Raw genomic sequence first — 57,424 nt, forward strand, 5'->3', positions numbered from 1 at the left:
CAAATCAATAGAAACAGTTTGGAAAACGGGTCGAAAGTTTGATACGGTGTTTTGCGTCGGATGGCCGGGGGGCCATGTGGCGCGGTTCCGGAACGGGCAGGGGCGTTCGCCGGGACGGACGTCTCCGGCCTGTCGCTCAACGGCGCGTGGCAGGTCGGGTTCAGCGGCGGTGGAGGGGATCGTCGCTGCGTCGGGTTCACCGTCGGCGAAGGGGGTCGACGGTGAACTTACTTTAGAGTAAGTTTGGTGGTCCCCGGCTTTCGAAAGGAAATCGCATGGCCACCAAAGCTGCTCGCCGTGCCGTGATCGTGTCCGGTGCGCGCACGCCGTTCCTGCGGGCGTTCACCGGATACACCAGGATGGATTCGATCGCGCTCGCCGACGCCGCGGTTCGCGGGTTGCTGGAGCGGACCGGGCTGCCCGGCGCGCAGGTGGAGGCGATCGTCTGGGGCGGTGTCATCCTGCCCGGCGCGGCGCCGAACATCGCCCGGGAGATCGCGCTGGATCTTCGGCTGGACCCTGGCTGCGAGGGCTACACGGTGACCAGGGCCTGCGCCTCCGGATTGCAGGCGGTCACGTCCGCCGCGGCGGCGATCGAGCGGGGCGAGTACGACATCATGATCGCCGGCGGCAGTGATTCCACCTCGAATGCCGAGGTCAAACTGCCGCAGAAGGTTGTGCACGCGGCGGCGCCGCTGGCGCTGGGCAAGCCGAAGCCGAAGGACTACCTGTCCGCGGTCGCGCGCCTGGCGCCGTTCACCGACCTGCTGCCGAGCCGGCCCAGGATCGCCGAGCGCACCACCGGTGAGGTGATGGGCGAGTCGGCCGAGAAGATGGCCCGCATCCACGGCGTGAGCCGCGCCGACCAGGACGAGTTCGCCGCCCGCTCACATCACCGCGCGGCGGCGGCCATCGAGTCGGGCCGGTTCGACGACGAGGTGCTGCGGGTGCGCACTCCCGAGGACGTGGAGATCCTGCGCGACGGTCTGGTCCGCGGCGACACCAGCGTCGCGAAACTCGCCGGTTTGAAGCCGGTTTTCGCGGCCGACGGCAGCGTCACAGCGGGTAACGCCAGCCCGCTCACCGATGGGGCCGCCGCGGTGCTGCTGATGAGCGAAGAGAAAGCGCACGCCCTCGGGTATCGGCCGCTGGCGGCGTTCCGGTCGTGGAGCTACGTGAGCGTCGATCCGACCGATCAAGTGCTGATCGGGCCCGCGATCTCGATGCCTCGTGCGCTGGAGAAGGCCGGAATGACGCTGGCGGACGCCGATCTCGTCGACATCCACGAGGCCTTCGCCGCCCAGACATTGTCGGTGCTGACCGCGCTGGCCAGCGACGAGTGGGCCAAGACCCGGCTGGATCGTGACACCGCCGTCGGCGAGGTGGATATCGACCGGCTGAACGTGCACGGCGGCTCGATCTCGCTCGGTCACCCCTTCGGCGCCACCGGGGCGCGCATGGTGACCACCATGGCCAACGAGTTGGCGCGCACGGGAAAGAGCACGGCCCTGCTGGGCATCTGCGCCGCAGGCGGGATCGGCGCCTCGGCGGTGCTCGAACGAGTCTGACGCGCCGCGTGGGCCGCCGCTCGACCCGGGGCGGTCGGCGCCGCGAGCGGTTACGACAGGCGGTGTCAGGGCTTGCCGGTGGCGCCCCGCCGCTTGCGTCCCTCGTTCGCGATGATTCGCAGACAGGTCTGGTGCTTGGTCTCGCCGGGGATGCCTTCCCGGCGCAGGCGCAACATCGCCTGTGCCAGATCGATGCCGAGCTCGCTCGACAGCCGAACAGCATCGACATTGGCCATTGCACAAACCTCCTGGAACCGGCGAACACCCTCGTGAACAGCACTGCGTGCGAAGCAGTTTCGCCCTTGTCGTACCCAGTCGGTATCCGATTGAACCATGAACGATCCACACATTTGGGTAACGATGCGGCACCGCTGCGGGGCGGTCAGCCGCGATAGGTTTCCTGGTGCACCGCCTCCGTCAGCGGTCTCCCGGCGCGCCAGCCGAAGCGCTCGAGATCGGGCACCCGCTGGAATTCACGCACCGGCCCCACACAGAGCCAAGCGACCGTGCGGACGCCCGCTGGGAGGTCGATCAGGTCGGCCAGGAATACGGGGTCGTAGAACGACACCCAACCCACGCCGACGCCTTCGGCGGTAGCGGCCAGCCACAGGTTCTGGATGGCGAGCACCGCGGAATAGATGCCCGTTTCGGGCACCGTGGCCCGGCCGAGTACCTGGGGCCCGCCACGGGCGTGGTCGTAGCAGACCACGACGCCGGTGCCGCTCTCCAGAATGCCCTCGATCTTGATCGGCTCGAACGTCGCGGCGCGCTCGGGTGGCAGCGCGTCCCGGAACTCCACGCGCTTGTGTGCCACGTGGTCGGCGAACTTGCGCAGCGTCGCCGGTTCCCGAACGACCACGAAGTCCCAGGGTTGCGAATTCCCCACGCTGGGCGCCCGGTGCGCGGCATCCAGCAACCGCCACAGTGTCGCATCGTCCACGGGTTCGCCGGTGAACTCCGCGCGCACGTCACGGCGCCGCCGGATCACCTCGTAGACACTCAGAACCTCAGGATGCACGGCCCGAGTCAATCAAACCCGGCGATCTCTCCGCACATGGCGGGGGTGGTCGGCTCGGATGGCCCGAACCCCGACCCCGCCACGCGAAGTTCAGCGGGTTGCGGAAGCAGTGCGCCTGGCGAGCCTGCGACGGCCTTGGGCCAGTGCGGTGCGCAGGCCGCGGCGCCGACCGGTCACCGGATCGACGGTGGCTGTGGTGCTGCCGCCGAACCTGCGTTCCGAGGCCGTCTCGGGGGCATCGTCGGCGGTGGCCCGCAGGTACTTGTTCGGCAGCGCCAACTTGAGGATCGTGCGCCACGCCTTGAAGTACTGCACCGGCAGCGAGCCGGTGGTGTAGGGCAGGTCGTATTTGTCGGCCAGCTCGCGCACCCGCACCGCGATGTCGGCGTACCGGTTGCTCGGCAGATCGGGGAAGAGGTGGTGCTCGATCTGGTGGCTCAGGTTGCCGGTCATGAAGTGCATGACCGGCCCGCCGGAGATGTTGGCACTGCCCAGCATCTGGCGCAGGTACCACTGGCCCTTCGTCTCACCGTCGATATCGGCCTTGGTGAACTTCTCCGCGCCGTCGGGGAAGTGGCCGCAGAAGATCACCGCGTTGGACCAGACGTTGCGGATCGCGTTGGCGGCCAGATTGGCGGTGAACGTGGAGGTGAACGCGGGCCCGGTGAGCGCAGGGAAGATCACGTAGTCCTTCAGGACCTGCTTTCCCATCTTGGTGAGCGCCTCGTTGCGCTTGCGCTCGAATTCGGCCCGCTCGGGGGAGCCGGGCTTGTACCGGCCCGCCACCAGCTTGCCGAGTTCCAGGTGCTGGATGGCCACGCCGTACTCGAAGAACAGCTGCAGCACCAGGTTGTAGACCGGGTTGCCCAGGTTGAACGGCTTCCAGCGCTGGTCGCGCGTCACCCGCAGCAGGCCGTAGCCGATGTCGTCGTCCATGCCGAGCACGTTGGTGTACTTGTGGTGCAGGTAGTTGTGGGTGTGCTTCCAGTGCTTGGCGGCGCCGGTGTTGTCCCATTCCCACGAGCTGGAGTGGATCTCCGGATCGTTCATCCAGTCCCACTGGCCGTGCATGACGTTGTGCCCGATCTCCATGTTCTCGATGATCTTGGCGGTGCCGAGCAGGGCGACGCCGGCCAGCCACGCGGGACGTTTCGGGCTGGCGAACAGCACCGCACGGCCGCTGATCTCGAGAACTCGCTGCAACCTGATGACATTGCGGATGTACTTCGCGTCGCGCTCGCCGCGCGAGGCTTCGATTTCTCGCCGGATCGCGTCGAACTCCGCGCCGAGTGCTTCCACGTCGGCCTCGGTGAGGTGCGCATATTCCTTGACATCCGAGATCGCCATACGGGTTACTTTATCGTAAGTTACGAGACCGTAGGTTGCGAAGTCGGCCGTGTGGATGTGTCAAATACCCTATTGCGATCCCGGCTGTCTGCTGGTAGGTTAGCGCGCCCTTCGTCGAATGCGAAAACGCTTGTCCCGCATGGCTTTCTCGCGCAGCACCGCTTGTTCATGGCGGGCCCGCTCCTGAAGCGCGTGCTTGGCCTCGCGCAGCACCTGCCGCTCGTGCTCGGCCTTCACCTTCAGGGCGGCCTTGGCCTCGCGCAGCATCTCCTTCTCCTGCCGCGCCTTCTCCTGCAGCACGATCTTCGCCTCGTGCAGCGCCGAACGCAGGCCGCGCCGCTTGCCGGTCTCCGGATCGATGCGCAGCCAGTGCGTCGACTCCGTGCCCCGCGACGGCAGCGTGATCCCGGCGAACTTGCGTTCCGACGAGGTCTCGGGCGCGTTGTCGGCGGTCGCCTTGAGGAACCGGTCCGGCAGCGCCAGCTTGTGGATCGTGCGGAAGGCGAGCAGATACTGCTTGCCCAGCGACCCGGTGGTGTAGGGGAGGTCGTACTTGTCGCACAGCTCGCGCACCCGCACCGCGATCTCCGGGTACCGGTTGCTCGGCAGGTCGGGGAACAGGTGGTGCTCGATCTGATAGCAGAGGTTGCCGCTCATGAACGCCATGGCGGGCCCCGCCTTGAAGTTCGCGCTGCCGAGCATCTGGCGCAGATACCACTCGCCGCTGGTCTCGTTCTCGAGCTGCTCGATGGTGAACTTCTCCGCGCCGTCGGGGAAATGGCCGCAGAAGATCACCGCGTAGGCCCATAGATTGCGCACCAGGTTCGCCGTCGCGTTCGCCTTCAGCGTCTGCTTGAACGCCGGTCCGGTCAGCGCGGGATAGAACAGGAAGTCCTTGGCCACCTGACGGCGGATCTTGCGTCCGAACGCCACGTTCGGCTCCGACATCAGCTGCCGGCGCGGGGTGTCCGACAGCTCCTTCTCGATGCTCCAGTCGTGCAGCGCGATGCCCCACTCGAAGGTCGCGGCGAGCAGCAGGTTCGCCAGCGGCTGCACCAGGTGGATCGGCCGCCACGGCTCGTCGCGGGTCATCCGCAGGATGCCGAAGCCCAGATCCTCGTCCTTGCCCAGCACATTGGTGTAGGTGTGATGGGAGTAGTTGTGCGCGCGGCGCCACTGCGCCGAGGGGCCCGTCATGTCCCATTCCCACGAGGTGGAGTGGATCTCCGGGTCGTTCATCCAGTCCCATTGCCCGTGGCTGACGTTGTGCCCGAGCTCCATGTTCTCGATGATCTTGGCGACCGACAGCAGTGCGGTGCCGGTCAGCCAGGCCCAGCGGTTGCGGCTGCCGAACAGCACGGCGCGCGCCGCCACCTCGAGACCGCGTTGGGCCGCGATCGCGCGCCGGATGTACTTCGCGTCGCGCTCACCACGCGATAGCTCCACCGAACGCCGGATGGAATCGAGTTCCTGCCCCAGTGTCTCGATATCGGCCGCCGTGAGGTGGGCAAACGTCTTGATGTCGGTGATGGCCACCGGGGTCCTTTCCCTACGCGATTCCCCGTCGAGAGTACCTGCCGGACTACACGTCCAGGGTGCAGTCGCCCGCCGCTACCGAGATGCAGGTCTGCACCTTGTCGCCTTCGCGGCGCTCCTCACCGTTGCGCAAGTCGCGCGCGTGGCCGGAACTCAGGGTGACCACGCAGGTCTGGCAGATGCCCATCCGGCAGCCGAACGGCATCTGCACGCCCGCGGACTCACCGGCCTCGAGCAAGCTGGTCGCGCCGTCCGCCTCGACGGTGCGTCCGGTCTTGCCGAAGGTGACGGTGCCGCCCGCGCCCACCGCGGAGCGCTCGATCTCGAAGCGCTCCACGTGCAGCCGGTCCGACAGGCCCGCCTCGCGCCAGTGGTTCTCGATTTCGTCGAGCATCCCGGCGGGCCCGCACGCCCAGGTGTCCCGTTCGCGCCAGTCCGGGAAAGCGGTGTCCAGATCGGCGAGCGCGAACTTGCCCTGCTCGGCGGTGAGATGCAGGCGGGTCAGGAAGCTCGGATTGCGCTCGTGCAGGGCGCTCAGCTCCGCGCCGAACATCACGTCGTCGGCGGTCCGCGCCGAGTGCAGGTGCGCCACGTCGGTGAACAGCTCGCGACGGTCCAGCGCGCGCAGCATCGACATCACCGGGGTGATGCCGCTGCCGGCCGTCAGGAACAGCACCTTCTCCGGCGGCGGGTACGGCAGCACGAATCCGCCCTGCGGCGCGGCGAGCCGGACGACGGTGCCGACCGGCACGCCGCTGACCAGGTGACTGGACAGGAAGCCTTCCGGCATGGCCTTCACGGCGATGGAGATCAGCCGCTTTCCGCCGTGGCCGGGTGCGGACCAATTCGGCGGGCAAGTCAGCGAGTAGGAACGCCAGTGCCAGCGTCCGTCGACCAGGATGCCGATGCCGATGTACTGGCCGGGCTGATATTTGAAGTCGAAGCCCCACCCCGGCTGGATCACCAGCGTCGCGGAGTCGGTGGTCTCCTTGCGCACCTCCACGATGCGTCCGCGCAGCTCACGGGCCGACCACAGCGGATTGGCCAGGTGGAGGTAGTCGTCGGGCAGTAGTGGCGTGGTGACCCGCGCCACGGCGCCGCGCAGCACGTTCAGCTTGCCGCCGCGCTCGGCGACGCCTGCGGCGGGCGCCTCCAGCCACGCGCGGACGCCTCGCACGGAGAAGCTCCCAATTTTCGAACCCATCGCTGCCGTTGGTCTCCCTGTCGTCGGATGCGCAGGCCGCCGTCTCCCCGATCGGAGGCCACGTCGGCAAGGTTACGGCATCGTAGGTTACCGCGGTGGGTGAGCCCGCGAACGATGCCGAGGATCAGAGCAGTTCGAGCAGGAACGGCAGCTCCTGGGCGGCGTACCAGGCCAGTTGATGGTCCTCGGCGTCCCCGAGGACGAACTCGGCGTCGGTGTCGCCCAGGTCGGCGGCGTCGACCACGTCCACGGCCTTGGCCACCTGTGGCTCGGCGTCGGCCAGGTCGACGTGCACCGAGGCGATCTGCTGATAGCTGATCGGACCTCCGAGGCGCACCACCGCGTCGTCGAGGTCGGGTCGCAATTTCGCGCCGGTCACGTCGGCGGCGATCACCGCGCGCCGGTAGACCGGACGGCCGCCCGCGACCGGCGCGGCGGCGTCGTCTTCGGAATCCTCCGCCGACCCGATCGCCTCGCGTTCGGCGGCGAGCAGCCGCAGCGAGGCGCGAGCGGCCTCGTTCATGGCGACCTCGCCGAGCTCCTCCTCGTCGCCGGAGGCGTACGCCTCGCGCAGCGCGGGCGTCACCGCGAACGCGGTACCGCCGATGGGGGCCAGCTCCCGGTTGTCGACCAGCTCGCGCAGCATCGGGACCGTAGCCGGGATGTAGACCCGCAGCTTCTTCTGATCAGACGCAGGCACCGAGCATCTCCTCCATGGAATCGCGCACCGCCGTGGCGAGCACGCCGATATCGGCCATCGCGTCGCGGTCGGCGTTGAGACCGTAGAAGACTCGTCCGTCGTAGGACGTGATCCCGATACTCGACGCCTGATTGCGCAGCAGTGGCGACACCGGGTACATCTCCAGCATCCGCGCGCCGCCGATGTACATCGGCGCCTGCGGACCCGGCGCGTTGGTGATCACCAGATTGAACGTGTGTTCTGCGAACGTACTCGCCGCGCGCACACTCATCGCATGCAGGCTGGCCGGAGCGAATCCGGCCAGATGCACGAGGGTACGCGCGCGGACGGCGCGCCGCTGACGTCCGTTGAATTCGGTGGCGTGCGCGATGTGCGACAGCCGCATCACCGGACTCGGCTCACCGACCGGCAGGTCGAGCAGGAACGACGACACTTCGCTCGCCGAGTGGGCCTGCTCGCCGTCGGCTCCCTCGACATACACCGACATCGGCACCACCGCCCGCAGCGTGGTCGACTCGGTGAGCGCTTCGCCGCGCGACAGCAGCCAGTTGCGCAGGGCGCCGGTGACCACCGCGAGGATGGCGTCGTTGATCGAGCAGTTGAATCGGCTGCGAATGGTGCGGTAGTCCGCCAGGTCGGTGCGCACCACGTCGAAGCGCCGGTTCCGCGAGGTGCGGGTGTTCAGGGGGCTGGCGGGCGCGCCGGTCGCGGCGGTGCGCACCGCCGCGACCACCGACTCGACCGCCCTGCCTGCCGTCCCGAGCATCGCGAACGCGCCGGCGCCCGCGTCCCGGGCCACTTCCAGCGCTTTGCCCGGCTGCGCGGCGAGATGGGCCAGTGCGCCCACCAGCAGTTCGACCTCGCCGGGTTCGCGCGGCGCGATCCAGTCGTCGTCGGCCAGCACGCGGGGCGCGGGCCCCGCGTCGAGGATCACGTGGCCGATCTCGAGTGCGGTGTCCCCGTCCACCAGCGCGGAATGGGTCTTGGTGAAGATCGCGCAGCGACCGTCGGACAGCCGCTCGATCAGGTACATCTCCCACAGCGGCCGGGCCGGATCCAACGGGTGCGAGGCGAGCCGGGCGACCAGGTCGTGCAGTTGTTCATCGGTGCCAGGACCGGGGAGCGCCGAACGCCGGATGTGATAGGTGATGTCGAACCGGCTGTCCTCGACCCAGACCGGCCGCCCCAGCGACAGCGGGATCTCGCGCACTTTGCGCCGGTACCTCGGAACCAGCGGGAGCCTGCTCTCGACCAGGTCGACCAGCCGGTCGTAGTCCAGGATCGCCTGCCCGGTGTTGTCGCCGGATTCGGTGTTCCGCACGATCGCGAGAGAGCCGATGTGGATCGGGTTGCTGCTCGACTCGAGCCGGTAGAACGCCGTGTCCTGCGGCGTCAGTCTCGTGATCACGCTGCCCGGTACTCCTTTTCCCGATGCGGTCCCCCCGCTCATTGTGCTGCCACATCAACCGTTACCCCGGCCGTTGTGACATTTCTGCTGGATTCGGTGCACTGTTTCCGCGCCCCGGGGTGGTCCCGTGACACGCTGGTCCGTTCGAGCTCGGCAAACCGATTCGATCACAGCGCGAACCGGGATGCACGGTCGAAGCACCCGGCCTCCGCCGTGTCGAAGGCACCGCTTGCCTCGTGCCGATCCTGTGACCTGATACTCGCGGTGCGGCGGGTGCGGCGGGTGCGGCGGGTGCGGCGGCCGAGGGTGCAGTCGCCGACACCGCTCGCTCACGCCAGCGCTCCGGCGGTTTCACCTACACCGGCTCGTAGTTCGACGCCCAGCACTGCCCCAGCCCCGGTTTCGAGCGCAGAGAGTCCGAGCGTCGTTCCGAACGAAGGCATCGGCGTGCGCTCGATCGTGCGGCAACCACCTGACGCGCCCTGCTGACCTCAACCCACGGTTTCGAGCGAAGCGAGACCGAGCATGCGCCGTTCGCGGCCCGGCTCGCGTCCGAGCGGCCGCCGCGTCCGCGACGCAGTCGCCAGCGGCGGCCGCTCGGACGCGAGCCACAAGGGGGCCGCGAACACCCAGCGCCGAAGGCGCTGGAAAAACAAACACAGCCAGCAGGGCTGCACATCGGCCGGACCATTACCATGAAGCATGCAGCGGATTCCGCGCAACCGCGTGGGCCGCACCGGCCCGGGGGCCGACGACACGTTTTGACACACCGACCAGAGGACTGACGAGACCCGTGCCTGCGCTGACACTGACGAGGTTGCTACGGATCGGCGAGGGCCGCATAGTCAAGCGGCTCTCGCATTTCGCCGACCAGGTCCTCGCCCTCGAATCGGAGTACGAGGATCTCAGCGACGCGGAGCTGCGGGCCAAGACCGACGAGTTCCGCGAGCGCTACGCCGAGATGGTCGAAGAGGGCGAGAATGATCCGCTCGGCCAGCTGATGGCCGAGGCGTTCGCGGTCGCGCGCGAGGCGTCCTGGCGGGTGCTCAGCCAGAAGCACTACAAGGTGCAGGTCATGGGCGGCGCCGCACTGCACACCGGCAACATCGCCGAGATGAAGACCGGTGAGGGCAAGACGCTCACCTGTGTGCTCCCCGCCTACCTGAACGCGATCAGCGGCGACGGTGTGCACGTGGTCACGGTGAACGACTACCTGGCCAAGCGCGATGCCGAGTGGATGGGTCGTGTGCACCGCTTCCTCGGTCTGGAAGTCGGCGTCATCCTGTCCGGCATGAGCCCCGCCCAGCGGCGAGCGGCCTACAACGCCGACATCACCTACGGCACGAACAACGAGTTCGGCTTCGACTACCTGCGCGACAACATGACCCACTCGCTGGACGACCTGGTGCAGCGCGGGCACAACTTCGCCATCGTCGACGAGGTCGACTCCATCCTGATCGACGAGGCGCGCACCCCGCTGATCATCTCCGGCCCGGCCGACGCCTCCTCGAAGTGGTACGCCGAGTTCGCGCGCATCGCGCCGCTGCTGAAGAAAGACCTGCACTACGAGGTCGACATCAAGAAGCGCACGATCGGCGTGCACGAGGCGGGCGTGGAGTTCGTCGAGGACCAGCTCGGCATCGACAACCTCTACGAGGCCGCCAACTCGCCGCTGGTGAGCTACCTGAACAACGCCATCAAGGCCAAGGAGCTCTACGCCCGCGACAAGGACTACATCGTCCGCGACGGCGAGGTGATCATCGTCGACGAGTTCACCGGCCGCATCCTGGTCGGGCGCCGCTACAACGAGGGCATGCACCAGGCGATCGAGGCGAAGGAAGGGGTGGAGATCCAGCCGGAGAACCAGACCCTGGCCACGATCACGCTGCAGAACTACTTCCGCCTCTACGACAAGCTCTCCGGCATGACCGGTACCGCCGAGACCGAGGCGGCCGAGCTGCACCAGATCTACAACCTCGGCGTGGTCCCCATCCCGACCAACAAGCCGATGGTCCGCGCCGACCAGTCCGACCTGATCTACAAGACCGAAGAGGCCAAGTTCTCCGCCGTGGTCGACGACGTCACCGAGCGGCACGAGAAGGGCCAGCCGGTGCTGATCGGTACCACCAGCGTCGAGCGCTCGGAGTACCTGTCCAAGCAGTTCACCAAGCGTGGCATCCCGCACAACGTGCTGAACGCGAAGTTCCACGAGAAGGAAGCGGAGATCATCGCCGAGGCCGGTCGGCCGGGCGCGGTGACCGTCGCGACGAACATGGCCGGTCGCGGTACCGACATCGTGCTCGGCGGCAACCCGGACATCATCGCCGACATCCTGCTGCGCAAGCAGGGTCTCGACCCGGTCGAGACGCCGGAGGAGTACGAGCGCGCCTGGCTGCCCACGCTGGACCAGGTCAAGGCGCAGACCGCCGAGGACGCCGACGCGGTCCGCGATGCGGGCGGCCTCTACGTGCTCGGCACCGAGCGGCACGAGTCGCGCCGCATCGACAACCAGTTGCGCGGCCGCTCCGGTCGCCAGGGTGACCCGGGCGAGTCCCGCTTCTACCTGTCGCTGGGCGACGAGCTGATGCGGCGGTTCAACGGCGCCGCTCTGGAGGCGATCATGACCCGGCTGAACCTGCCCGACGACGTGCCGATCGAGGCGAAGATGGTGTCCAAGGCCATCAAGAGCGCGCAGACCCAGGTCGAGCAGCAGAACTTCGAGATCCGCAAGAACGTCCTCAAGTACGACGAGGTGATGAACCAGCAGCGCACCGTCATCTACGGCGAGCGCAACCGGATCCTGCGCGGTGAGGACATGGAGGGCCAGGTCCAGGGCATGATCACCGATGTGGTCAGCGCCTACGTGGACGGCGCCACCTCCGACGGCTACGTCGAGGACTGGGATCTGGACAAGCTGTGGACAGCGCTGAAGACGCTGTACCCGGTGAGCCTGGACTACCGGGACTTGACCGGTGAGACCGAGGTCGGTGAGGCGGGCGAGCTGACCCGCGAGGAACTACTCGAAGCACTCCTGGACGACGCGCACGACGCCTACGAGCGCCGGGAGGCCGAGATCGACGGCCTCGCGGGCGAGGGCAGCATGCGCAATCTGGAACGCCAGGTGCTGCTGTCGGTGCTGGATCGCAAGTGGCGCGAGCACCTCTACGAGATGGACTACCTCAAGGAGGGCATCGGCCTGCGTGCCATGGCGCAGCGCGACCCGCTGGTGGAGTACCAGCGCGAGGGCTTCGACATGTTCACCGCCATGCTGGACGGCCTCAAGGAGGAGTCGGTCGGCTTCCTGTTCAACCTGCAGGTCGAGGTGCAGCAGCCGCAGCCGGAAGGCGTCGAGGTCGGCTCCGGGCTGCGTTCGCCGGTCGGCGCGATGGCCGCCCCGCGTCCGCTGCCCACCGAGGAGGCGCCTGCCGCGAACGGGCACGCCGCACCGGCGGCCCTGCGCGCCAGGGGTATCGACGACACCGCCCCGCGCGGTTTCAGCTACTCCGGGCCCGACGAGGGCGGCCGGGCAGCGGTGCACAGCGATGCCGAAGAGTACGGCGTGGACGGCGGTCCGCAGCCTACCCGCCGCGAGCGCCGCGAGGCGGCCCGCGCGGACGCGAAGGGCAAGCGCGGCCCGAAGTCCCGCCGCCGCCACTGATCCGCTGAACTCCGAAGGCGCCCAGGGTTTCCCTGGGCGCCTTCGCATTTCCGGATCGCCCTCTGCCGCAGCGTAATCCGGGTGTCGCTAGACGAATTCGATCGAGGCTATGCGCCATCCCTGGGCGGTGCGTCGGACGAACACCCGGGCGTCGAGGCCGGTGGTTTCGATGATCGTTCCGTCGGGCGTCTTGACCGCCTGGGTGATCAGAACGAGCCGGTCGATGCGGTCCGGGGTGTCGGGATCGTGTTCGGTGCCCATGATCAGGACGGTCGCTTCCACGGTCGAGCGGTCGCGGGCCCACTGGTCCCATTGCGCGCCGGGACCTCGCTCGGTGCTATTGCCCGACTCGGCTGCCAGGTCGGCGGTGAGCCACGGGGCCGCGCGGCGATAGGCGTCGGTTCGGCCCTGGTCGGGGCCGGGATGCCAGGTGAACATCGTCTGCAAACCGGAGCGGATGGTGGCGATCGCCTCCTTGTCGCCCTCGTGCACGTCGCTGCCGGTGTGGTCGGAGCAGCCGGCGCCGAGGGTGGCGATGAGCAGCGCCGCGATCATGAGCGGGAACCGCAGGATGGACACGGCAATCTCCTCAGAAGCGCACCGCTCGGATGCGCCAGCCTTGTTCGGTCTCGATCAGTGTGGCCCAGGCGGTCAGGTCGATGGTGTCGATCGGCCGGCCGCCCGGATCGGTGACGGTTTGGTTGATCAGCACGACACGGTCGACCCGGCCGGGCTGGTCGGGTGGGTGCTCGTCGGTGGAGACATCGACCGCGACCCGCACCGTCGCGCCGGCTTTCGCCCAGGCGTTCCACTGAGTCTTGGAGCCGCCTTCGGTGCGGTCGCGCGCACGCGCCCCGAGCTCGTCGGTGAGGTAGGGACGAGCGCGGGCATAGGCGTCGTCGGGGGAGGAGTCGGTGGCGGGCCGCCAGCCGAACATCGTTGTGAAAGCGGCGCGCAACACCACGTGCGGGTCGGCGGTCTCGGCGGCGCCGAGCGGGGCGGGCAGCGGCAAGCCGGGCACGGTTCCCGCGCAGCCGCCCACCGCCAGCACGGCCAGCGTCACGGCACAGCAGAGCAACAGGGTCCGGGTCATGACATACTCCGGATCTTCGCGCCGGGTGGAATCGGCGCCTGCACGACCTTGCCGTCCTCGGCCGACGCGTGGACCATCTTGCCGTCGCCGATCGCGATACCGACGTGGCGTGGCACCCCGTTCGGCCCGAAGTCGGTGTAGACGAGGTGCCCCGGACCGGCCCGGTCGGCGGGCAGCTCTTGTCCTTTCGTCCACTGCTGTTGCACGGTGCGGGGCAGCGTCACCGCGCCATCGGTCGCGACGTAGGCGACGTAGGTCGCCAGGCCCGGCGAATCGAAGCCGCCTCCCGTGGGGCCCTTGGTGTTTCCGCCGCCCCAGGTGTACGCGGCGCCGAGGTACTGCTCGACCGCCCGCGCCGCCTTCGAGCCGGACTCGGCGTCGCGGCCCGCCCCCTCGGCGAAGTCGGCTGCGGCGAACTCGCGTTCGTAAGCTCGGATCTTGCGCACGTAGGGCTGTGTCTGGGTGGTGTATTCGCCGCCCGACGGCATGCCGCGCGCCGCCTGTACCGCCCCGAACCCGGCGTTGTACGCGGCCAGTGCCAGGTCGACGGCGTCACCCCGCAACTGCCCGCTGGTGATGGCCGCCGTGGCATCCCGCCAGTTCTTGCACATGAAATGTGCCTGCGCGACCACGGCGTCGGCGATGCTGTTGATGTCGCTGCGGCCGTCGCCGTCCGCGTCGACTTTCCAGGTCTCCCACGTGCCCGGCAGGAATTGCGCCGGTCCCATTGCTCCGCTCGATGACACGGGCGCCGTGGCGCCGTGCCGGAAGTTGTTCTCCGCTTTGAGTTGCCCCGCCAGCAGCGGCGCGGTGATGCCGCTGCCGGGGCATTCGGCGGCGCCTTTGCGCAGCCACGGCACGAACTCCGCCGGAACCTTGCCCGGAGCCAGGCCGGCGCCGGGGCGGACGGCGCAATCGGCGATCGAGTGCGCCATCTTCAACGCCGATTGATCGGCCGTCGGAGCGGCCTGGTCGAGCAGCGGAGCCGGGTCGACGAACTTGCCGTTCCGCAGCCTGCCGCCCTGCCAGAGTTCGAAATGCAGGTGCGGACCGCTGGACGCGCCGTTGCTGCCGACGTCGGCGATGTGCTGGCCCGCCTTGACGACGTCACCGGTGGCGACGTGCATGCCGTCGTCGTACATGTGACCGTAGACGGTCGAGACCAGGCCGTCGGACGTGGTGGAGTCGATGACGATCCAGTTGCCGAAACCCGTAGCCTGTCCCGCGGCCACCACCTTGCCGTCCAGCGCGGCGAAGATCGGCGTGCCACGCTCGGCCGCCAGGTCCATGCCGCGATGGAACTCGCCGCCGCGGATGCCGAAGGCCGAGGAGACGGTGTAGCTGCCTTTTGCCATCGGCCCGTTGAGCACGACGCACGGCGGCGGTTGCGAAAGATCCAGCGGCAGAGCGCGTTCCGGAGGACGGTAGCGCACGGGAACCGGCGGCCGCTGTGGATCCGGTGCGGGCGGCGGCGGGGGTGGCTCGGAAGTGGTCGTGTCGGGCGCGGTCGTGGTCGGGCGGGTGGTCGAGGTCGTCGTGCTGGTGGTCGTCGTGCCGGTCGTGGACGTCGTGCAAGGGACGGCCGTCGCCGTGGCGGTGGTCGTGGTCGTCGGGCAGGTGGGCGTCGTGATCGGGCAAGCGGCTCGGCCTGCCGCGTTCGTCGGGCCTACCGGGTCGCAGACCTTCGTCGTGGCCGGTGCGGCCGTGGTTCCGGTGACGGACGTCTCGGCCCGCGTGCTCGTGACGGTCGAAGCGGCCGCACCGCCCACCGTGGTCGTCGGCGGTCGAAGCCGTGTGGTGGCAACGGATTCGGTGGTCACCGGCGCGGATCGTTCGGCCTGCGTCGGAGCCGGGGTGCCCGGCGGCTGGGATGGGATCGGCTCGGCCCAGGCACGCGCTCCTCGATCGGTGACGAGGGGCGTTTGCGTAACGCAGACGAACACGACCGACACCGTCACCGCTATGAGCAGCGTCAGGGTGCCGGAGCGGCGGAAGGTTCTGCGTCGGTGTCGGAGCATCGTCGGTTCCCCCGGTAGACGAAGGCGGACGCCACACAGCGTCGCGCCGAAGCGCGGCGCCCGCACCCAGCCGGATCGGCGAGAACTCGGGCGCCCGGCGGCACCCTCGGCCGCCGTCGCCGTTTCCCACCTGCGTCGATGCCCGGAGGTACCGTGCCCGAACGGGCAACGACCTGCGCGTTTAGTCCTCGTTCAATGCACGGTTAGTGGTCCGCGCAGGCTGGGTGCAGGCGTCGGGGAGGGTCGGCGCGGAAGTATCCGAGAGGTGCACGATGGACAGAACCGCGATCTACGTGGAAGCGCGCGACCCGATCTCGCGAGCGGGCCTGATCGCCCAGTTGCGGCCGCGCACGGAAATTCTCGTCGTCGACGACCCGGCACGCGCGGTGGTCGCGCTGGTCGTCGCCGACACGGTCGACGAACACACGTTGCGGACGCTGCGCCGCATGCAGCGAGACGGCAGGCGCCCGGTATTGGTGGCCGCCGATTTCGACGAGCACAGTCTCGCCGCCGCCGTCGAAGCCGGGATCGCGGGGCTGGTGCGACGCCAGGAGGCGACCTCGGAACGCCTGACGCACGCGGTGTGCGCCGCGGCGCGTGGCGAGGGAACCGTACCGCCCGATCTGCTCGGCAGGTTGCTCGACCAGGTGGGGCGGCTGCAGCGGCAGATGCTGCATCCGCGGGGGCTCAGCCTCACCGGGCTGACCCACCGGGAGATCGAAATCCTGCGTTTGGTCGCCGAGGGGGACGACACGGCCGAGATCGCCGCCAAGCTCTGCTATTCGCAGCGCACCATCAAGAACGCGCTGCACGACATCACCAGCAGGCTGCAGCTGCGCAACCGGTCACACGCGGTCGCGTACGCGCTGCGCCAAGGCTTGATCTAGGGCGGTGGCACAGTGTTCGTCGAGGTGGACGAGGCGCTGCGGGCGCTGGTCGGCGCGGACGCCGTCGACCGCAACGAGGTCGACGTGGTGTTCGACGCGCCGACCAAGGAGTGGGCGGCACGGCGGAACGCGCCCACCGTCAACATGTTTCTCTACGACATCCGCGAGGACCTGCGCAGGCGGCAGCGCGGCCTGATCAACGAGTACGACGAGAACCGTGTGGTTGTGCGCAGGCACCAGGGACTGCGGTATTTCAAACTGTCCTACCTCATCACGGCGTGGACGCAGCGGCCGGAGGACGAGCACCGCCTGCTGTCCGCGCTGCTGTCCTGCTTCCTGCGCCACGACGCGATTCCGGGTGATTCGCTGAGCGGGACGCTGGCCGAGATCGGTCTTCCCGTGGCGCTGAACATCGCGTTGCCGCCGCCGGAGGACCGGTCGTTCGCGGACGTGTGGTCGGCGCTGGGCGGCGAGTTGAAGCCGTCGCTGGATCTGGTGGTCACCGCGCCCGCGGACACCGGGCGGGCGATACCGGCGGCCGCACCCGCGCGCGAGGGTGTTTCGGTGGGCATGCGGGACCGGCACGGGCCGGCCGCCGACGCGCCGCGGGGCAAGCGGACGGAGCGGCGGCCGTGAGCGCCGCGAGCCTGCGCTATCTGCTCGCCCGTCTGGCCGTGATCGAGGCACGGGTACGGCGGGCGGTGGCGCAGCGCCGCGCGGACGATCCGCAACCCGACGACCCGTTTCGCGGCCTGTACCTGTCCGACGACGCGGTCGACCGCCTGCTGAGTTCGGCGCGTGCGCCGCTCGTCCCCGACCCGCTGGAAGCGCGGCGGGCAGCAGAAGCGGAAGCGATCGCCGCCGCGGCGCGTGCGGAGGGCGAGCAGGTTCGTTTGGCCCGGGTGATCGAGGAATTCGGGCTGGACGGGCTCGACGCCGAGGTTCTCCTGGTAGCGCTGGCGCCGGACGTGGACTCCCGTTTCGAATGGCTCTACGGCTATCTCAACGACGATGTGACGCGGCGCAGAGCGACTGTGGGACTGGCGCTTTCACTGTGCGGTGTGCCCGCGGCAGCCGCGGCGGGGCGTGCGCGCTTCAGTGCCGAGAGCGCTCTGGTCGGTGGCGGGCTCGTGACGATAGTGGAGAGCGACCGCCCGCTGCTTGCGCGGACCTTGCGCATACCGGACCGTGTGGTCGGGTATCTGCTCGGGGATGACACGCACGCTCCCGAGCTGAGCTCGGCGATCGCATCCGCACCACCGGAGCCGGCCCACCCGGACGCGGGTCTGATCGCCGCCTTGTCGGGCCGGCACGTGCTGGTGTACCTGCGCGAACGGCCCGGCGGCGGCGGTACGGCGGTAGCCGCGGCGGCGGCCCGCCGACTCGGTCGCGAAGTCTTGATCGTGGATCTGTCGCTGGTCGCCGACCAGCCGAGCACGGTCGCGACGGCGGTGCTGGAGGCGCGGCTGCGCGGCGCCGTGCTGGTGGCCGCGGCCGTCGACGGATTCGCCGAGCGGCCCGAGATCATCCGCGCGCTCGCGGACGCGCAGGCGACCGTCGTGCTGGTGGGCAGCGCGGTCTGGGACCCGGCTCGGGCCCGGCGTCAGCCGGTGCCGATCGACGTGGCGCCGCCCAGCGCCGCGGACCGCTCCCGGATGTGGCGCGCCGTGCTCGCCGACCCGCTGTCGGACGGGTCCGACGCGGCGCAGGCCACCATGCAGTTCGTGCTGACGCCGGAACAGGTCGTGCGAGCCGCCACGGCGGCGACCGTGCGGGCCGAACTCGCCGGCCGCCCGATGTCCGCCGAAGACCTGCGCTTCGGCGCCCGCGCCCAGAACAGCGCCGGTCTCGAGCGGCTGGCCCGGCGGATCGAGCCGTCGGTCGGCTGGCCGGATCTGGTGCTGCCGCAACCCGTTCTGAATCAGCTGCGCGAGGTGGCGTTGCGCGCCCGGCAACGCACCGTTGTGCTCGACGAATGGCGGATGCGGCCGGGCGGCGGGCGGGGGCGCGGCGTGACCGCGCTGTTCACCGGCGACTCCGGGACGGGCAAGACGATGTCGGCGGAGGTGATCGCCGCGGATCTCGGCCTCGACCTCTATACGGTGAACCTGGCGACCGTGGTGGACAAGTACATCGGCGAGACCGAGAAGAACTTGGAGCGGATCTTCGTCGCGGCGGCCGGGGTCAACGCGGTGCTGCTGTTCGACGAGGCGGACGCGCTGTTCGGCCGCCGTACGGAGGTGCGTGACTCGCACGACCGGTACGCGAACATCGAAAGCGCGTACCTGCTCCAGCGGATGGAGTCGTTCGACGGCCTCGCGATCCTGGCGACCAATCTCCGCGCCAACCTGGACGACGCGTTCACCCGGCGTCTGGACGTGGTGGTCAACTATCCGGCGCCCGACGAGGACGCACGCCGCAGCCTGTGGCAGCGCTGCGTCGGCACCAGGATTCCGCGCAGCGCCGACCTGGATCTGGACTTCTGCGCCCGCTCCTTCGAGTTGTCCGGCGGCAATATTCGCTCGGCGGTCATCACCGCCGCCTACTTGGCCGCGGGCGCCGGACGTGAGTTGTGCACCGCCGATCTCGTCGCGGGAGTGCACCGGGAGTACCGCAAACTCGGAAGGCTCACCCTGGCCAGGGAATTCGGCCCCTATCACGAGTCCGTGCGTCAGTAGCGGGGCGGCGGATTGCCCGTAAGTGTGGACATCCGTGCCCGAACGGGCAGGAAGGACTTCCCTGGCGGCGTCACGTCGGTCGACTGTCCGCGTCGCCACCCCGGCCGATACTCGACTCACCCGACATGAGGAGGTGAGCCGTGCGCGAATGCTCGACCTGCGGGACGCCCAATTCCACCGATGCCGAATTCTGTGTCAACCCGCAGTGCCGCACCTACCTGGGCTGGGCGACGAGCACGGCCGCGGCGGTGCGCGAGCAGCCCAGCGGAGCCCGCGCCGACACCCCCGTGACCGCCGGAGTGGCCCCGGGTCCGCCGCGGCCCGCCACCGCACCGACGGCCGCGCCGGGGAATCGGCAGCGCTACGGCGTTCACCTGTCTCTCGAACAGAACCAGTTGACCGTCGATCCCGGCTCGGCGGTGGTCACCACGCTCACCGTGCACAACACCGGCACCCGGGTGGAGGAATTCGAGCTCGGCGTGGCAGGCCCCATGCGCCCGTTCGCCCACCTGGAACCCGCCGTACTGAGTGTCTTCCCGGACGACAGGGCCACCGCGGTGCTGCGGTTCGCGCCGCCCCGCGATCCCGGAATCCGGGCGGGGCAGGCGCCGTTCCTGGTCGGCGTCCGGTCCCGGGTGAACGCGCGGGTCTCCGACAGCGGCTCGGGCACGCTGACGGTCGGCTCGTTCAGCGAGGTGCGGGCGGCGCTGCGGCCGGAGACCAGCCGCGGTCGCAAAGCGGGGAAACATACGGTCACGACCACGAACGCGGGGAACGTCCCGCTTGCGGTGCAGATCGTGCTCACCGACCGCACGGGCGCGTTGACGTTCCAGCCGCCCCAAGCGGCCGCACAGCTGGGACCCGGTGCGGCGGCGGAAACTTCGGTACTGGTCGGTGGCGGGCGAAAGTGGTTCGGGCGCACCGAATCACACGCGTTCACCGCACAGGTCGGCCGCCCCGGCGGTGGCGCGCCGGTCACGTTGAACGGCGTCCGCAACCAGGTGCCGATCTTTCCCTGGTGGGTTCCCGTCGCCGCCGCGGTGGTGCTCGCGCTGACGCTCGCGGTGGTCGCGCTGTGGCCGGGGGACAAGGTCCCGAGCATCGCGGGCAAGAGCAGAGCGGACGCCGAACGCACACTTCAGGAGGCCGGGTACCGGCCGGTGTACGTCCCCAAGGTCGACGCCGGTATCCCCTTCGGGCAGGCCATCGGGACCGAACCGCGGGCGAACGAGGAACTCGAGCGTGGTTCGCCGGTCAATTTGCACGTGTCGATCGGCCCGTGTGAGGGCGAATGCCTGATCGAAGTGCCCAACGTCTTGGGTCTGCCCCTGGCGGATGCGCAGAAGGCGCTCGAGCAAGCCGAATTCGGCGTCCGGCATTTCGAACAGCAGAGCCCGGAGATCGCCAAGGGCACGGTCATCGCGAGCACGCCCGCGGCGGGCGAGCAGAAAGCCCGTGGTAGCGAGGTGGCCCTCGCCGTGTCGTCGGGCCCGGCGCCCACGCCGACACCGGCAGGTCCGACGTCGGGCGCCGGTCCTGGCGACGAGAAGGACGAGGCGGGCAAGGACGGAACGGGTAAGGACGGGGCGGACAAGGAGCAGGTGCCGGTACCCGATGTCGCCGGGCTCCCGGAAGCGGAAGCTGTCGCGAAGATCGAGAGCAAGGGCCTGACCGCGACCAGGGTCGGCAAGCCGGACGACACCGTGGCCAAGGGGACCGTGCTGGCTACGGACCCGGCGGCGCAAATCATGGTGGCGAAGGGTTCCGCGGTCACGGTGACGGTGTCGAGTGGCCCGAAACCGGTCGCGGTGCCCGGCCTGGCGGGAAAGCCGAAGGCGCAGGCACTCTCGGAACTGGCGGCCCTCGGGCTGAAGACCAAGATCGGCGGCAAGTCCAGCACCACGATGGCGGCGGGCACCGTGCTGTCCACCGTGCCCGCGGCCGGAACCGAGGTGCGACCGGGGACCGAGGTCACCGTGGTGGTGTCTCAGGGGCACCCCTGCAAAACCGGCTTCGTCTTCCGGTCGGCCGCTCCCGACGACCCGGTCTGCGTCGATCAGGCCACTGCGGACCGCACGAAAACCGAGAACGATCAAGCGAAGTCCCGGGTGAGCACCACCGACCGCACCTACGGTCCCGACACCTGTGTCCAGGGATACGTCTGGCGTGAGGCGGTGCCGAACGACCATGTCTGCGTCTCCACTCGGTCTCGTGCCGACGCGGCCGCCGACAACGCGGCCGACAAAGACCGACACGTCAAGTGAGGCGATCATGCGAGAACACGAGCACGAGAACGGCGAGAGTGCGCTGCGGCCGAAGTCCGGCCGGGTGGAGGAGCCGGAGTCCGCGCTGCAGCTGCGGGCGGCACTGTCGGGGCGACTGGAGGCCGCCTCACCCAGCGGTCTGATCGGGTTGCAACGCGCGGCCGGAAACGCGGGCACCGCGACATTGTTCGAAGATCCGTCACCGGTGCGTCGAGTTGTCGCCTCCGGCGGCGGACGGCAGCTCGAACCCGAGGTGCGCGCCGATATGGAATCCCGATTCGGTCAGGACTTCGGTGATGTCCGGGTGCACACCGATGGCGACGCTCACGAGTCGGCGAAATCGGTGAACGCCCACGCCTACACCGTCGGCTCGAACATCGTGTTCCAGCGCGACGCCTATGATCCGTCCTCCACGGCCGGGCGGCACACCCTCGCCCACGAGCTGACCCACGTGGTGCAGCAGCGCAACGGACCGGTCGACGGCACCGATGCCGGCGACGGGCTGAAGGTCAGCGATCCGTCCGACCGCTTCGAACGCGAGGCTGTGGCCAATGCCGACCGCGTCCTGTCCGCGCCCCCGTCGCCGGAGGTCTCCCACAGCAGCGAGGTCCAACGCTGCGTGGAGGACGTTCAGCGCACCGAGGAACCGGAAGAGGACGAGACGACTGCCCAGACCTACGTGCAGCGCGCCGAGAGCGAGGAAGAGGAGCAGTCCGTCTAGGCGGCCCGGCACCTTGCCGAGCAGGTCGGGTTGCCCGATGAGGCAGTATCCGCTTCCCGAACACACATCCGTTAGGCCGTACAACGCTCTCGCGCTTCGTAAGACGCTGTAGGAGAACAGTTCACCTCTAGCGAGGAGGCGTTATGCCGACCTATCTGTCACCCGGCGTGTATGTCGAGGAGGTGGAGGCCGGGTCGCGACCGATCGAGGGGGTTGGCACGGCCGTGGCGGCCTTCGTCGGGTTCGCCGCGGACGGACCTTTCAACGAACCGACGCTGTGCACCAACTGGAGCCAGTTCACCCAGCAGTTCGGTGATTTCGTCGAAGGCGGCTATCTCGCGCACGCCGTGTACGGGTACTTCGCCAACGGCGGTGGCGCCTGCTACGTGATCCGGGTGGGGCTGGACGGCAATGCCAACGGCACGAGGCGCGGCGAGCTGCCCGCGGGCGCACGGCAGGCGGAACTGGGCGGCTACCGGATCTCCGCGCTGGACTCCGCCGACGGCAAAGCCGACCTCACCGTCGAGATCAAGCCGGTAGAGGGCGACGGGGCGCCCGAGGATCAGTTCTCGGTCGTGGTCAAACGCGGTTCGAAGGTCGAGGAGTCGATGGGACCGGTCACGATCAAGCGCGGCAAGGACAACGTGGTGACGGTCGTGCGGGCGCAGTCCAAGCTCATCACGATCGAGGAGACGGGTGCCGCGCAGGCCCGGCCGGACTTCGGGTCGGTCACCCTGGCCGCGCCCGCACCGGCGCCGACTCCCGAGCGGATCTGCGCCGAGGACTACGTGGGCGACGTCGACGAGCGGACCGGGTTCTCCGGTCTGGCCGCGATCGACGAGGTCACGATGGTGGCGGTGCCCGACCTGATGAGCGCCTACGAGCGCGGGGCGATCGATCTGGAGTCGGTGCAGGCGGTACAGCAGGAAATGATCACCCACTGCGAACTCATGGGTGACCGGGTGGCGATCCTGGATCCGCCGCCTGGCCTGGGCCCGCAGCAGGTCAAGGAGTGGCGGGTCGAGAAGGCCGGGTACGACTCGAAATACGCCGCGCTGTACTACCCCTGGATCAAGGTGTTCGATCCGGCGGCAGGAACGGCGCGATTCGTCCCGCCCAGCGGTCACGTGGCCGGTATCTGGGCCCGCAACGACGAGTCGCGCGGGGTGCACAAAGCGCCGGCCAACGAAGTGGTTCGCGGGGCGCTCACGCTCGGGGTGCAGTTGACCAAGCCCGAACACGATCTGCTGAATCCCATCGGTGTCAACTGCATTCGCTCCTTCCCCGGGCGCGGTATCCGGGTGTGGGGTGCGCGCACGCTTGCTTCGGACCCGTCGTGGCGCTACCTGAACGTGCGGCGGCTGTTCAACTACCTGGAGGAGTCCATTCTCAACGGCACACAGTGGGTGGTGTTCGAGCCCAACGACGACGCGCTGTGGGCCCGCATCCGGCGCACCATCAGCGCCTTCCTGGTGAACGAGTGGCGTAAGGGCGCGCTGTTCGGCCTGACGCCCGACGAGGCGTTCTACGTCAAATGCGACCGCGAGACGAACCCGGCCGAATCGATCGACATAGGCCAAGTGATCTGTGAGGTCGGTGTCGCGCCGGTCAAGCCCGCCGAGTTCGTCGTGTTCCGGCTCGCTCAGTTCTCCGGCGGAACCAGCCTCGTCAACGAATGACCCGCAGCAGCACAGGAAGTAGGACATCATGGCGCTCCCCGATCTCGACACTTCGGTCGGCCACTCGTTCGGACTGGAAATCGACGGTGTGGTCATCAAACAGATTTCGGAGGTCTCCGGGCTCAAGCTCGAACAGGACGTGATCGAACTCAAGCAGAACACCGCCGACGGCAAGTACGTCGTGAAGAAGCTGCCCGGCCGGTACAAGGCGGGAGAGGTCACGCTGACGCGCGGTCTCACCGGCGACAACAGCTTCGAGAAGTGGGTCAAGGACAGCCGGTTCGGCAAGATGGGCGCCGCGCGCAAGGGCGGCGCGATCATCGTCTACGACTACGAAGGCCAGGCGCTCAAGCGGTACAAGCTGACCAACGCGTGGCCCAAGTCGCTGGAAATCGGCGCGCTGAAGGCCGGTGACACGAGTGTGCTCACCGAGAAACTGGTCGTCACCTACGAGAACATCGAGGTCGAATAGTGCGCCGCGTGCACAACGCCGCGGCCGCGGACGCGCCCGTCGCGTCCGCAGCCCCGGCGGAGGGGATGCGAACGGAGTTCCCGTTCGTGCTGCCACGCGGATACCTCGATCCTTCGGGCACCGTGCACCGCACCGGTGCGATGCGGCTGGCGACCGCGCGAGATGAACTGGTTCCGCTGCGCGACGACCGGGTGCGTGAGAATCCGGCGTACCTGTCGGTGGTGCTGATCGCCCGGGTGATCACCCGGCTCGGCACGTTCACCGACATCCACGCCGGCATCGTGGAAGACCTGTTCGCCTCGGATCTCGCCTTCCTACAGGATTTGTACCAGCGAATCAACGCCGAGGGGCACAGCCGCGCGGCGGTCAGCTGCCCGTCCTGTTCGCACGAGTTCACCATCGACCTCGCGGGCAGCCGCGTGGGGGAATCGTGACGTACGAGGTCGACCCGCTGCTCGAGGAGATCTCGTACGTCGCTTACCACTTCCATTGGCCACTGGGCGAAATTCTCGATCTGGAACATCCGGATCGACGCCGGTTCGCCGATGAGATCGAGCGCATCAACACCCGGGTCCGAGGGAGGTGAAGACGGATGGGGCTGTGGGATCGGCTGTTTCCCAGCCGCCGGCGTGACGTCGACGAACCTGCGCCGACCGGCGAAGCCCGCGCGCGGGAGTGGCGGGACGCACCGCCGGTGCAGCGCGTCATCACCGACGTCGCGCTGGTCACCGCCCCAGCCCGGTTCGAGTCGGCGCTGGTCTCTCGTCGCGATTTCTCGTTTCGTGGGCCGATGTCGCACGCCGTCGGCGGGGATGCGCCGTCCGGCGTGATCACCGGACTGGCCACCGACCCCGCAGTGATGCAGCGAAGCAGGGATGAGAACTTCGGCACCACTGCTGCGCTGCGCGCGCGATCCGATCCACCCGTGGTCGAGGCGCCGGCCTGCCATGATCGAGTGGCGACGCTCGCGGGGCCGATGGTGTCGGCAGCGGACGTGGTCGAGGTGCCTCTGCGCCACCTGGCATCCGCTTCGGCCGACACTTCGGCACCCTTATCAGCGGCTGATGACGTCAACGGCGCTGCACTACAGCAAGTTTCAGCATTCGCGGGCGCAATGCCGGACCAGCAGGAGCCGGTCGGGTCTCCCGGCACGGATCAAGGCCCAAACGAACTCGACGACACCGATCGGCTCGGCGAGAGTCCGGTCGCCGATGCCCCGGCCCGGTCGATACCGGCCGCGCCTCAGCAGATGCAACGACAGTTCGCCGAGGAACCGGCACGTCGTCGGCGGTACGGTCTCGGCGCTCCCCTTCCGGATGGTGAATCCGGCACCGGAGCCGGACGTTTCGTGCAGCGTCTTCTCGATCAGAAGAGCGCCGCTTCAGTGGAACGCGCGGCAGGCGTGCAGCCTGCCGCTGACCCACAGCGATCGATCGACACAGGCGGTGCTCTGCCTCCGGCCGGGGCGCTCGACGCGCAGCACGCCGAATCCGAGCAGGTAGTCGGCCTGCCGCAGATGAGCACCCCACCCGAAACCGATCAGGTGGGTGCTTCTGGCGCAAGCCGTGGTGTCGGTGTCCGGGCAACAGCGAATGCGGATGAGAGCGGCGGCGAAGGGCGTGCTGTCGATGTGCAGCGCGATACCGATTTCAGGGTTGCCGCGGATTCGAGTTTCCCCGTCCCCAAGGAGCAGGGACCGAAGCCGCCGACAGCGATGGGTCCGCAGCAAATGTTGGCCGCGCAGCGTGCCGTGGAGGCTGAACGGTTCACAATTCAGCGGGCACCGAATGGCACCGCTGACTCGGCGCGAACCCCTCGAACCGCAGTGCCCGGGATACCCGTGATTCAGCGCCGAGCTGCCGTAGACCAGCCCGGTGCCGCGGAGGTGAGCGCCGAACCGCCCCCCGAAGGCCCGGCCGGAGGTTCGCATCCCGACAGCCGGGAACCATCGACGGCACCGCCCGATGGCGGCGATCTGCCGATGGGTGGTGTCGAGATGATCGGCGCTACGAACGCGGTGGATACGCGGGTCGCTGAAATCGTCGGATACACAGGCGAATTTGTGCCGGTCGCTGCTTCGATCCCCCGAGCGGCGCCGGAGCCCGGTGTGGCATCGCCCGTGCCCACGGTGCAGCGGCAGAGTCGCGCGGAGGACGTGTCTGTGTCATCCGCCGCGGCAGGCTCCCCGAACCTCGGACAACTCGAATCGTCCGCGGCGCCCGTCGCCGACGCGGCGTGGCAGACCCGATCGCTCGCGCCGCCCGACTCGAATCCGTCGCGTACGCAGAGCCAGGTGCAACGAACCACCGGCCCAGCCCTGCCGAGTTCCGCAATTGGGCACGCAAACCCACGGATCCATGGATCGGCGACGGCGCACGAGCACGTCGCTTCCGCCACGCTGGGTAACCGCACCGGAATCGGCACTTCCTCGTGGAACGCCCCGGCGGCGACTGGGTCGACGCCCCACCCTGTGCAGCGGATGGCGGACCTCGTGTCATCCACTCTGACGCAGGGCAGCGAAAATCCGAGATCAGCCCCCACCAACTCACACCGCGCGGAACTGCCCACTTCGAAGCAATCCGGGACGCTACTGCTCCAGCGGCGGCCCCCGCTCGGACAGTCGCCGATGCCGGGCGCGCCGCATCGGACGGAGACGCCGAGGTCCGTGCGGCTGTCCGGCAGCGCGGATCCGCGTGTGCTCCAGCGTGAGCACCGCACATTCGGCATGCCCGGTCAGCCGGCTCCGGAAGGCGGGCAGGGCGTGCGTTCGTCCACCGAGGGCACCACACTCCACCGTGCCGGTCGCTCGTCTGCGCACGGTGTCCTGATCACCGCACCCGACAGTGCCGAGCCGGCCCACCTACAGCGCACTCGGACAGACACCGGCGACGTGCCGGAAAGTACCGCGGAACCGCCCACCACCTCCGACCATGCGGCAACGCACTCGACGGTCGGACCCGACACGACACCGCCACCGGCGTCCGACGCGACTACGAGGCAGTCCGTCGCGTCCGCCCCACCCACGTCTGCCACAGCCGGTGCCTCGCCGACCGACATCGACGGTCTCGTGGACCGCCTGTACGAGCCGATCGCTCGCAAGCTCAAAGCCGAACTGCGCCTGGCCAGGGAACGCGCGGGCGTTGCCCTGGACCTTCCCCTCTGATCACGTCCCGAGGAGCCGACCATGCCCACCGATCTGGACCCCGCCGTCAGCGTGTGTTTCGTCGTGACCATCGACAACATGAGCCTGGGTGCGTTCAACAGTTGCGAAGGCCTCGGCTGCGAGGTGGTGATGGAGCAGCGCGAGGAGGGTGGCAACAACGGGTACGTATGGCAGCTGCCGACTCGGATCAAGTTCAGCAACATCAAGCTGAGCCGTCCGGTCACGCCCGACACGGCCAAAGTCGCCGCGTGGTTCGGCAGCGTCGCGACCGGGGTGCGCGGCAAGACCGGCCAGATCAAGGCGATGACGGCCGACGGCACGGTGGTCGCGCAGTGGGGTCTGCTCGGCGTGATGCCCGTGCGCTGGACCGGCCCGTCACTGAACGCGGAATCGCCCAAAGTCGCCTTGGAAACCATCGAGATCACCCACCACGGCTTCGTCGAGCCGGGAAAGGCGTGACATGCCCGCGCCGATCGCCTTCAGCGCCACCAGCGCCGGTGGCGCGCAGTCCGGCAGCAGCCGGCCGAAGCTCCTGCACGCGTTCCTGGAGGTGCGCGACCCGCCGGTGGAAAAGGGCTCGCTGCAACCCGGGCCGCGCCGGGGCCAGATCGACTTCCAGTTCAACCCGAAGGAACTGTCGGTCACCAAGTCCGCCAAGTGGAACCGCGATGCCCAGAAGGGAAGCAAGAAGAGCGGTGTGCCCGAGTTCAAGGGCGCAGACCCGGCCAAGCTGACGCTCGAGATGTTCCTCGACGCAGGCGCGGAGCACGACACCAAGGTGGTGGACACCGTGGAACAGTTGTTCGCCTGCTGCGTGCCGACCAACGAGAGCCACGACAAGAAGAAGGGCAGCCCGCCGTGGGTGATCTTCCACTGGGGCGGGCTGACCGGCTTCACCGCGTACGTGAGCTCGGTCGCGGTGAAGTACACGCTGTTCACCCCCGGCGGGCTGCCGATCCGCGGCACCGCGACCGTCACCATCGAGGAGATCGCCGGTGATCAGGCGAAACAGAATCCGACCTCGGGCAGCCTGACCGCCCGTAAGGTGCATACCGTGGTCGCGGGCGACACCCTGGCCTCGATCGCCTGGCGCGAGTACGGTGACCCGACCCGGTGGCGTGCGGTCGCCGTCGCGAATCGCATCGACGACCCGATGCGGCTGCGCCCCGGCGCGCAGCTGCTCATCCCCGCCGCGGAAGAACTGGGGTGACGCGCGATGCCCGCTCGGGATTTCACCAATCAGCTGCTCGTGCGGGTGGCGGGCGCGCCGTTGCCCGACGACGTCGCCGCGCTGCTCACCTACGCCATGGTGGACGACAGCCGCAGTGCGCCGGATCTGTTCGTCCTCCGCTTCCGGGATCCGAACCATGTGGTGCTGGAGAAGGCGAGTATCGAGATCGGCGCGCCGGTCGCGCTCAGCGTCGCCTCCAACGAGGCGAACACGCCGGTGCCGCTGCTGTCGGCGGAGGTCACCGCAATCGAGAAGGAGTTCGACGGCACCGGCACCTTCACCACGGTGCGCGGCCTGGACAGATCACACCGGCTGCAACGAGGCAGGCGCGTCGCGAGTTTCGAGCACATGTCGGCCGCGGACGTCGCACGCCGCGTGGCGGGAGCCGCGGGAATCGATGTGGGCCGCATCGATGCGGGCGGAACTGTGCTGGAGCAGATCTCGCAGGGCAACGTGAGCGATTGGGAACTGTTGCGCCAGCTCGCCGCGGACATCGGCGCCGAGGTGGCGGTGACCGACGGGAAACTCGATTTCGGCAAGCCGACCGCCGCGGCCACCGCGCCCGCGACCGACGCGAAGGCCACCGAGGAGCCGCTGGTCTTGGAACTGGGGCGCAACGTATTGCGGTTGCGTGCGATCGTCACCTCCGCCGATCAAGTACCCGCGGTGCAGGTCCGCGGCTGGGATGTCACGCGGAAGAAGCCCGTAGTCGCCGAAGCGCCCGCGCGCACCACTGCCGCGGCCAACGGCGTCCGGCCGGAGGATTTGGCCCGCCTGTTCAAGGCGCCCGATCTGGTCGCAGCGCGGGTGCCGCACGGCACCCAGGGCGAAGTGGACGCCGCGTGCAAGGCGCTCGCCGAACAGGTCGCCGGTGGCTTCACCGAGCTGGAAGCCCTGCTGCGCGGCAATCCCACCGTGCGCGCAGGCACGGCGGTGGCGCTGGCCAACGTGGGAAAACCGTTCGAGGGCAAGTACTGCGTGACCGCCTCCCGGCACACCTTCGACCCGGTCACCGGCTACACGACCAGCGTGATCGTCAGCGGCGCCCGCGATCGCACCCTCGCCGGACTGACCGGGGTCTCGGGGCCGGGCGCTCGCCAGGCGCTGGGCGGGGTGGTGATCGGCCAGGTGAGCGACAACAAAGACCCCGAGAACATGGCCAGGGTCCGGGTTACCTTCCCGTGGCTGGCCGACAGCTTCGTCAGCGCTTGGGCGCGCACCGTGCAGCAGGGCGCGGGTGGGAAACGTGGCATGCTGTTCCTGCCCGAGGTGGGCGACGAGGTACTGGTCGCCTTCGAACACGGTGACTTTCGCCGCCCCTACGTCGTCGGCGGGCTCTACAACGGCGTCGACGCGCCACCCGAGGGGGAGGGCGATCTCGTCGACCGCCTCAGCGGGGCGGTGAACCGACGCTCGATCGTCTCCCGGACCGGCCACCGCCTCGAGTTCCGGGAAGCGGCGGCGGGCGCGCAGGGCGTGCACCTCGCCACCGGGGACGGCAAGCTCACCGTGGACCTGGACCGGAAGGCCACGACGATCTCGGTGCACAGCGACGGCACCGTGAGCATCGCCGCGCGCAACGGAGTGACGATCGACGCGGGCACCGGAACACTCCGGCTCACCGGCAACGACATCGTCATGGGCGCAGAGACCGGCGTCACGATCGACGGCGGCGCGGGTGCGGTGGAGGTGTCCAGCACCGCGAACGTCAAGGTGCAGGGCTCGACGGTGACGGTGAACGGCAGCGCGAGCGCGGAACTCACGGCGGGCGCGACGGCGACCGTGCGTGCCGGCGTGGTCCGGATCAATTGAACGGGAGTGCAGATGCCACCAGCAGCACGGGTCGGTGACCCGACCGCCCACCCGGGTGCGATCGCGCCGCCCGGTGTCCCGACGGTCCTGATCGGGGGCATGCCCGCCGCTACCGTCGGAACTCCGCACGTGTGCTCGTTCCCGCCCCCGGCCGTGCACCCGCCCTCGGCCCTCGCCGGGCCCGGCTGCCCGACGGTGCTGATCGGCGGCATGCCCGCCGCCCGGGTCGGCGATCTGTCCGCCTGCGGCGCCCCGGTCGTGCTCGGCTGCCCGACCGTGCTGATCGGCGGGTAGCGCGATGGCCGAGCAGTTCATCGGCGCCGGATGGGCGTTCTTCCCGATGCGGACCGACCACACCGGCGCCATCGCCCTGGTGACCGCCGACCAGGAGATCAAGGAAAGCATCCGGCTGATTCTCGGCACCTCGCCCGGCGAGCGGCCGATGCGTCCCGAATTCGGCTGCGCCATCCACGAATTCGCATTCGCCCCGGCCGACGCCGCCACGGCGGGACAGATCGTCTACGAGGTGCGGGCTGCTCTGGAGCGGTGGGAGCCACGCATCGATCTCGACATCGTGCAGGTGCGTTTCGACGACGTCGACAACGGGACGCTCTACATCGACGTGCGCTACAGCATCCGCGGCCGCAACGATCCGCGCAATCTGGTCTTCCCGTTCTATGTCATCCCGCCGCACGTCGAGGACAACTACCCGGGAGGTGCGTCGTGACCCTGCCCGCCCCCAATCTCGACGACCGGTCCTTCCAGGGGCTCGTCGACGACGCGAAACGTTATGTGCAGCAACACTGTCCCGAGTGGAGCGACCACAACGTCTCCGATCCCGGCATCACCCTGCTGGAGACCTACGCCATGATGGTCGACCAGCTGCTGTACCGGCTCAACCGGGTGCCGGACCGCCTCTACCTGAAGTTCCTGGAGTTGCTCGGCATCGAGCTGTTCGCGCCGAGCGCGGCGACGGTGCCGGTGACGTTCTGGCTGTCCGCTCCGCGAGCGGAGGTCGTGCAGGTGCCCGCGGGCACGCAGACCGCGACCGGCCGCGCGCAGGCCGAGCACACCGGGCACTGGCGCAGCGAGACGATCGAACCCGTGGTGTTCACGACCGTCGCGGAACTGCCCATCGTGCCCTGCTCTCTGTCGGCCGTCGCCACGGCCGCGGTCGACGGCCCGGTGGTCGACTGCACCGACCGGCTCACCACCGGAGTGCAGTTCACCTGCTTCTCGTCGACGCCGAAGCCCGGCGACACATTGTTGCTGGGACTGTCCGCTCCGGTTCCGTCCTGCGCGGTCGTGCTGCGCTTCGACTGCCGGGTGGAAGGTGTCGGCGTCGATCCGCTCCAACCTCCGCTGGTGTGGGAGGCGTGGGACGGACGAGCCTGGGTGGACTGCGAACTCGAACGCGACGACACCGGCGGGCTCAACCGCCCTGGCGACGTGGTGCTGCACGTGCCGCCCACCCATCAGGCGTCGTTGATCCAGCGGCGCAGTGCGGGCTGGCTGCGCTGCCGCGTGGTGGCCGTCGCGCCGGGGCAGCCGCCCTACACCGCCTCACCCCGGGTGTTCGACGCGTCGGCTTTCACGATCGGCGGCACCGTGGACGCCCGCTACGCCGAGCTGGTCCGGGACGAAGTGATCGGAATGTCCGAAGGCGTTCCCGCGCAACGTTTCCCACTCGATCATCCGCCCGTGGTGACCGAGCCGGGCGAACGGGTCGTCATCGAGGTCGCGGCGGGCAACGGCTGGCAGCCGTGGGAGCGCGTCGAGCACTTCGGCGCGAGCGGGCCGGACGATCGGCACTTCACCTTGGACGCCGCCACCGGCACCCTCTGCTTCGGGCCCGGAATCCGGCAACCGGACGGCTCGATCACCCAGTACGGTGCGGTCCCGCCGAAGGGCGCGCCGATCCGGGTGCCGGTGTACCACACCGGCGGCGGGCGCCGCGGCAATGTCGCCCGCGGCACCGTGCGATTGCTGCGCAGTTCGCTGCCCTTCGTCACGCGCATCGAGAACCGCAAGCCGGGATCCGGCGGGGTGGACGGCGAAACGGTCGACAACGCCAAGCTCCGTGCCCCGATGTTGCTGCGCACTCGGGACCGCGCGGTCACCGCCCGGGACTACGAACTGCTGGCGCGAGCCGCGTCACCGCGCGTCGCCCGCGCCCGCTGCCTGTCCGGGACCGGTCCCGACGCCGCGGTGGTCCGGGTCCTGCTGGTGCCCGACGTGGACAGTGACGAGCGCGCGACCGTGCCGTTCGAGCGGCTGCAGCCGACGGACGACTTGTTGCGCACCGTAGTGCGATACCTGGACGAACGGCGGATGATCGGCGCGCGCCTGGTCGTGGAGCCGCCGCGCTATCGCGGTGTCACCGTGGTCGCCGCCGTGCGCGCACGGGTCACCAGTGACCCGTCCCGGGTTCGGGACCGCGCGATCCACGCGCTGAATCGCTACCTGCATCCGATCACCGACGGGCCCGACGGCAACGGGTGGCCGTTCGGCAGACCGGTGCAGGCCGGTGAGTTGTTCGCGGTGTTGCAGGCGGTCGACGGCGTCGAGCAGATCGAGACGCTGCGCCTGTACCCCGCCGACCCGATCAGCGGCACCCGCGGCGAAGCCGCCGAACGGATCACGCTGCCACCCAACGGATTGGTCTTCTCCTTCGACCATCAGATCAAGGTGACGTCATGAGCAGGGGCACGGTCGCCGGACTGCCCTCGGCGCATCCGATCAGTGAATTCCTGCCCGGCATCTATCTCGACGACCCGCTGGTCCAGCGCTGGACCGCGGGGATGGACGAACTGCTCGCACCGGTCTTCCTGACCCTCGACGGGCTCGACGCCTACGTCGACGCCACCCTCGCGCCCGCGGACTTCCTGCACTGGCTCGCGGGCTGGGTCGACGCCGAGCTCGACGAGCGATGGTCGCTGCCGCGCCGGCGCGCGGTCGTCGCGGCGGCGGTCGCGCTGCACGCCCGCCGCGGCGCGATCGCGGCCCTGCGGGACCATATCCGGCGTACCTGTGGCTGCGAAGTCGAGGTTGTCGACAGCGGCGGCGCTCGCTGGTCCCGCATCCCGGATTCCGCCGCCCCCGGTTCGCCGACGCCTCGACTGGTGGTCCGGGTGCCCGCTGATCGCTGGGACGAGGTCAACCGGTCACGGATCGCGCGTGCCGTCGAGTCGATGTGCCCGGCGCACGTCCCGTTCGAGCTGGTGCCGCAGCAGACGTGAGCGGGTGGGTCGCGTCGACCCCGAGTTCGTCGAGGACGCGGGCGTAGTCGCGGCGCGCCTGCTGGGCGGCGGCGAGATCGCCCGCGCGTTCGTAGGCCGCGATCAGCAGCCGCCACGCGCGATCCAGGTACGGATCGACGCGCAGACTGCGCAGCAGCGCTTCGACGGCCGCGGCCGGTTCGCCACCGCGCAACTCGAGCTCGGCCAGCGCGGCGCCTGCCAGCGCGGCCTGCGTGCGGAGCCGATCCCGTTCCGGCGCGACCCATTCGGCGGCGCCGTCGCCGGGCAGCAGATCGCCGCGGTACTCCGCGAGCGCCGTGGTGAGCGCGCAGTGCGCGGCGGCGTCGTCACCCATTCGCAGCGCGCGGTGTGCCGCGTCCACCGCGGCGGTGAACGTGACCACGTCGGCGCTGCTGTCGCCGGGCAGCGCGATGGAGTAGGTCTCACCTTGCCGCACCAGCAGCGCCGACTTCCCGCGCCCGATCTCCGGTTCCAGGAAATGGCGCACCGCGGACACGGTGACCTGAAGGTTCTGCCTGGCGCGTGCTGCCGTCAGGTCGGGCCACAGCGCCGCGACCAGATCCTCGCGGTGCACGGGCTGCCCGGCACGCATCGCGAGGTACCGCAGTGTCGCCGCGGCCCGGGGCCGCAGCGTCTGACAATCCAGCGCGACGCCGTCCACCTGGACCTCGAAGGAGCCCAGACACCGCACGCGCAGCCGAGCAGCAGGCGCGAGGGCGGGTGGCGGTTGCGCGCTCACGCTCTCGGTTCGCCGCACGCGATCGGCGAGCGTGCCCGGCCAAGGCATGCCGATCTCGGTGGCGAGTGCCCGCGCCGCGGCGAACCGCCCCGCGCCGACGGCGGCGGGAAGGCCGCTCGCACCGAGCAGCGCGATCACCTGGGCGCCGGGCACACCCGTCGTCCGGGCGAACATCTCCGCACGGGTGAGCATCGCGGCCGCGCCCGGCCTGCTCTCCAAGAGCGCCGCGATCGCTTCGAACGCCAGCACCCAGGCCCGTGCGGTGTCGGCGTGCAGTGCGGAGTAGCGCTCGTCGGCGACCCGCCAGATCGCCGACGACGGCTCGCCCGCGAGCAGTTCCCGGCACGCGGCGATGGCGACGGCAAGCGCAGCGCCCCACCGATCGCCGATGGCGTCGCACTCGTCGGCGACTTCGGTGGACCTTCGAGGCGCGCCGAGCATCGACAGCGCGCGGCACAACCGCACCAGCATGAGCGCGCCCGCCCGCTCGGCGTCGCAGGCCAGGTGCTCGATCCGGGTCGCCACGTCCTCACCGCAGACGAGTGCGGCGACGGCGCCGACGAACTGGGTCCACAGATCGAGCAGCAAAGGTGCGCCGCTGTCCGCCGCTGCCTGGGCGCTGTGATAGGCGCCGTAGACGTGCCCGCCCAGCAAAAGAGCGCCCGCTCGAGCGAAAGAGTCGTCGGGACGGTCGTTTTCGCCCGTGACGTAATCGAGCGGATGACGGATCGTCGCGGCGCGGAGCCGATCGATCCAGTGCAGCTCCGGCCGGGCGGGAGCATCCAGCCAGATGTCGATCAAGCGGCGTTCCCTGGCGACCGCGTCACGCAGATCCGGTTCGGTGAACAGCTCTTCGGCGAGCCGGTAGCGCTGTGACGCGCGATGCAGTCGTCCGGCGGCCACCTCCCGGCGTGCGGTGGCCGTGCACAGCCAGGGGTCGTCGTCGACCACCGCGGCGGGCAGTCCCGCGCACCAGACCGGGCTGTGCCGATCGCCTGCCACCCGGTCGCCGTGCTCCTGCAGGATTCTGGCCACGTCGGCCCAGCGTTCCGCGCGCGCGAACAACCGCACCGCCTCGGCGTACGCCGCTTCCTGTTCGAGTTGCGCCGCCGCCCGCGCGCACCACCGCGCCGCCTCGGCCGTGCCGAGTTCCTCCCGTAACGCCGCGGCCAGATGATGGCGCAGCACCTCGTGGTAGCGGTAGCTGTGCCCGTCGTCGTCGGAGCTGGTCATGGCCTGGCGCCGCTCGAGTTCGGCCAGGAGCACGCCGGAGTCCGTGCGGCCGAGCAACAGGTCGCAGCGCTGCGCGGTAACCGTCTCGAAAACGTGCGTGCGGCGCAGGAATTCGCACAATTCGGTGGGCAGCTCGCCCAGGACGGTACGGGCGAGATATCCGCGCAGGTAGCGCGAACGCCCGCTGAGGGCGTGGATGGCCGCGCGCCGGTCGCGGGCGCCCAGCGCCTGCGTGGCGAGATGGAACAGGTGCAATCCGGCGGCCCAGCCGTCGGTGTGCCGCGACAGCGCCGCCGCGTCCTCCGGCGGCAGCGGACGGCCGTAGCAGTCGGCGAACAGCGCCTCTACTTCCCAGCAGCGGAACCGCATGTCGTCACCGGAAAGGATGGTGACACGGCCGAGTTCGGCGCGGATCAGATTGACCGTCGGGCGCACCCGGGTGCCGAGCACGACGCGTACCCGTTCCTCCGCCGCGGCCGAATGCCCCAGGACGAGGCGTTCGAAGGCCGTTTCGGCCGGTCCTCCGACCACGAAATGGAAGTCGTCGACCACCAGCGTGCGCGGTCCCGTAGCCAGGGCGGCTCGAAGCCCGGCGGTGAAGCGCTCCGCTTCCGCGTCCTCCGGATCGGCACGGCACCAGGCGACCGGTTCGCCGCACCCGGCCGAGTATTGCTGTAACAGCTGGGTTTTGCCCGAGCCCGCAGGCGCGGTGATCACCGCGACGTCCGCGTGCGCGAGACGTTGCAGCAACCGTGCGCGCCGCAGTCCCAGCCCGCCCGCGCCGGACGGCGCCGTGGCTCCGGACATGCGCATGATCGGGCCTCCCTCACGGACCACTCGGTATGGAACTCGCTAAGAATTCTGCGAGTGACCGCCGGCGTAATCCCGAGTAGCGAGCTACTCGTTTTCACAGCCCGATTCGGATCCCGGCGACTGGCACGGCGTTTCGAGCCGAGGAGGTCTGGTCACCATTGTGGCGTGTCGGCTCGCGTCGCGCCGGTAGATCGGGCAGGCAAGCGCGCCAGGCACATACCGGTCTGCCGACGCCACCGGCCGGACCGGGACGGCTTCGACAGTTCGCGGGATGCACCCACGCGACGAGGCGGAGCCCGGGAAATCGCGAGCGGTTCGCGGAATGCGCGCACCGCCGGGCGGACCGGCGTATCTTCCTGGCGTGGACCGCGCAGCTGTCGAGGCATGGATCGCCGGATACGAGCGAGCCTGGCGGTCGGCGGGCACCGACCGGCTCGCCGACCTGTTCGCCACGGACGCCGGGTATCTCGTCTCGCCGTGGGCGCAGCCGCTGACCGGTCTCGGCGCGCTCGCCGACTTCTGGGAAAGCGGCCGGGACGGGCCCGGCGAACCGTTCACCATGCGGTCGAACGTCGTCGCGGTGGACGGGGACACCGCGGTGGTCCGGGTGCAGGTGGAGTACGCGCGGGACACGCCCGCACGGTGGCGCGATCTGTGGGTCCTGCGCTTCGACGACGCGGGCCGCTGCACGTGGTTCGAAGAATGGCCGTTCGCGCCCGGCCAGCCGGACGGGCACTGAAAGTCCTGGCTACCAGGAGTCGTTGGAGGTCAGGGCGACGAGCAGCCGTCGGATGGCGGCCACCCGGTGTTCCTTGCCGGTGAGCTGGTCCAACGCGCATTCGGGGTCGGCGGGCGGGCCGAGATGAGTGCAGCCACGCGGGCAGTCCTCGATGGCATCGGCGAGATCGGTGAAAGCCGCGATGACGTCGTCCGGGGTGATGTGCGCCAGGCCGAAGGAACGCACGCCCGGTGTGTCGATGACCCAGCCGCCGCCCGGCAGCGGGAGCGCGACCGACTGCGTGGAGGTGTGCTTGCCCTTGCCCACCCCGGAGACCTCGCCCACCGCCCGCTCCGCGTCCGGCACGAGACGATTGACCAGCGTGGACTTGCCGACGCCGGAGTGGCCGATCAGCGCCGTGAGGTGATCGGTGAGCAATTCCAATACCGGATCGAGCGGATCATCGATGCCTCCGTAGACGATGGCGAGGTCGAGATCGTCGAAGAGGGCGGCGAATTCGGACTCGATGGCCAGATCGTGCTTGGTCAGGCACAGCACCGGTTGCAGCCCACCGGCATACGCGGCGACCATGGCGCGTTCCACGAAGCCGGTGCGCGGAGGCGGGTCGGCGAGCGCGACCACGATGAACAGCCGTTCGGCGTTGCCGACGACGATTCGCTCGTACGGATCGGTGTCATCGGCGGTGCGGCGCAGAACGGTTCGGCGGTCGGTGACCCGAACGATGCGGGCGAGGCTGTCCGGTCGCCCGGACAGATCGCCGACCACGTCCACTCGGTCGCCGACCACGATCGGGGTGCGGCCCAGCTCCCGAGCGCGCATCGCGACGATCCGGCGCTCCGGATCGCCGCCGAGGACGCACCCCCAGCGGCCCCGGTCCACCGCGACCACCATGGCCGACTCGGCGTCGCTGTGCTGTGGCCGGGTCTTGGTGCGGGGACGGGAGCTACGCCCCGGCCGAACCCGGACGTCGGATTCGTCGTAGCTGGCCGCTGTTCGTCGTCCCGTGGTCAGCGCGCCGCTCCTTCGTCGGATAAGGCGGGCTCGAGCATCCGCTCCCAGAGATCGACGAAGTTCGGCAGCGTCTTGGCGGTGGTCCCGATGTCCTCGATCTCGATGCCGGGCACCCGGAGACCGAGAATGGCCCCCGCCGTGGCCATCCGGTGGTCGGCGTAGGAGTGCCACTTGCCGCCGTGCAACTCGGTGGGCACGATCTCCAGGCCGTCCTCGGTCTCGGTGACCTTGCCGCCGAGCCGGTTGATCTCGGTGGACAGCGCCGCCAGCCGGTCGGTCTCGTGCCCGCGCAGATGGGAGATGCCGCGCAGCACCGACGGCGAGTCGGCCAGCGCGGCCAGCGCGGCAACCGTCGGGGTCAGCTCGCCCACGTCGTGCAGGTCGATGTCGATGCCCGCGAGCCGGTCGGGGCCGTGCACGGTGAGCACGCCGTCGAAGATCCGCGCCTCCGCGCCCATGCGCACGAGGATCTCGCGGATCACGTCACCCGGCTGGGTGGTCAGCCGGGGCCAGTGCGGGATGCTGACCGTGCCGCCCGTGATCGCGGCCGCGGCCAGGAACGGGGTGGCGTTGGACAGGTCCGGCTCGACCTCCCAGTCCACCGCGCGGATCGGTCCGTGCTCCACGGTCCAGGTCTGCGCCTTGAAGCTGTCCGCCGGCGCGTGCACTTGCACGTCGGCGCGGCGCAGCATCTCCACCGTCATCTCGATGTGCGGCATGGAGGGCAACGCCTTGCCGTCGTGGTGCACGACCAGGCCCTCGTCGAAGCGCGCGGCCGACAGCAGCAGGCCGGAGACGAACTGCGACGACCCGGAGGCGTCGATCGTCACGGTGCCGCCGCGCAGCGCGCCCTTGCCGTGCACGGTGAACGGCAGCGTGTCGCCGTCGACATCGGCGCCGAGCACCCGCAGCGCGTCCAGGATGGTGCGCAGCGGGCGGATCCTGGCCTGTTCGTCACCGTCGAACGCGACATCGCCCGCCGCCAGCGCGGCGACCGGCGGCAGGAAACGCATCACCGTGCCCGCGAGCCCGCAGTCGACCGTGCCGCCGCCCAGCGGCGCCGGGGTGACGGTCAGGGTGTCGCGCGCGCCTTCGATGTTCGCGCCGAGCGCGCGCAGTGCGCCGATCATCAGATTCGTGTCCCGGCTGCGCAGCGCGCCGGTGATCGTGGAGGGACCGTCGGCCAGGGCGGCCAGGATGAGCGCCCGGTTGGTGATCGATTTGGATCCGGGCAGGGTCACGGTCGCGTGTACGGGGACCTCGACATGGGGCGCTGGCCAGAAGTTCACTCGTCCATCATCACACGGTGTCGGTTTGCCGGCGCCTGCGGCGCTGGGTGTTCACGGCCCCCTGGTGGCTCGCGTCCGAGCGACCGCCGCTGGCGACTTCGTCGCGGACGCGGCGGCCACTCGGACGCGAGCCGGGCCGCGAACGCGCATGCTAGGTCTCGCTTCGCTCGAAAGACGTGGTTGAGGTGCGCTGGGCGCGTAGTGGTGGGAACTTGCTCTCGGGTGCACACGGTTGGTGATGGCCGGATCTCGTCGGCGTGGTGCGAGGGCTGTTGGCTCGACTCGAACGCCGCTTGTCCTTCGTCGCATACACGGCGGCCACTCGGACGCGAGCCGGGCCGCGAAGGGCAATGCTTGGTCTCGCTTCGCCCGCAACCGGGAGCCGGGGGATGTGCCCCTATGTGTGGACCGGATACTCGACGCACGTCGAGCACCCGGTCCCAGGGTGGGTTCTTACTTGTGCCGCCCGTGCAGGAACGGAACGAGCTTGCGCAGCAGCTTCATTGTGGAGTCGGTGCGGCTGTAGCTCAGCAGCGCCATGCCGGGAACGGTGAAGCGCTGCACCGCGATCGAGTGCGGGCGGGCGAACTCGCGCAGACCCGGCTCGCCGTGGATGCGGCCGATGCCGGAATCGCCGACGCCGCCGAAGGGCAGGCCGGGGATGGCGGCGAAGGCCAGCACGGAGTTCACCGAGGTGGCGCCGACGCGCAGCCTGCGTGCGATGTCCAGTCCGTTCTTCTTCGAGTAGACCGCCGAGGACAACCCGTACTTGGAGTTGTTGGCCAGCTCGACCGCCTCGTCCACACTGTCGACGGTGCGGATGGTGATGGTGGGGCCGAAGGTCTCCTCGGCCACCGCCTCGGAGGTCTCGTCGGTGTCGACCAGCACGACCGGTTCGATGAACGGCGCCTTGACCGACTCCGGCCCGCCGAGCACCGCGGTGCCGCCGTTCTTCAGCGCGTCCTCGATGTGGCGGCGCACGATGTCCACCTGGCTGGGCATGGTCATCGGGCCGTAGGCGGCCTTGTCGTCGGAACCGGGCTTGACGTCGGTGAGGATGCGCTTGACCTCGGCGACGAACTCTTCGCGCACCGAACGGTCCACGTAGACCCGCTCCACGCCCGCGCAGGTCTGGCCGCTGTTGGCGGTGGCGCCCCAGGCGACCGCGTCCGCCGCGGCCTTGACGTCCGCGTCGGCGGCGACGATCACCGCGTCCTTGCCGCCGCACTCCAGCAGCACGGGGGTGAGCCGCTCCGCGGCGGCGGCCATGATCCGCTTGCCGGTGGCGGTGGACCCGGTGAACGCGATCTTGTCGACGTCCGAGCGGACCAGCGCCGCGCCGGTGGCGCCGTAGCCGTTGATCGTGATGAAGACGCCCTCGGGCAGTTCGGGGTTGGCTTCGGCGAACGCCTCGGCGAGGAAATTGCCGATGCCGGTGGAGTATTCGCTCGGCTTGAACACGACGGTGTTCCCCGCGGCCAGCGCGTAGGCGATGGAACCGTTCGGCGTGTAGACCGGGTAGTTCCACGGTCCGATCACGCCGACGACGCCGAGCGGGCGCTGCTCGAGCCGGGCGCTGAAGTTCGACATCAGCGCGCCGGGGGAGACCCGCTTGGGGCCGAGCACCTTCTTGGCGTTCTTGGCCGCCCAGGCGATGTGCTCGAGCGCGAGCATCAATTCCAGGAAGGCGTCGTCGAGCGGCTTGCCGTTCTCGGCGTGGATCAGCTCGCAGAACTTCTCCGAGTTCTGCACCAGCTTGCTCGACCAGCGCAGCAGGTGCGTGCGCCGCTCGTCGAAACTCAGCGCGCCCCAGGTGGCGGCGGCGGCGCGGGCCTTGGCGACTGCGGCGGCCACCGCGTCGTCGTCGGCGATGACGTGCGTGCCGATCACCTCGCCTGTCGCCGGATTGACCGACGTCAGTGCCGTGTCGTGGTCGGCCGGTTTGGTGTCGGTGGATGTCACAGTTGATCTCCTCTTGCCGTCTGCGGTGGACGGTCGATGCGCAAGTCCGAGTGGACGGGCAGCCCGTCCTCCGATGAGAGAATGCTATGCCACAACTCTCAACAGGTCACCAGCTATGGACCAATTGTCGCCGACTCTGTCGGTGGCGGGTGGGACTATCGGGATATGTGCGGACGATATGCGACCACGACCAACCCGGGCAGGCTCGCGGTCGAGTTGGATGCGATCGATGAGACCGAGGCCGCCGACCAGAGCTCTTTCACCAACTACAACGTCGCTCCGACCACCCAGGTCCTCACCGTGGTCGAGCGACACGACCACGGCCGCGAGGACGACGACCCGAAGCGCCGTATCCGGCGCATGCGCTGGGGACTGATCCCGACATGGACCAAGGCCGCCGAGCCCGGTGTCCCGGTCAAGGGAAAACCGCTGTTCAACGCGCGCGCCGACAAGGCCGCCGGCACGCCGTCCTTCCGTGACGCGGTGAAGTACCGGCGCTGCCTGGTGCCGATGGACGGCTGGTACGAGTGGGTGGTCGAGCCGAACGGCGAAAAGGGCCCGAAAGGCAAGGTCGCCAAGCACCCGTACTACATGGCCAACGCCGACGGTTCCCGTCTCTACATGGCCGGTCTGTGGTCGATCTGGCGCGACCGGTCTCAGCCGGAGAGCGAGCCGCTGCTGTCGTGCACCATCCTGACCACCGATGCGGTCGGCGACCTCACCCGCATCCACGACCGGATGCCGCTGCCCATGCCGCAGGAGCACTGGGCGGCGTGGCTGGACCCGGATCACCCGGCCCCCGCGAGCCTGCTGGAGACGCCGTCGGAGGACGCGGTCGCCGGAATCGTGCCCCGGCCGGTGCCCATGCTGGTCAACAGCGTGCGCAACAACGGCCCGGAACTACTTGCCCGAGTAGAGGATCAGAAGGAAGCCGAGCAGATCAGCCTCCTTTGAGCGCATGCTGCCCACCCGTGTCCCCCCACGCCGTCGCGAGCACGGCGATCTCCTGGCTCGTGTCCGACCGGCCGAGTCGGCAACGGTGTCGCAGCGGTAGCGTCCAGCCGTAGTCCGGCGATCGCCGCAAGCTCGATGACGTTACCGCGTCACGCAACACACCAGCCCGACTCCCGGTTTCGAGCGAAGCGAGACCGAGCATGCGCCGTTCGCGGCCCGGCTCGCGTCCGAGCGGCCGCCGCGTCCGCGACGCAGTCGCCAGCGGCGGTCGCTCGGACGCGAGCCACAAGGGGGCCGCGAACACCCAGCGCCGCAGGCGCTGGAAAAACAACACCGCAGAAATTACAGCGAGCACTTCACGCTGGGTGAGGCGATATTCAGCCCGCATTTGATGATTCCGGCGACCAGGTCGATCAGCTTGGTGGTGACGTTGCCGCTGAGCTTCTCGGCCTTGCCCGCCTTGTCGTCACCGCTTTTCGAGCCCTGCCCGTCCCCGTCGAAGTCGAATACGGAATCGCTGACCTGCGTGACCGGTGGGGTGTTCGGTGCGGCGGCGACCTCGGGTGCGAGGAGCGTAATCGAACCGAGGGCCAAGACGAGAGCTCCGGACAACGCGACGATCACGGTGCGCAAACGCTGGGACATCATTCGCATCACATCCTCGAGTCGTATCGATTTGGCCTGTTCAGTAACGCACAGATCGCGGCGATGGTGGCCGAATTACGCGGATGTCACGGGCGCGGTCACCGCGGCGGTGAGCCGGACCAGATCGGCGGGCGCGAGCTCGATCTCCAGTCCGCGCCGGCCCGCGCTGCACAGGACTCGGTCCCAGGTCAGCGCCGAGTGGTCGATCACAGTGGGCAGCGGTTTGCGCTGACCGAGCGGTGAGATGCCGCCGAGCACGTATCCGGTCGTCTTCTCCGCCCTGGTCTTGTCCGCCATGCTCGCCTTCGACGCGCCGAGCGCCGCGGCGGCGGCTTTGAGTGACAACGTGTTCGGCACCGGGAGTACGGCCACCGCGAGCGAACCGGTGGCCAGTTCGATGACCAAGGTCTTGAAGATCTGCTCGGCCACGACCCCTAGTTCACCGGCCAGTGCGTCGACGGCCTCGGTGCCGTAGGAGTCGGACCGCGGATCGTGCTTGTAGGCGTGCACACGGTGGGACACCTTCGCCTGGGTCAACGCGCGGATCGCCGGAGTCGAGCCTGCTGCCATGGCCGAAACCTTAGCGGCGGCGCCGGGAACACCCGAAGCCCCGCGCATGTTGTAGCCGGTACATAGCGCTCGGAATGCTTTTCACCGCCGTGAGCAGGCCCTATGGAGACGTGAAGGAGATGCCTGTGCCCGTACTGCTCGACGACCGTCCGCTGGGGACCGAGGTGTCCCCGACGGAAGGCGGGTTCTCCCTCGATATGCCGATACCGGTAGATTTGGCAGGTACGGCGATCGAAGGGACAGGTGTGACGAGCGACGATGACGTGGTGGCCGACGATGTCGCCGCCGTCGACGATGCCGAACTGGCACAGCGGTTCGAGCGGGACGCGCTCCCGCTGCTGGACCAGCTCTACGGCGCCGCGCTGCGCATGACCAGGAACCCGGCCGATGCCGAGGACCTGGTCCAGGAGACCTACGTCAAGGCGTTTCAGGGGTTCAAGTCGTTCCGGGAGGGCACCAACCTCCGGGCGTGGCTGTACCGGATCCTGACCAACACCTACATCAACTCCTACCGCAAGAAGCAGCGCCAGCCCGCGCAGTACCCGACCGACGAGATCACCGACTGGCAGCTGGCCGCGACCGCGGAGCACACCTCACAGGGGTTGCGCTCGGCCGAGGTCGAGGCGCTGGACGCGCTGCCGGACGACGACATCAAGGCCGCGCTGCAGGAGCTGCCGGAGGAATTCCGGATGGCGGTGTACTACGCGGACGTCGAGGGCTTCCCGTACAAGGAGATCGCCGACATCATGGGCACTCCCATCGGTACGGTGATGTCCCGGCTGCATCGGGGCCGGAAACAACTGAAGGGTTTGCTCGCCGACGTGGCGCGCGAGCGTGGATTCAACCGTTCGGGGGAACGCCAGGAGGTCAAGCAGTGAGTACCGAGCGGGACCCCGACATGGAGCTCGACTGCACGGCGGTACTCGCCGACGTGTGGTTGATGCTCGACGGGGAGTGTGACGAGGCGACTCGTGCCCGGTTGCAGCACCACATGGAGCACTGCAGCCCCTGTATCGAGGCTTACGGCATCGAGGAGAAGATCAAAGGCTTGCTCAGCCGCAAGTGCGGGGGCGACCGTGCGCCCGATTCGCTGCGGGAGCGTTTGACGATCGAGATCCGCCGGACGGTCGTCACCAGCGAGACGTCGGTCGAGACTTCGGACTAGCCGGTCCGTGCAACGCGAGCGGCACGCCTTCCAGCCGGAAGGGCGTGCCGCTTCGTGCTTTCGGCGCCGAGCGTCGCGCTCAGGCGTTGGGCCGCTTGCCGTGGTTGGCTGCGTTCCCCTTGCGGCTACGCTTCTTACGTCCGCGCTTACCCATGAGTATTCTCCCTTCTGGTTGAAGGCCATTCTTTCACGTGTGGTTGGCTGTACCGTCAGCGGATGCAGGCCAACGAGTGAATGGGGTGCCATGGCTGAGGAAGTGCTCGCCGAGCTGGTGTCGGTCGTGTACCAGGTGGTCGTCCAGGAGGGTGACGAGGTCCAGGAGGGCGACACTTTGGTGATCCTCGAGTCCATGAAGATGGAGATCCCGGTGCTCGCGGAGTCCAGCGGCACTGTGACGTCGGTCGGTGTCAAGGAAGGCGACGCGATCAAAGCGGGCCACCTGATCGCCGTCATCTCCTGATCGAGCGGTAGATCTGCATGGCGACCCTGAGCGAGCTGCTGGCCGAGCACACCGACCTACCCGGCGTCGCCGTAGACCATCTGCAGCGCGTAGTGGGCGATTGGCAGCTGCTGGCCGATCTGTCCTTCGCCGATCTGCTGCTGTGGGTCGGTGCGGGCCCGATAGCGGAGGGCGCGGACATCGTGTGCGTCGCGCAGTGCCGTCCCACCACAGCGCCCACCGTGCACCAGGAGGACCTGGTCGGCACGGCTGCCTTGCAGTCCGACCATCCGCAGGTGTTCGAGGCGCTGGCGACCGGCGTGACCGTCCGAGCCGACAGCGAGGTCGAGGCCTCCGGCGTCTACCACCCGCATCCGGTGCACGCGATCCGCGAGGCGATCCCCGTGCGCTGCGGTGACGACGTGATCGCGGTGCTGAGCCGGGACACCGATCTGCAACGCTCCCGGGTCCGCAGTCAGCTGGAGAGCGCGTACGTGGCCTGCGCGGACGACCTGTGCCAGATGATCGCCGACGGCACCTTCCCGACCACGGAGGATCGCGCCGCCACCCATTCCAGCCCGCGCGCGGGCGACGGATTCATCCGGCTCGACACCGACGGCATCGTGGTCTACGCCAGCCCGAACGCGCTGTCGGCCTACCACCGGATGGGCTTGCAGGCCGACTTGGCCGGCCAGGACCTCGCGGTCACCACACGTTCACTGATCACCGACCCGTTCGACGCGCAGGAAGTGGTCGGCGACATCCAAGCCGCCCTGGCCGGGCGGACCGGGCGGCGGATGGAGGTCGAGGCGCGGGGAGCCACCGTGCTGCTGCGCACCCTCGTGCTGCGCCCGCACGGTGAACTGGCCGGCGCGGCCGTGCTCGTGCGCGACGTCACCGAGGTCAAGCGGCGCGACCGCGCGCTGCTGAGCAAGGACGCCACCATCCGGGAGATCCACCACCGGGTCAAGAACAACCTGCAGACCGTCGCCGCGCTGCTGCGCCTGCAAGCCCGCCGCACCGAGAACGAGGAGGCGCAGGTCGCGCTCACCGAGTCGGTGCGCAGGGTCACCTCCATCGCGTCGGTGCACGAGATGCTGTCCATGTCGGTGGACGAAGAGGTCGATCTCGACGAGGTCGTGGACCGGCTGCTGCCGATCATGGCCGACGTGGCCACCGTGCACACCGCGCGGATCAAGGTGCGCCGCGCGGGTTCGCTCGGCGTCTTCTCCGCCGAGCGCGCCACCCCGCTGGTGATGGTGCTCACCGAACTGGTGCAGAACGCCATCGAGCACGCCTTCGATTCGGGCGAAAACGGCACGGTGACAATCCGTTCCGAGCGTTCGGCCCGCTGGCTCGACGTGATCATCAGCGACGACGGGCGCGGTCTGCCGCCCGGGTTCAGCCTGGAATCCTCCGACCGGCTCGGCCTGCAGATCGTGCGGACCTTGGTCACGGCCGAACTCGGCGGCTCCATCGGTTTGCATCCCGGCGCCGATATCGGCACCGATGCCGTCCTGCGCGTTCCGCTGGGCCGCCGCTCGGGCCGCTGACCGGGTCCGACGCTTCGGCACGCGTCGCGTCCGACGCCCTGCGAGTTGTTGCTCGGATGTCGCGAGCGGCCGCTGTACACGGCTTGCGTCGCAGTGGTTCCTCGAATGTCCGCATCGAGTGGAATGCGAGGGTGGTGAGCGGATTGATGACGCCGACCGGCTCGGAAACCCATCACTTTCCCATAAGTCACGCTCATAGGCGAGTCGAACCGCGGCCCTGTCGCACGGTAATCCGCGCCGCGGCTATAGCCCTATCACGCAACGGCATTGGTCCGGTGCCCGTTTCCGCGCGAAGCGAGACCGGGTATTTCCAGTTCGCGGTCGTGCGCATAAAAACAACACAGCCCGGCACCTTTGGGTGCCGGGCTGAAATGCGTTACCGGGCCGGGCTGAATGGCCCGGTAATGCCGGTCGTCTGATCAGACGACGGTGCGGGTGCGGGTACGCGCGTTGCGACGCTTCAGCGCCCGGCGCTCGTCCTCGCTCATACCACCCCACACGCCGGCGTCTTGTCCGGACTTCAGGGCCCAGGACAGGCAGTCAGCGGTTACGGGGCAGCGAGCGCAGACCAGCTTGGCATCGGCAATCTGCGCGAGCGCCGGACCACTGTTACCCACCGGGAAGAACAGCTCGGGGTCCTCATCGCGACAGATGGCCTTGTGGCGCCAGTCCATTCCTCTGCTCCTTTGCTGGGCGCCGCGCAGGGCGCCTATGGTTTGTGGATCGTTCACTTGTGCGACTCGAATGTTTCCGCACGGTTGCTTGTGAATGCTTTCACGAACACCGTAGATGTCAATAGGCACGCGGTGCACCGTGGGGAAGGTCACGCTCAAAGGCCCCCGTACGGGGAGCCTGCCCGGTCCTTTGTACTCGCTCCACCTGGTTTTCGCAGCACAACTGCGATGTTTTTCACGGCGTTTCGCCCTCAGAGCGGGCGTGGTGCGATCACGGCGAGGATGTCGGGCACCGCCGTGAAATCCACCACGTTGCGCTTCCCGATGAAGTCGCCATCGATTTGCAGGCCGATGGGTTCTTTGGACTCGATTCGTACGGTGGGAACGTCGTCTTCACGAAATAAATTGCGGGACTTGGGATTCCCGTGGGGCGTCAGAAGTTGCCGCGCGAGCAGCAGGGTGGGTACCACGGCCATGGAGCGCACCGCGAACACGCCGAGGCCCGTTTCGAACCGGGTGCCGGGGTTGGTGTGCACCGGCGTGGCATTCAGGTAGGTCCACGGTGTGGTGTTGGTAACGAAGGCGTAATGCACACCGTCTACGGACGTGTGGCCCGGAATTTCCACCCGAACGCTCGGTTCCTTGCGCTTGGCCAGGAAGAATTGTCGCACAGTTGTTCGAACATAACGCGCCGGAGTGGCGGTGCGGCCGCGGGCGCGGCTGGCGTCGATCGCCTCGCAGACGTCGGCGTCCAAGCCGACCCCGGCGCTGAAGCAGAACCACCGGTCGTCGGCCAGTCCGAGACCGATCCGGCGATCGGTCTCCAGCGTGAGCAGATCGATGAGTTGATTGGTCGCGGTCACCGGGTCGGGAGAGATGCCGAGCGCCCTGGCGAAGACGTTCGCCGAGCCGCCGGGGATCACGCCGAGGCGCGGCAGCCAGGCCTGGCCGTCGTCCAGCACCGGTAGCGGCAGGAAGCCGTTGATGGTCTCGTTGACCGTCCCGTCGCCGCCGTGCACGACGATCAGGTCCATCTCGTTGGTCGCTGCCCACTGGGCCAGTTCCGCGGCGTGGCCGCGGTGCTGGGTGTGCGCAACGGTCAGCTGGGTGCGGCTCTCCAGAGCGTGCGCGAGTAGGTCCCGGGTCGCCGGTGTGGTCGAGGTGGCATTCGGGTTCACGATCAGCAGCGTCCGCACGATGGCAGCCTAGTTGGCCGCCGGAGCGCGCCGGAAAAGCGGCGAGCGGGGGCCCGGCGGTCCGCTGTTGCCGGGCAGACGCCGCGGCGGCGACGACGCGCGCCGAGCGGGTCGTAGGCTTGCCGCGTGAACGAGCGTCAGCGATGCAAGCGTGGATACCGTGCGCTATCGGGCACGACGGAGCCGAGTGCCCGCGAGGCGCGGTCGTGAGCGACAAGGGCCCGGCGGCGGGGGCCGTTCCGGCCACGGTGCGGGCGGCAGGCACTCTGGTGACCCTCGAAGGAGTCGTCGCCGTGGTCGTCGCGATCGTGCTGGTGGTGCGCGGGCTCCTCGGTCACGACCAGTCCGCCACGAGCGGGTACGGCACGGCCGCCTGGTTCGGCATCCTCGGCGGCGCGGTGTTGGCCGCGGGCGTGGGTCTGCTGCTGGGCAAACGCTGGGGCCGCGCCATCGCCGTCATCGCGCAGCTGCTGCTGCTCCCGGTCACCTGGTCGCTGCTCACCGACTCGCATCAGCCGGTCTACGGCACGCTGCTCGGGGTAGCCGCGGTCGGCGCGCTGGTGCTGCTGTTCGCGCCGCCGTCGACTCGCTGGATGGCCGAGGACTACGGGGTCGAGCCGGAATAGTCCCCGCTCGCGGTGCGCAGCGCGGCCCGGCAGAGGTGGTCGGCGTGCCGGGTCGTCTCCGGTATCCGGTACCGCGGGGTCAGCGCGAGCACCTGCGCGCAAGCGGTGTCGAGGTCGATGCGATGCCCCACGGAGACGAACACCGGTTTGACGCCGGTTCTGGTGCGCAGTGCCCGCCCGACCACCGCCCTGTCGATGGTGATGTCGGTGGATGCGCCGCGTTCGGGGCCCGGCTCGGCGTAGTCGCCCCACACGGTCTTCGCCACGCCGATGGTCGGCACCCCGGTGAGCAGTCCGAGGTGGCAGGCGAGGCCGAAGCGCCGCGGATGCGCGAGTCCTTGGCCGTCGCAGACCAGCAGATCCGGTGCGCTGCCGAGCTTTTCGAGTGCGGCGAGGGTGGCCGGGATCTCACGGAAGGCGAGCAGACCGGGCACGTACGGAAAATCGGCGAGGCCATGCGCGACGGCGGACGTGACCGGGCGCAGGGTGTCCGCGGCCAGGACGACGACGGCCGCGGCTACGGCGCCGGTGTCGTCGTAGGCGGAGTCGAGCCCGGCGACCGTGCGAAACCGTGCGCCCGGCGGGGTGATCGGAGAGACCAGCGGCCGTAATTCGTCCTGCAGCGCCATCGCCGCTTCGGCGGTGGCGGGCCAGGACTCGGGATCGAGCGGCGGGAACCAGGACACGCGCTACCGCGCCTCGGCGGCCAGCTCGCCGAGCGCGTCGCCTGCCAGCCGGTAGCCGGCCCATTCGTCCTGGGCCACGGCGCCGATCGACTCGTAGAAGTCGATCGAGGGCTTGTTCCAGGTCAGCACCGACCAGGCCACGCGGCTGTAGCCGTGGTCGACCGCCTCCTTCGCCAGGGCCGCCAGCAGCGCCTTGCCGTAGCCCTTGCCCCTGGTCTCCGGCTTGACGTAGAGGTCCTCCAGGTAGATGCCGTGCACGCCGTCCCAGGTGGAGAAGTTGAGGAACCAGATGGCGCAGCCGAGCAGTTCCGGCCCGTCGGCCACCACGTGCGCGAAGACCTTGGGCTCCGGTCCGAACAGCGCGGCGCGCAGTTGCTCGGCGGTGACCGTGCACTCGTGCCTGGCCTTCTCGTACTCGGCCAGGTCGTAGATGAGGCCGACCAGGGCGGGAACGTCGGAAGCGACGGCGCGGCGCAGGACGGCGGCGCCGAGGTCGACGGCGGTGGTGTCGGCGGTGGGGGCGGGTCGGGTCACAGTGACGCTCCGTGGGGTACCAGGTTGTGCGCGCGGATCGCGCGCGCGTCGTGTTCGTAGCCGAGCACGGTCAGCGCACCGGTCGACATGGCGAATCGGCGGCCCTCCCGGACTTCGAATTCGGCCCAGCGGGCGATCAGCGCCCGGGAGAAGTGGCCGTGCCCGACCAGCACGATATCCCGCTCCGGCAGCACCGGTGTCACGACGGCCAGCACCCGGTCGGCGCGCTCGCGCACCTGCTGCGCGGTCTCACCGTCCGGCGCCGTGCCGGTCCAGATGGTCCATCCGGGCACGGACTCGCGGATCTGTGGAGTGGTCAGGCCCTCGTAGGCGCCGTAGTCCCACTCAGCGAGGTCGCCGTCGACCACGGCGCCGGTGAGCCCGGCCAGTTCCGCGGTGCGCATCGCGCGCAATCGTGGGCTGGTGCGCACCAAAGGGTTTCGCAGTGCGAGCGTGGCGAGCAAGGCGCCTGCGGCCTCGGCCTGTTCTTCGCCGCGCTCGGTGAGCGGGAGATCGGTGCGGCCGGTATGCCGCCGCTGCGTCGACCAGCTGGTCTCGCCGTGGCGGAGCAGCACAACACGGGCATCATCGAGTGCGGGCATGCCTCCATGATGGTCCACCGATGACGGTCCGCCGATGCTCGGTCAGCCGAAAGCGTGCAATTCGCCGTCGCGCAGCTCGAGTACGGTCGTCCCGATCACGGTGAGGGAGATGGGGCTACCGGAATGGCCGGGCCGTTCCACGGGGATGCGCCCCACTTCGGCTCCCGTTGCCGGGTCGAGCACAGCGAGTGCGCCCGTGACGGGCAGCAGCAGTTTGCCCGCCATGAGCGCGGGGGATCCAAGGGCTCCGCCCGCGGTCCACAGTGGGTCGAAGGTGCTGCCGTTCAAGGCGATCACGCTGTTGCCGGTGAAGACCAGATAGGCCGAACCGATGCGGGTGGTCGTGGCGGTCTCGCTCAGCGGTGCCGAAAGCTGGTGCACCACAATGGGGTTGCCGTTTCCGTCGTAGACGGCCAGGCGCGGCGGCAACGGCTCGGCGCCCTGCGCGATGCCGGGGAAGTAGAGCACGATCCGGCTGTCGGACACCGCGACCACCCGGGCCGCGCCGGAATCCGCTCCGGGACCGGTCAATACGTGCGACCCGTACTCCTCGGGCACGGTGTTGTCCTTGGGAGCGGGGTTGAGCACGGTGAGCCGGTCGGCCGGGTCGGCGGGGCAGCGCTCCAGCACGGCGAGCCGAGACGGGCTGGAACCGGACGACAACAGGGTGCAGCCCTTGCGCGGCTGGGTCTTGACGTTCACCGGTGCGTCGACGAAGCCGTACTCCACGGTGCGCACCAGGTCCGAGCGCCACATCTCCAGCCGCCGCGGCCCCTGCGCCAGCAGGTAGGTGCCGTCGACCGACAACCGCAGGTCCCCATCCATATAGCTGCTGCGCGCCGTGCGGCGAGCGCCGCTGTCACCGGCCAGCATCGTGGCCTGGCTGCAGCCGCGCTCGTCGCGGTAGACCGCGATCACCATGCCGTACTGCACTTCGGTCCCGCACAGCGGCATGTCACGCCGGTACTTCCACAGCTGGTCGCCGGTGCGCGGATCCCGGCCGGTGACCGTGTCGCCGTCAGCGGTCACCGCGGCGCCGCCCGACACCAGCGCTCGCGCGCTCGCGCCGTCCGGGGCGCGCCATAGTTCCCGCAGCGAAGCAGGCAGCTGGTCGGCCGCGGCCGGGGTCGGCACGGTGGACGACGCGGTCACCGATTCGGTGCCGTGCGCGTCCCCGCGCACCCACACCACGGCCCCGGCGATCACGACCAGAACCGCGATCGCGACCGCGGAGATGATGTCGGCGCGCGTCCGCCGCTCGGGTGCGAGCACGAGTGCGAGACTAGCCGATCCGGCCGATCAGGCCGACGCGGCGGCCGCGGGCTCCGCCTCGCTCCCGGTGTCCTCGGTCGCGGCGTCGCCCTCGTCGGAACGCCGACGCCTGCGCCGACGGCGCGCGGGCCGCTCGGTGCTGCCGGTTTCGTCCGAGGCGCCGGATTCCTCCGTGACGACGTCATCGTCCGAGGCGTCGGTGCTCGACTCGTCGCCCGCGGTGTTGTCGGTCGCGTCGCCGGTCGGCTTGCGCCGCCTGCGCCTGCGGCGGGCGGGCTTGTCGGTCCCGTCGGCCTCGTCTGCCGCCTGCTGCGAAGGCGTGGCCTCCGCGCTCGCGGGCGCCTCGGTGCCGGCCGCGTCGTCGGCGGCGGCGTTCGGGGTGCCGTCGATCGGCTGACCGCCTCGGGTACGCCTGCGGTTGCGCTTGCGCGGGGCGCGGGCCGGGCGTTCGACCACGACCGCCTCGGCATCCCGTTCCGGCTTGGCCTTGCGGATCACACCGGTCACGCCCTCGGGAATGCCGAGTTCCGCGTACAGGTGCGGCGAGCGCGAGTACGTCTCGACCGGGTCGGGGATGCCGAGTCCGAGTGCTTTGTCGATCGACGACCAGCGGTTGAGCTCGTCCCAGTCGATCAGCGTCACCGCGACGCCGGTGCGTCCGGCCCGGCCGGTACGCCCGATCCGGTGCACGTAGGTCTTCTCGTCCTCCGGGCACTGGTAGTTGATCACGTGCGTGACGTCGTCGATGTCGATGCCACGCGCCGCGACGTCGGTCGCGACCAGTACGTCGATGGCGCCCTTGCGGAACTTGGTCAGCGCCTTCTCCCGGGCGATCTGCCCCAGGTCGCCGTGCACCGCGCCGACCGAGAACCCGCGCTCGGCCAGGTCGTCGGCTACCTTCTGCGCCGTGCGCTTGGTCCGCGTGAAGATCATCGTGGCGCCCCGGCTCTCGGCCTGCAGGATGCGCGCGATCAGCTCGCTCTTGTCCAAGGCGTGGGCGCGGTAGACGAACTGCGCGGTGCGGTCGTGCACCGCGGAATCGTGCGGTTCCTCGGCCCGGATATGGGTGGGGCGGGTCAGGAAGGTGCGCGCCAGGGTGATGATCGGCCCGGGCATGGTCGCGGAGAACAGCATGGTCTGGCGCTTGTCCGGGACCATGCCGAGGATGCGCTCGATGTCCGGCAGGAAGCCCAGATCCAGCATCTCGTCGGCCTCGTCCAGCACGAGCACGCCGATCTTGCCGAGGATCAAGTGCTGCTGGTCGGCGAGGTCCAGTAGTCGGCCGGGTGTGCCGACCACCACGTCGACACCTGACCGCAGCGCTGCGATCTGCGCCTCGTAGGGGCGGCCGCCGTAGATGGAGACGACGCGCAGCGGCCCCTGGTGGTTGGTCAGGTACTTGCTCGCGTTCTCCAGATCCTTGGTGACCTGGATGCACAGCTCGCGCGTCGGCACGATGATCAGCGCTCGCGGCGTGCCGTCCAGCGGTGTGGTGCCGGTATCCGCGGTCGCGATCCGGTGCAGCAGCGGCACCCCGAATCCGAAGGTTTTACCCATACCGGTGCGGGCCTGACCAATGAGATCCTCACCGGCGAGCGCCAGCGGGAGGGTCAGTTCTTGAATAGCGAAAGTACGTTCGATTCCGATCTCACCGAGTGCGCGGACGATTTCCGCGCGCACGCCCAATTCGGCGAAAGTCGGGGAGGTGTGTGTCGCGTCCAGTTCGGCCGTCAACAGGGTCTCCGCCAGACCTGGTTCCTGATCGACTGTGATCTTGCTCAGGGTTCGTGCCTTCCTCGTAATCACGTCCCGCGCGCACGAGGTGGGGCGGACCGGGCGGTCCACGACAACCACGACTCCGCAGGCGATACTCCACCCGGCCACGCTCCGGATGCCGGGCGCCTGCCGCGAAAAGCGGCGGCTACCTCGCAAAACATCGGCGCGGCGCACTGGTGACGCGGATCTGGTGCGCGCACATTTTCCTGTCCAACGAAAACTTCGCACTCGGACCGGTCGGCGGTCGTGGCGGCGTCCCCGCGGTGTGCGTGAGCGCGACGTCCGGCAACTCTGTCGAGCGAAACTTTTCGTTGTCCGAGGAGATTGTAGCGTGATATTGTGCGTCGCTCGAATTGCCACAGCGGCGCGCTGTGGAAAATCCGCCGGATCGCGGGGATCTTTCGCCGCGCCGACCGTCGACGTACGCTGCGCGACATGGGAATTCATCCGGCGCGGCAAATCTGGGCGACGCTCGAACCGCTACACGATGTCGTCTATTTCGGAACCGGCGTCAAGGAGGCGGGCGTCGGGATCGGCTTGCGCGGCTACTGGCAGACCTACTTCGCTTTTCGCGCAGCGCCGCTGGGTGCGGTGACGCCCGCGACGGTGCTGGCGACCTTCGCCGGATTCCACCCCGACATGGTGCGCCGGGCACTGCCGGAGGCGTGGGAGCGGGCGACGCCGCAACGCTGCCTGGCCGCCCGGCTCGACCTGGCCACCGGACTGCTGCGCAGCGTCGGCGCGGGTGACGCGGTGTGCGCCCGTGCGGTCGAGTTGCTCGCGCCGGTCCAGCGTGCGGCCGATCCGACCGGGCGGGCGCTGTTCGCGGCCAACGCGGCCCTGCCGCTGCCCGCCGATCCGGTGGCCGCGCTCTGGCAGCTGGCCACGTCGCTGCGTGAGCATCGGGGTGACGGTCATGTCGCGGCCTTGGTCACCCACGGCCTGAGCGGACGTCAGGCGCTCGTCGCGCAGGTGGCCGCGGGTAAGGCGCCGGAATCGGTGATGCGCCCCGCGCGCGGGGTGTCGGAAGCGGAATGGGCGGACGCCTTCGACGAGTTGCGCGCCCGGGGCGTGGTCGACGGAGAGCCGGTCACGCCGACGCTCACCAGTAGCGGCGCGCACCTGCTGGCCGCGGTGGAGGCCGAGACCGACGAAGCCGCGTGGACCGGAGCGCTCGCGGTGCTGTCGGCCGACGCGATCACCGAGCTGACCACGTCGCTCGCGCCGCTGGTGCGCGGTGTGCAGGAGGCGGTGGTGCCGCCGCTCAATCCGGTCGGCATGGGGCCCAGGTAGCGAGGTCGGGGAGTTGCCTGTTACCGACGGTACCGGGATATGAGACTCTTTTCGCTGTGAGCCTTGCCGACACTGTCACCACCGCCGCACGCAACGCGTGGGCACTGACCTTCGGCTCCGGCATCGAGGCGCCGGACCCGACTCCCGCGACGGTTCTGTGGGACCAGCCGCACCGGCAACTGCGGCGGTTCGAACGAGCGGACGGCGATGTGGTCGAAGGGGATTCGGCCGTCCTGCTGGTCCCGCCGCTCGCCGCGCCCGCGACCTGTTTCGACCTGCGGCCCGACCAGAGCCTGGCGCGTTTCCTGCTGGAGATCGGCCGCAGCCCGTACGTCGTCGACTACGGCGAGATCACCTTCGCCGACCGTCGCATGGGCTTCGAGGACTGGATCGATGACATCCTGCCCGAGGCGGTGCTGCGCACCAGTGCCGATCGTGACGGACAGCCGGTGGATCTGGTCGGCTGGTCCCTCGGCGGCACGCTTTCCCTGCTGACCGCGGCGGCACACCCCGAGCTGCCCATCCGGTCGATCACGGCTGTCGGCTCGCCGCTGGACTATGACCGGATGACCGGCGTTCCGCAGCTGCGCGCCGTCGCGAAACTCACCGGCGGCCGGGCCACCTCCACCGTCATCCGGGCAGCCGGTGGCGTTCCTGCGACACTGACTCGAATCGGCTACAAGGTCACCGCCTGGGATCGCGAACTGACCAGGCCGTGGTTCGTCGCGAGCAATATCGCGCGCACCGAGGCGCTGGCGAAGATGGAGACGATCGATCGGTTCATGGCGGAGATGCCGGGATATCCGGGGCGTTTCTACGGCCAGCTGTGGGGGCGGTTCATTCTGCACAACGACATCGGTCGCGGTGTCGTTGTACTGGGCGGGCGCCGGATCGAGCTGGCGAAGGTGACCGCGCCGGTCCTGCTGATCGGCGGGCCCTCCGATGTGATCACCCCGGCTCCCGCCGTCGAGGCGGGCGCCCGCGTGCTCACCGGAGCGGCGACGGTCCGCTATGAAGCCGCGCCGGGTAGCCACCTGGGCATCCTGGCCGCCCCGACCGCGCGTGACACCACCTGGAGTTATCTCGAGAAGTTCCTGGCCGAAACCGCGTGAACCGCGGTGAGTATTACGCTGGGCCGCATGGGAGCACAGTCACCTGCCGCGTTAGGTGTTTCGTCGACCGACCCAGCAAGCCTCTCCATCCCCGCGAGCCATCCCGGCGTGACCGATCTGTTCGCGGTACTCGCCTACGGCGAGATCTCCGCGTTCTACCGGCTGGCCGAGGAGGCCAAGCTGTCCCCGAACTTGCGGGGCAAAGTGGCGGTGGCGAAGATGGCCGCGGCGGAGATGGAGCATTTCAAGACGCTCGAGTCCGCGCTCGCCGCGCGCGGCTCCGATGTGTTCGACGCCATGGCGCCGTTCGTGCGCGCGTTGGACGACTACCACACCTCCACCGACCCTTCCACGTGGTTGGAGTCGATGGTGAAGTTCTACGTCGGTGACGGCATCGCCGCCGACTTCTACACCGAGATCGCGGGTGCGCTGACCCCCGACGTCGCCGCGGTGGTCCGCGACGTGCTCGCCGAGACCCGCCACTCGGAGTTCGTCGTCGAGGAGGTGCGCCGGGCGGTCACCGAAAGCCGCTCCGAACGCGACCGGCTCACCCTGTGGGGCAGGCGGCTGCTCGGGGAGGCGATCACGCAGGCCCAGTACGTCATGGCGCAGCGCGACGAACTCACCGATCTGGTGCTCACCGCCACCGGCGACCTCAACGGCATCGCGGCGCTGTTCGAGCGGATGCAGGACAGTCACGCCGAGCGGATGGCGGTACTCGGCATCTGAGTCCGAGCGCGGCTACTCGTTCGCCGCGCGGTTGGCCACCAGCCGCAATCCGGGCGCATGGGTGCTCGCCCGGTTGACCAACCAGACGACCACGC

Annotated in this window: 54 protein-coding genes (1 of these 54 running past the window's edge); 29 read left to right on the forward strand and 25 right to left on the reverse strand. The window is 69.3% G+C overall.

The genetic code is table 11. From position 1 onward, the window contains the following. The first annotated feature begins 275 nt into the window (after positions 1–275). Complete coding sequence (locus LTT66_RS19865; RefSeq protein WP_233060095.1) at positions 276–1,568, forward strand: acetyl-CoA C-acyltransferase; 1,293 nt, start codon at positions 276–278, stop codon at positions 1,566–1,568. A gap of 65 nt (positions 1,569–1,633) precedes the next feature. On the opposite strand, the gene LTT66_RS19870 is transcribed toward LTT66_RS19865, so the two are convergent. The 7 genes from LTT66_RS19870 to LTT66_RS19900 all read right to left on the reverse strand — a co-directional run bounded on the left by LTT66_RS19870 (position 1,634) and on the right by LTT66_RS19900 (position 8,781). Next, positions 1,634–1,804 (reverse strand): hypothetical protein, encoded by a 171-nt coding sequence (locus LTT66_RS19870; protein ID WP_181719234.1) that lies wholly within the window; start codon positions 1,802–1,804, stop codon positions 1,634–1,636. Positions 1,805–1,950: 146 nt separating this feature from the next. Continuing rightward, on the reverse strand, positions 1,951–2,571 hold the full coding sequence (bluB, locus tag LTT66_RS19875) for a 5,6-dimethylbenzimidazole synthase (protein WP_195096943.1): 621 nt from the start codon (positions 2,569–2,571) through the stop codon (positions 1,951–1,953). Between the two features lie 105 nt (positions 2,572–2,676). Continuing rightward, the gene (locus LTT66_RS19880; RefSeq protein ID WP_233060096.1) at positions 2,677–3,933 is read right to left on the reverse strand and encodes a fatty acid desaturase family protein; all 1,257 of its coding nucleotides are present in this window, start codon (positions 3,931–3,933) and stop codon (positions 2,677–2,679) included. A gap of 99 nt (positions 3,934–4,032) precedes the next feature. Further along, positions 4,033–5,469 carry a fatty acid desaturase gene (locus LTT66_RS19885; RefSeq protein ID WP_233060097.1) on the reverse strand — a complete coding sequence of 479 codons (1,437 nt, stop codon included), beginning with the start codon at positions 5,467–5,469 and terminating at the stop codon, positions 4,033–4,035. A gap of 46 nt (positions 5,470–5,515) precedes the next feature. Then, a complete protein-coding gene (locus LTT66_RS19890) occupies positions 5,516–6,673 on the reverse strand; it encodes a ferredoxin reductase (RefSeq protein WP_195064920.1) in 1,158 nt (385 codons plus the stop codon). 124 nt (positions 6,674–6,797) lie between these two features. Then, positions 6,798–7,349: a DUF6912 family protein gene (locus LTT66_RS19895; protein WP_233069338.1), complete on the reverse strand. Its 552-nt coding sequence runs from the start codon at positions 7,347–7,349 to the stop codon at positions 6,798–6,800. Positions 7,350–7,359: 10 nt separating this feature from the next. Then, the gene (locus LTT66_RS19900) at positions 7,360–8,781 is read right to left on the reverse strand and encodes a WS/DGAT/MGAT family O-acyltransferase (protein ID WP_233060098.1); all 1,422 of its coding nucleotides are present in this window, start codon (positions 8,779–8,781) and stop codon (positions 7,360–7,362) included. A gap of 793 nt (positions 8,782–9,574) precedes the next feature. On the opposite strand from LTT66_RS19900, the gene secA reads away from it, so the two are divergent. After that, on the forward strand, positions 9,575–12,439 hold the full coding sequence (gene secA / locus LTT66_RS19905; protein WP_233060099.1) for a preprotein translocase subunit SecA: 2,865 nt from the start codon (positions 9,575–9,577) through the stop codon (positions 12,437–12,439). An 87-nt stretch (positions 12,440–12,526) separates the two neighbouring features. Here secA and LTT66_RS19910 read toward each other — a convergent pair whose 3' ends face one another. The 3 genes from LTT66_RS19910 to LTT66_RS19920 are packed head-to-tail and all read right to left on the reverse strand — an operon-like array spanning position 12,527 to position 15,352. Next, positions 12,527–13,018, reverse strand: a complete 492-nt coding sequence (locus LTT66_RS19910; RefSeq protein ID WP_233060100.1) for a hypothetical protein — start codon at positions 13,016–13,018, stop codon at positions 12,527–12,529. Positions 13,019–13,028: 10 nt separating this feature from the next. Next, positions 13,029–13,532 (reverse strand): hypothetical protein, encoded by a 504-nt coding sequence (locus LTT66_RS19915; RefSeq protein ID WP_195064916.1) that lies wholly within the window; start codon positions 13,530–13,532, stop codon positions 13,029–13,031. Next, complete coding sequence (locus LTT66_RS19920; protein WP_233060101.1) at positions 13,529–15,352, reverse strand: peptidoglycan DD-metalloendopeptidase family protein; 1,824 nt, start codon at positions 15,350–15,352, stop codon at positions 13,529–13,531. Before LTT66_RS19920 ends, LTT66_RS19915 begins: the two co-directional genes overlap by 4 nt. Before the next feature lie 470 nt (positions 15,353–15,822). On the opposite strand from LTT66_RS19920, the gene LTT66_RS19925 reads away from it, so the two are divergent. The 17 genes from LTT66_RS19925 to LTT66_RS20005 all read left to right on the forward strand — a co-directional run bounded on the left by LTT66_RS19925 (position 15,823) and on the right by LTT66_RS20005 (position 33,696). Next, positions 15,823–16,437: a response regulator transcription factor gene (locus LTT66_RS19925; protein WP_195064914.1), complete on the forward strand. Its 615-nt coding sequence runs from the start codon at positions 15,823–15,825 to the stop codon at positions 16,435–16,437. A gap of 12 nt (positions 16,438–16,449) precedes the next feature. Then, the gene (locus LTT66_RS19930; RefSeq protein ID WP_233060102.1) at positions 16,450–17,073 is read left to right on the forward strand and encodes a DUF4255 domain-containing protein; all 624 of its coding nucleotides are present in this window, start codon (positions 16,450–16,452) and stop codon (positions 17,071–17,073) included. Continuing rightward, positions 17,070–19,115 carry an ATP-binding protein gene (locus LTT66_RS19935; RefSeq protein ID WP_233060103.1) on the forward strand — a complete coding sequence of 682 codons (2,046 nt, stop codon included), beginning with the start codon at positions 17,070–17,072 and terminating at the stop codon, positions 19,113–19,115. The genes LTT66_RS19930 and LTT66_RS19935 overlap by 4 nt, the downstream gene beginning before the upstream one ends. Positions 19,116–19,255: 140 nt before the next feature. Then, positions 19,256–21,379: a PASTA domain-containing protein gene (locus tag LTT66_RS19940; protein ID WP_233060104.1), complete on the forward strand. Its 2,124-nt coding sequence runs from the start codon at positions 19,256–19,258 to the stop codon at positions 21,377–21,379. Positions 21,380–21,386: 7 nt separating this feature from the next. Next, positions 21,387–22,100, forward strand: a complete 714-nt coding sequence (locus LTT66_RS19945) for an eCIS core domain-containing protein (RefSeq protein ID WP_233060105.1) — start codon at positions 21,387–21,389, stop codon at positions 22,098–22,100. 143 nt (positions 22,101–22,243) lie between these two features. Beyond that, positions 22,244–23,779, forward strand: a complete 1,536-nt coding sequence (locus tag LTT66_RS19950) for a phage tail sheath family protein (protein ID WP_233060106.1) — start codon at positions 22,244–22,246, stop codon at positions 23,777–23,779. A gap of 28 nt (positions 23,780–23,807) precedes the next feature. Then, on the forward strand, positions 23,808–24,251 hold the full coding sequence (locus LTT66_RS19955) for a phage tail protein (protein ID WP_174185829.1): 444 nt from the start codon (positions 23,808–23,810) through the stop codon (positions 24,249–24,251). Positions 24,252–24,259: 8 nt separating this feature from the next. Continuing rightward, entirely contained in the window at positions 24,260–24,685 is a 426-nt protein-coding gene (locus LTT66_RS19960) for a hypothetical protein (protein WP_233060107.1), read from the forward strand. Next, positions 24,682–24,837: a DUF6760 family protein gene (locus LTT66_RS19965; RefSeq protein WP_181719218.1), complete on the forward strand. Its 156-nt coding sequence runs from the start codon at positions 24,682–24,684 to the stop codon at positions 24,835–24,837. The genes LTT66_RS19960 and LTT66_RS19965 overlap by 4 nt, the downstream gene beginning before the upstream one ends. Positions 24,838–27,141: 2,304 nt before the next feature. Beyond that, positions 27,142–27,414, forward strand: a complete 273-nt coding sequence (locus LTT66_RS19970; RefSeq protein ID WP_233060108.1) for a hypothetical protein — start codon at positions 27,142–27,144, stop codon at positions 27,412–27,414. Between the two features lie 21 nt (positions 27,415–27,435). Continuing rightward, on the forward strand, positions 27,436–27,873 hold the full coding sequence (locus LTT66_RS19975; RefSeq protein ID WP_195064905.1) for a phage tail protein: 438 nt from the start codon (positions 27,436–27,438) through the stop codon (positions 27,871–27,873). 1 nt (position 27,874) lies between these two features. After that, entirely contained in the window at positions 27,875–28,624 is a 750-nt protein-coding gene (locus tag LTT66_RS19980; RefSeq protein ID WP_233060109.1) for a CIS tube protein, read from the forward strand. 6 nt (positions 28,625–28,630) lie between these two features. Beyond that, complete coding sequence (locus LTT66_RS19985; RefSeq protein ID WP_233060110.1) at positions 28,631–30,457, forward strand: VgrG-related protein; 1,827 nt, start codon at positions 28,631–28,633, stop codon at positions 30,455–30,457. A gap of 12 nt (positions 30,458–30,469) precedes the next feature. Beyond that, positions 30,470–30,751, forward strand: coding sequence for a PAAR domain-containing protein (locus LTT66_RS19990; protein WP_181719212.1), 282 nt, complete (start codon positions 30,470–30,472; stop codon positions 30,749–30,751). Positions 30,752–30,755: 4 nt separating this feature from the next. Next, positions 30,756–31,184, forward strand: coding sequence for a GPW/gp25 family protein (locus tag LTT66_RS19995; RefSeq protein WP_233060111.1), 429 nt, complete (start codon positions 30,756–30,758; stop codon positions 31,182–31,184). Continuing rightward, entirely contained in the window at positions 31,181–33,157 is a 1,977-nt protein-coding gene (locus LTT66_RS20000; protein WP_233060112.1) for a putative baseplate assembly protein, read from the forward strand. Before LTT66_RS19995 ends, LTT66_RS20000 begins: the two co-directional genes overlap by 4 nt. Next, positions 33,154–33,696: a phage tail protein gene (locus LTT66_RS20005; protein ID WP_233060113.1), complete on the forward strand. Its 543-nt coding sequence runs from the start codon at positions 33,154–33,156 to the stop codon at positions 33,694–33,696. Before LTT66_RS20000 ends, LTT66_RS20005 begins: the two co-directional genes overlap by 4 nt. Here LTT66_RS20005 and LTT66_RS20010 read toward each other — a convergent pair. Next, positions 33,614–36,502, reverse strand: a complete 2,889-nt coding sequence (locus tag LTT66_RS20010) for a BTAD domain-containing putative transcriptional regulator (protein ID WP_233060114.1) — start codon at positions 36,500–36,502, stop codon at positions 33,614–33,616. The two genes, LTT66_RS20005 and LTT66_RS20010, sit on opposite strands and share 83 nt — an antisense overlap. 361 nt (positions 36,503–36,863) lie before the next feature. Here LTT66_RS20010 and LTT66_RS20015 point away from each other — a divergent pair, with 361 nt between their 5' ends. After that, positions 36,864–37,241, forward strand: a complete 378-nt coding sequence (locus LTT66_RS20015; RefSeq protein WP_233060115.1) for a YybH family protein — start codon at positions 36,864–36,866, stop codon at positions 37,239–37,241. Between the two features lie 9 nt (positions 37,242–37,250). Here LTT66_RS20015 and rsgA read toward each other — a convergent pair whose 3' ends face one another. The 3 genes from rsgA to LTT66_RS20030 all read right to left on the reverse strand — a co-directional run bounded on the left by rsgA (position 37,251) and on the right by LTT66_RS20030 (position 41,503). Further along, positions 37,251–38,273: a ribosome small subunit-dependent GTPase A gene (rsgA, locus tag LTT66_RS20020; protein WP_233069339.1), complete on the reverse strand. Its 1,023-nt coding sequence runs from the start codon at positions 38,271–38,273 to the stop codon at positions 37,251–37,253. Further along, positions 38,249–39,541 (reverse strand): 3-phosphoshikimate 1-carboxyvinyltransferase, encoded by a 1,293-nt coding sequence (gene aroA, locus LTT66_RS20025; RefSeq protein ID WP_233060116.1) that lies wholly within the window; start codon positions 39,539–39,541, stop codon positions 38,249–38,251. The genes rsgA and aroA overlap by 25 nt, the downstream gene beginning before the upstream one ends. Before the next feature lie 453 nt (positions 39,542–39,994). Continuing rightward, a complete protein-coding gene (locus LTT66_RS20030; protein WP_195064894.1) occupies positions 39,995–41,503 on the reverse strand; it encodes an aldehyde dehydrogenase family protein in 1,509 nt (502 codons plus the stop codon). Between the two features lie 165 nt (positions 41,504–41,668). On the opposite strand from LTT66_RS20030, the gene LTT66_RS20035 reads away from it, so the two are divergent. Then, a complete protein-coding gene (locus tag LTT66_RS20035) occupies positions 41,669–42,457 on the forward strand; it encodes an SOS response-associated peptidase (RefSeq protein ID WP_233060117.1) in 789 nt (262 codons plus the stop codon). A gap of 342 nt (positions 42,458–42,799) precedes the next feature. On the opposite strand, the gene LTT66_RS20040 is transcribed toward LTT66_RS20035, so the two are convergent. Together LTT66_RS20040 and ybaK are read right to left on the reverse strand one after the other, a co-directional pair. Further along, complete coding sequence (locus LTT66_RS20040; protein WP_233060118.1) at positions 42,800–43,105, reverse strand: hypothetical protein; 306 nt, start codon at positions 43,103–43,105, stop codon at positions 42,800–42,802. Between the two features lie 72 nt (positions 43,106–43,177). Continuing rightward, the gene (gene ybaK, locus LTT66_RS20045) at positions 43,178–43,672 is read right to left on the reverse strand and encodes a Cys-tRNA(Pro) deacylase (RefSeq protein WP_233060119.1); all 495 of its coding nucleotides are present in this window, start codon (positions 43,670–43,672) and stop codon (positions 43,178–43,180) included. A 119-nt stretch (positions 43,673–43,791) separates the two neighbouring features. Between ybaK and LTT66_RS20050 the strand changes: the two genes are divergently transcribed. Both LTT66_RS20050 and rsrA read left to right on the forward strand, forming a co-directional pair. Then, the gene (locus LTT66_RS20050; protein WP_456299728.1) at positions 43,792–44,550 is read left to right on the forward strand and encodes a sigma-70 family RNA polymerase sigma factor; all 759 of its coding nucleotides are present in this window, start codon (positions 43,792–43,794) and stop codon (positions 44,548–44,550) included. A gap of 20 nt (positions 44,551–44,570) precedes the next feature. Beyond that, positions 44,571–44,837, forward strand: coding sequence for a mycothiol system anti-sigma-R factor (gene rsrA, locus LTT66_RS20055; RefSeq protein WP_051169213.1), 267 nt, complete (start codon positions 44,571–44,573; stop codon positions 44,835–44,837). Between the two features lie 79 nt (positions 44,838–44,916). Here rsrA and LTT66_RS37435 read toward each other — a convergent pair whose 3' ends face one another. Then, positions 44,917–44,991: a 50S ribosomal protein bL37 gene (locus LTT66_RS37435; protein ID WP_022597109.1), complete on the reverse strand. Its 75-nt coding sequence runs from the start codon at positions 44,989–44,991 to the stop codon at positions 44,917–44,919. Positions 44,992–45,081: 90 nt separating this feature from the next. Between LTT66_RS37435 and LTT66_RS20060 the strand changes: the two genes are divergently transcribed. Beyond that, positions 45,082–45,297, forward strand: coding sequence for a biotin/lipoyl-binding carrier protein (locus tag LTT66_RS20060; protein WP_043696739.1), 216 nt, complete (start codon positions 45,082–45,084; stop codon positions 45,295–45,297). A 17-nt stretch (positions 45,298–45,314) separates the two neighbouring features. Beyond that, on the forward strand, positions 45,315–46,829 hold the full coding sequence (locus LTT66_RS20065) for a sensor histidine kinase (protein ID WP_233060120.1): 1,515 nt from the start codon (positions 45,315–45,317) through the stop codon (positions 46,827–46,829). Positions 46,830–47,248: 419 nt separating this feature from the next. Here LTT66_RS20065 and LTT66_RS20070 read toward each other — a convergent pair whose 3' ends face one another. Together LTT66_RS20070 and LTT66_RS20075 are read right to left on the reverse strand one after the other, a co-directional pair. Continuing rightward, entirely contained in the window at positions 47,249–47,503 is a 255-nt protein-coding gene (locus LTT66_RS20070) for a WhiB family transcriptional regulator (protein WP_011211115.1), read from the reverse strand. A 251-nt stretch (positions 47,504–47,754) separates the two neighbouring features. After that, positions 47,755–48,699 carry a diacylglycerol/lipid kinase family protein gene (locus tag LTT66_RS20075; protein WP_195064891.1) on the reverse strand — a complete coding sequence of 315 codons (945 nt, stop codon included), beginning with the start codon at positions 48,697–48,699 and terminating at the stop codon, positions 47,755–47,757. A gap of 206 nt (positions 48,700–48,905) precedes the next feature. Between LTT66_RS20075 and LTT66_RS20080 the strand changes: the two genes are divergently transcribed. Continuing rightward, positions 48,906–49,325, forward strand: a complete 420-nt coding sequence (locus LTT66_RS20080; RefSeq protein ID WP_195064890.1) for a hypothetical protein — start codon at positions 48,906–48,908, stop codon at positions 49,323–49,325. Here the strand turns inward: LTT66_RS20080 and LTT66_RS20085 are convergent. The 5 genes from LTT66_RS20085 to LTT66_RS20105 are packed head-to-tail and all read right to left on the reverse strand — an operon-like array spanning position 49,304 to position 54,222. Then, complete coding sequence (locus LTT66_RS20085) at positions 49,304–50,011, reverse strand: endonuclease V (RefSeq protein WP_233060121.1); 708 nt, start codon at positions 50,009–50,011, stop codon at positions 49,304–49,306. The two genes, LTT66_RS20080 and LTT66_RS20085, sit on opposite strands and share 22 nt — an antisense overlap. A gap of 3 nt (positions 50,012–50,014) precedes the next feature. Then, on the reverse strand, positions 50,015–50,545 hold the full coding sequence (locus LTT66_RS20090; protein WP_051169205.1) for a GNAT family N-acetyltransferase: 531 nt from the start codon (positions 50,543–50,545) through the stop codon (positions 50,015–50,017). Further along, positions 50,542–51,147, reverse strand: a complete 606-nt coding sequence (locus LTT66_RS20095; protein WP_233060122.1) for an acid phosphatase — start codon at positions 51,145–51,147, stop codon at positions 50,542–50,544. The genes LTT66_RS20090 and LTT66_RS20095 overlap by 4 nt, the downstream gene beginning before the upstream one ends. A 42-nt stretch (positions 51,148–51,189) precedes the next feature. Further along, complete coding sequence (locus tag LTT66_RS20100; protein ID WP_233060123.1) at positions 51,190–52,419, reverse strand: Rv3212 family protein; 1,230 nt, start codon at positions 52,417–52,419, stop codon at positions 51,190–51,192. A gap of 27 nt (positions 52,420–52,446) precedes the next feature. Further along, a complete protein-coding gene (locus LTT66_RS20105; RefSeq protein WP_233069340.1) occupies positions 52,447–54,222 on the reverse strand; it encodes a DEAD/DEAH box helicase in 1,776 nt (591 codons plus the stop codon). A gap of 408 nt (positions 54,223–54,630) precedes the next feature. Here LTT66_RS20105 and LTT66_RS20110 point away from each other — a divergent pair, with 408 nt between their 5' ends. The 3 genes from LTT66_RS20110 to LTT66_RS20120 are packed head-to-tail and all read left to right on the forward strand — an operon-like array spanning position 54,631 to position 57,329. Then, complete coding sequence (locus LTT66_RS20110; RefSeq protein WP_233060124.1) at positions 54,631–55,488, forward strand: SCO6745 family protein; 858 nt, start codon at positions 54,631–54,633, stop codon at positions 55,486–55,488. Between the two features lie 56 nt (positions 55,489–55,544). Continuing rightward, a complete protein-coding gene (locus LTT66_RS20115) occupies positions 55,545–56,600 on the forward strand; it encodes an alpha/beta hydrolase (RefSeq protein ID WP_233060125.1) in 1,056 nt (351 codons plus the stop codon). A 27-nt stretch (positions 56,601–56,627) separates the two neighbouring features. Further along, positions 56,628–57,329 (forward strand): ferritin-like fold-containing protein, encoded by a 702-nt coding sequence (locus LTT66_RS20120; RefSeq protein WP_181719192.1) that lies wholly within the window; start codon positions 56,628–56,630, stop codon positions 57,327–57,329. Positions 57,330–57,341: 12 nt separating this feature from the next. Here the strand turns inward: LTT66_RS20120 and LTT66_RS20125 are convergent, their stop codons facing one another. Continuing rightward, positions 57,342–57,424, reverse strand: partial view of a helix-turn-helix domain-containing protein gene (locus LTT66_RS20125; protein WP_233060126.1) — the 3' portion only. Its footprint extends 754 nt past the window's final position; 83 of the gene's 837 nt are visible here — the last part of the coding sequence; the start codon falls outside the window, past its right edge — the gene reads right to left on this strand; it ends in the stop codon at positions 57,342–57,344.

The sequence above is a fragment of the Nocardia gipuzkoensis genome, assembly GCF_021183645.1.
In the GTDB taxonomy this organism is placed as follows: Bacteria; Actinomycetota; Actinomycetes; order Mycobacteriales; family Mycobacteriaceae; genus Nocardia; species Nocardia abscessus.

What these genes read in the sequence shown, in the direction of transcription:
- LTT66_RS19865 (WP_233060095.1), top strand. Translation starts at nt 276, where the DNA reads ATGGCCACCAAAGCTGCTCGCCGTGCCGTGATCGTGTCCGGTGCGCGC.
- LTT66_RS19870 (WP_181719234.1), bottom strand. Translation starts at nt 1,804, where the DNA reads ATGGCCAATGTCGATGCTGTTCGGCTGTCGAGCGAGCTCGGCATCGAT.
- LTT66_RS19880 (WP_233060096.1), bottom strand. Translation starts at nt 3,933, where the DNA reads ATGGCGATCTCGGATGTCAAGGAATATGCGCACCTCACCGAGGCCGAC.
- LTT66_RS19890 (WP_195064920.1), bottom strand. Translation starts at nt 6,673, where the DNA reads ATGGGTTCGAAAATTGGGAGCTTCTCCGTGCGAGGCGTCCGCGCGTGG.
- LTT66_RS19915 (WP_195064916.1), bottom strand. Translation starts at nt 13,532, where the DNA reads ATGACCCGGACCCTGTTGCTCTGCTGTGCCGTGACGCTGGCCGTGCTG.
- LTT66_RS19925 (WP_195064914.1), top strand. Translation starts at nt 15,823, where the DNA reads ATGGACAGAACCGCGATCTACGTGGAAGCGCGCGACCCGATCTCGCGA.
- LTT66_RS19945 (WP_233060105.1), top strand. Translation starts at nt 21,387, where the DNA reads ATGCGAGAACACGAGCACGAGAACGGCGAGAGTGCGCTGCGGCCGAAG.
- LTT66_RS19950 (WP_233060106.1), top strand. Translation starts at nt 22,244, where the DNA reads ATGCCGACCTATCTGTCACCCGGCGTGTATGTCGAGGAGGTGGAGGCC.
- LTT66_RS19955 (WP_174185829.1), top strand. Translation starts at nt 23,808, where the DNA reads ATGGCGCTCCCCGATCTCGACACTTCGGTCGGCCACTCGTTCGGACTG.
- LTT66_RS19975 (WP_195064905.1), top strand. Translation starts at nt 27,436, where the DNA reads ATGCCCACCGATCTGGACCCCGCCGTCAGCGTGTGTTTCGTCGTGACC.
- LTT66_RS19980 (WP_233060109.1), top strand. Translation starts at nt 27,875, where the DNA reads ATGCCCGCGCCGATCGCCTTCAGCGCCACCAGCGCCGGTGGCGCGCAG.
- LTT66_RS19985 (WP_233060110.1), top strand. Translation starts at nt 28,631, where the DNA reads ATGCCCGCTCGGGATTTCACCAATCAGCTGCTCGTGCGGGTGGCGGGC.
- LTT66_RS19990 (WP_181719212.1), top strand. Translation starts at nt 30,470, where the DNA reads ATGCCACCAGCAGCACGGGTCGGTGACCCGACCGCCCACCCGGGTGCG.
- LTT66_RS19995 (WP_233060111.1), top strand. Translation starts at nt 30,756, where the DNA reads ATGGCCGAGCAGTTCATCGGCGCCGGATGGGCGTTCTTCCCGATGCGG.
- LTT66_RS20005 (WP_233060113.1), top strand. Translation starts at nt 33,154, where the DNA reads ATGAGCAGGGGCACGGTCGCCGGACTGCCCTCGGCGCATCCGATCAGT.
- LTT66_RS20010 (WP_233060114.1), bottom strand. Translation starts at nt 36,502, where the DNA reads ATGCGCATGTCCGGAGCCACGGCGCCGTCCGGCGCGGGCGGGCTGGGA.
- LTT66_RS20035 (WP_233060117.1), top strand. Translation starts at nt 41,669, where the DNA reads ATGTGCGGACGATATGCGACCACGACCAACCCGGGCAGGCTCGCGGTC.
- LTT66_RS20040 (WP_233060118.1), bottom strand. Translation starts at nt 43,105, where the DNA reads ATGATGTCCCAGCGTTTGCGCACCGTGATCGTCGCGTTGTCCGGAGCT.
- ybaK (WP_233060119.1), bottom strand. Translation starts at nt 43,672, where the DNA reads ATGGCAGCAGGCTCGACTCCGGCGATCCGCGCGTTGACCCAGGCGAAG.
- LTT66_RS20050 (WP_456299728.1), top strand. Translation starts at nt 43,792, where the DNA reads ATGCCTGTGCCCGTACTGCTCGACGACCGTCCGCTGGGGACCGAGGTG.
- rsrA (WP_051169213.1), top strand. Translation starts at nt 44,571, where the DNA reads ATGGAGCTCGACTGCACGGCGGTACTCGCCGACGTGTGGTTGATGCTC.
- LTT66_RS20060 (WP_043696739.1), top strand. Translation starts at nt 45,082, where the DNA reads ATGGCTGAGGAAGTGCTCGCCGAGCTGGTGTCGGTCGTGTACCAGGTG.
- LTT66_RS20065 (WP_233060120.1), top strand. Translation starts at nt 45,315, where the DNA reads ATGGCGACCCTGAGCGAGCTGCTGGCCGAGCACACCGACCTACCCGGC.
- LTT66_RS20070 (WP_011211115.1), bottom strand. Translation starts at nt 47,503, where the DNA reads ATGGACTGGCGCCACAAGGCCATCTGTCGCGATGAGGACCCCGAGCTG.
- LTT66_RS20095 (WP_233060122.1), bottom strand. Translation starts at nt 51,147, where the DNA reads ATGCCCGCACTCGATGATGCCCGTGTTGTGCTGCTCCGCCACGGCGAG.
- LTT66_RS20110 (WP_233060124.1), top strand. Translation starts at nt 54,631, where the DNA reads ATGGGAATTCATCCGGCGCGGCAAATCTGGGCGACGCTCGAACCGCTA.
- LTT66_RS20120 (WP_181719192.1), top strand. Translation starts at nt 56,628, where the DNA reads ATGGGAGCACAGTCACCTGCCGCGTTAGGTGTTTCGTCGACCGACCCA.